The sequence below is a fragment of the Planktotalea frisia genome (assembly GCF_001890925.1).
Taxonomy (GTDB): domain Bacteria; phylum Pseudomonadota; class Alphaproteobacteria; order Rhodobacterales; family Rhodobacteraceae; genus Planktotalea; species Planktotalea frisia.
On record NZ_MLCB01000095.1, the window covers coordinates 1 to 49,449 of the forward strand.

General features: G+C 53.6%; 44 protein-coding genes, 1 tRNA gene and 1 pseudogene. 21 read left to right on the plus strand and 25 right to left on the minus strand.

Going from position 1 to position 49,449, the window contains the following annotated elements; translation table 11 throughout:
* Positions 1 to 104: 104 nt before the first annotated feature.
* Positions 105 to 1,700: a gamma-glutamyltransferase family protein gene (locus PFRI_RS06365; RefSeq protein WP_072629871.1), complete on the plus strand. Its 1,596-nt coding sequence runs from the start codon at positions 105 to 107 to the stop codon at positions 1,698 to 1,700.
* A gap of 61 nt (positions 1,701 to 1,761) precedes the next feature.
* Here PFRI_RS06365 and PFRI_RS06370 read toward each other — a convergent pair whose 3' ends face one another.
* The 4 genes from PFRI_RS06370 to PFRI_RS06385 are packed head-to-tail and all read right to left on the minus strand — an operon-like array spanning position 1,762 to position 6,993.
* Positions 1,762 to 2,625 carry an isocitrate lyase/PEP mutase family protein gene (locus tag PFRI_RS06370; protein WP_072629872.1) on the minus strand — a complete coding sequence of 288 codons (864 nt, stop codon included), beginning with the start codon at positions 2,623 to 2,625 and terminating at the stop codon, positions 1,762 to 1,764.
* On the minus strand, positions 2,622 to 3,242 hold the full coding sequence (locus PFRI_RS06375; protein ID WP_072629873.1) for a cysteine hydrolase family protein: 621 nt from the start codon (positions 3,240 to 3,242) through the stop codon (positions 2,622 to 2,624). The genes PFRI_RS06370 and PFRI_RS06375 overlap by 4 nt, the downstream gene beginning before the upstream one ends.
* Complete coding sequence (locus tag PFRI_RS06380) at positions 3,239 to 5,302, minus strand: hydantoinase/oxoprolinase family protein (protein ID WP_072629874.1); 2,064 nt, start codon at positions 5,300 to 5,302, stop codon at positions 3,239 to 3,241. Before PFRI_RS06380 ends, PFRI_RS06375 begins: the two co-directional genes overlap by 4 nt.
* Complete coding sequence (locus PFRI_RS06385; protein ID WP_072629875.1) at positions 5,299 to 6,993, minus strand: hydantoinase B/oxoprolinase family protein; 1,695 nt, start codon at positions 6,991 to 6,993, stop codon at positions 5,299 to 5,301. The genes PFRI_RS06380 and PFRI_RS06385 overlap by 4 nt, the downstream gene beginning before the upstream one ends.
* A 199-nt stretch (positions 6,994 to 7,192) precedes the next feature.
* Between PFRI_RS06385 and PFRI_RS06390 the strand changes: the two genes are divergently transcribed.
* Genes PFRI_RS06390 through leuD form a run of 3 tightly spaced genes read left to right on the plus strand, consistent with a single transcriptional unit; the run spans position 7,193 to position 10,025 of the window.
* Complete coding sequence (locus tag PFRI_RS06390) at positions 7,193 to 8,011, plus strand: GntR family transcriptional regulator (protein WP_072629911.1); 819 nt, start codon at positions 7,193 to 7,195, stop codon at positions 8,009 to 8,011.
* Complete coding sequence (gene leuC, locus PFRI_RS06395; protein ID WP_072629876.1) at positions 8,008 to 9,402, plus strand: 3-isopropylmalate dehydratase large subunit; 1,395 nt, start codon at positions 8,008 to 8,010, stop codon at positions 9,400 to 9,402. The genes PFRI_RS06390 and leuC overlap by 4 nt, the downstream gene beginning before the upstream one ends.
* The gene (gene leuD / locus PFRI_RS06400; RefSeq protein ID WP_072629877.1) at positions 9,402 to 10,025 is read left to right on the plus strand and encodes a 3-isopropylmalate dehydratase small subunit; all 624 of its coding nucleotides are present in this window, start codon (positions 9,402 to 9,404) and stop codon (positions 10,023 to 10,025) included. The genes leuC and leuD overlap by 1 nt, the downstream gene beginning before the upstream one ends.
* A 58-nt stretch (positions 10,026 to 10,083) precedes the next feature.
* Here leuD and PFRI_RS06405 read toward each other — a convergent pair whose 3' ends face one another.
* Together PFRI_RS06405 and rocF are read right to left on the minus strand one after the other, a co-directional pair.
* Positions 10,084 to 11,148 (minus strand): ornithine cyclodeaminase, encoded by a 1,065-nt coding sequence (locus tag PFRI_RS06405; protein ID WP_072629878.1) that lies wholly within the window; start codon positions 11,146 to 11,148, stop codon positions 10,084 to 10,086.
* 39 nt (positions 11,149 to 11,187) lie between these two features.
* Complete coding sequence (rocF, locus tag PFRI_RS06410; protein ID WP_211317777.1) at positions 11,188 to 12,114, minus strand: arginase; 927 nt, start codon at positions 12,112 to 12,114, stop codon at positions 11,188 to 11,190.
* Positions 12,115 to 12,253: 139 nt separating this feature from the next.
* Between rocF and PFRI_RS06415 the strand changes: the two genes are divergently transcribed.
* Positions 12,254 to 12,682: an Lrp/AsnC family transcriptional regulator gene (locus PFRI_RS06415; protein WP_072629879.1), complete on the plus strand. Its 429-nt coding sequence runs from the start codon at positions 12,254 to 12,256 to the stop codon at positions 12,680 to 12,682.
* A 115-nt stretch (positions 12,683 to 12,797) separates the two neighbouring features.
* Here the strand turns inward: PFRI_RS06415 and PFRI_RS06420 are convergent, their stop codons facing one another.
* The 5 genes from PFRI_RS06420 to PFRI_RS06440 form a co-directional block, all read right to left on the minus strand.
* Positions 12,798 to 14,342 (minus strand): glutamate synthase-related protein, encoded by a 1,545-nt coding sequence (locus PFRI_RS06420; protein WP_072629880.1) that lies wholly within the window; start codon positions 14,340 to 14,342, stop codon positions 12,798 to 12,800.
* 123 nt (positions 14,343 to 14,465) lie between these two features.
* Positions 14,466 to 15,284: a siderophore-interacting protein gene (locus tag PFRI_RS06425; RefSeq protein WP_072629881.1), complete on the minus strand. Its 819-nt coding sequence runs from the start codon at positions 15,282 to 15,284 to the stop codon at positions 14,466 to 14,468.
* 88 nt (positions 15,285 to 15,372) lie between these two features.
* Positions 15,373 to 15,765, minus strand: a complete 393-nt coding sequence (locus PFRI_RS06430; protein WP_072629882.1) for a hypothetical protein — start codon at positions 15,763 to 15,765, stop codon at positions 15,373 to 15,375.
* A gap of 105 nt (positions 15,766 to 15,870) precedes the next feature.
* Positions 15,871 to 16,437, minus strand: coding sequence for a hypothetical protein (locus PFRI_RS06435; protein ID WP_072629883.1), 567 nt, complete (start codon positions 16,435 to 16,437; stop codon positions 15,871 to 15,873).
* 14 nt (positions 16,438 to 16,451) lie between these two features.
* Complete coding sequence (locus PFRI_RS06440; RefSeq protein ID WP_084649626.1) at positions 16,452 to 16,805, minus strand: DUF2218 domain-containing protein; 354 nt, start codon at positions 16,803 to 16,805, stop codon at positions 16,452 to 16,454.
* A gap of 80 nt (positions 16,806 to 16,885) precedes the next feature.
* Between PFRI_RS06440 and PFRI_RS06445 the strand changes: the two genes are divergently transcribed.
* From PFRI_RS06445 to PFRI_RS06490, 9 genes are all read left to right on the plus strand, one after another.
* Positions 16,886 to 17,791 carry a LysR family transcriptional regulator gene (locus PFRI_RS06445; protein ID WP_072629884.1) on the plus strand — a complete coding sequence of 302 codons (906 nt, stop codon included), beginning with the start codon at positions 16,886 to 16,888 and terminating at the stop codon, positions 17,789 to 17,791.
* 180 nt (positions 17,792 to 17,971) lie between these two features.
* Positions 17,972 to 19,132 (plus strand): TAXI family TRAP transporter solute-binding subunit, encoded by a 1,161-nt coding sequence (locus tag PFRI_RS06450; RefSeq protein ID WP_072629885.1) that lies wholly within the window; start codon positions 17,972 to 17,974, stop codon positions 19,130 to 19,132.
* A gap of 75 nt (positions 19,133 to 19,207) precedes the next feature.
* Positions 19,208 to 21,184: a TRAP transporter permease gene (locus PFRI_RS06455; RefSeq protein WP_072629914.1), complete on the plus strand. Its 1,977-nt coding sequence runs from the start codon at positions 19,208 to 19,210 to the stop codon at positions 21,182 to 21,184.
* Between the two features lie 33 nt (positions 21,185 to 21,217).
* Positions 21,218 to 22,609, plus strand: coding sequence for an L-seryl-tRNA(Sec) selenium transferase (gene selA / locus PFRI_RS06460; RefSeq protein ID WP_111445475.1), 1,392 nt, complete (start codon positions 21,218 to 21,220; stop codon positions 22,607 to 22,609).
* Positions 22,606 to 24,498 carry a selenocysteine-specific translation elongation factor gene (selB, locus tag PFRI_RS06465; RefSeq protein ID WP_072629886.1) on the plus strand — a complete coding sequence of 631 codons (1,893 nt, stop codon included), beginning with the start codon at positions 22,606 to 22,608 and terminating at the stop codon, positions 24,496 to 24,498. The genes selA and selB overlap by 4 nt, the downstream gene beginning before the upstream one ends.
* Before the next feature lie 16 nt (positions 24,499 to 24,514).
* A tRNA-Sec gene (locus PFRI_RS06470) sits at positions 24,515 to 24,609 on the plus strand.
* 54 nt (positions 24,610 to 24,663) lie between these two features.
* The gene (locus PFRI_RS06475) at positions 24,664 to 26,220 is read left to right on the plus strand and encodes a TlpA family protein disulfide reductase (protein WP_072629887.1); all 1,557 of its coding nucleotides are present in this window, start codon (positions 24,664 to 24,666) and stop codon (positions 26,218 to 26,220) included.
* Between the two features lie 69 nt (positions 26,221 to 26,289).
* Positions 26,290 to 26,811 carry a UGSC family (seleno)protein gene (locus PFRI_RS21830; RefSeq protein WP_273701372.1) on the plus strand — a complete coding sequence of 174 codons (522 nt, stop codon included), beginning with the start codon at positions 26,290 to 26,292 and terminating at the stop codon, positions 26,809 to 26,811.
* Positions 26,812 to 26,871: 60 nt separating this feature from the next.
* Positions 26,872 to 27,786, plus strand: a complete 915-nt coding sequence (locus tag PFRI_RS06490) for an SMP-30/gluconolactonase/LRE family protein (RefSeq protein ID WP_072629890.1) — start codon at positions 26,872 to 26,874, stop codon at positions 27,784 to 27,786.
* Between the two features lie 4 nt (positions 27,787 to 27,790).
* Here the strand turns inward: PFRI_RS06490 and PFRI_RS06495 are convergent, their stop codons facing one another.
* Positions 27,791 to 29,353 carry a class I adenylate-forming enzyme family protein gene (locus PFRI_RS06495; protein ID WP_072629891.1) on the minus strand — a complete coding sequence of 521 codons (1,563 nt, stop codon included), beginning with the start codon at positions 29,351 to 29,353 and terminating at the stop codon, positions 27,791 to 27,793.
* 186 nt (positions 29,354 to 29,539) lie between these two features.
* On the opposite strand from PFRI_RS06495, the gene PFRI_RS06500 reads away from it, so the two are divergent.
* The 7 genes from PFRI_RS06500 to urtE all read left to right on the plus strand — a co-directional run bounded on the left by PFRI_RS06500 (position 29,540) and on the right by urtE (position 38,536).
* The gene (locus PFRI_RS06500) at positions 29,540 to 31,102 is read left to right on the plus strand and encodes an acetolactate synthase large subunit (protein ID WP_072629892.1); all 1,563 of its coding nucleotides are present in this window, start codon (positions 29,540 to 29,542) and stop codon (positions 31,100 to 31,102) included.
* A gap of 86 nt (positions 31,103 to 31,188) precedes the next feature.
* On the plus strand, positions 31,189 to 32,079 hold the full coding sequence (locus PFRI_RS06505; protein ID WP_072629893.1) for a DMT family transporter: 891 nt from the start codon (positions 31,189 to 31,191) through the stop codon (positions 32,077 to 32,079).
* Between the two features lie 556 nt (positions 32,080 to 32,635).
* The gene (urtA, locus tag PFRI_RS06510; RefSeq protein ID WP_245812301.1) at positions 32,636 to 33,925 is read left to right on the plus strand and encodes an urea ABC transporter substrate-binding protein; all 1,290 of its coding nucleotides are present in this window, start codon (positions 32,636 to 32,638) and stop codon (positions 33,923 to 33,925) included.
* 122 nt (positions 33,926 to 34,047) lie between these two features.
* Positions 34,048 to 35,925 (plus strand): urea ABC transporter permease subunit UrtB, encoded by a 1,878-nt coding sequence (gene urtB, locus PFRI_RS06515; protein ID WP_245812303.1) that lies wholly within the window; start codon positions 34,048 to 34,050, stop codon positions 35,923 to 35,925.
* 2 nt (positions 35,926 to 35,927) lie between these two features.
* Positions 35,928 to 37,100 carry an urea ABC transporter permease subunit UrtC gene (gene urtC, locus PFRI_RS06520; protein ID WP_072629896.1) on the plus strand — a complete coding sequence of 391 codons (1,173 nt, stop codon included), beginning with the start codon at positions 35,928 to 35,930 and terminating at the stop codon, positions 37,098 to 37,100.
* Positions 37,097 to 37,837 carry an urea ABC transporter ATP-binding protein UrtD gene (urtD, locus tag PFRI_RS06525; protein ID WP_072629897.1) on the plus strand — a complete coding sequence of 247 codons (741 nt, stop codon included), beginning with the start codon at positions 37,097 to 37,099 and terminating at the stop codon, positions 37,835 to 37,837. Before urtC ends, urtD begins: the two co-directional genes overlap by 4 nt.
* Before the next feature lie 3 nt (positions 37,838 to 37,840).
* On the plus strand, positions 37,841 to 38,536 hold the full coding sequence (gene urtE, locus PFRI_RS06530; protein WP_072629898.1) for an urea ABC transporter ATP-binding subunit UrtE: 696 nt from the start codon (positions 37,841 to 37,843) through the stop codon (positions 38,534 to 38,536).
* Here the strand turns inward: urtE and ureG are convergent.
* The 13 genes and pseudogenes from ureG to PFRI_RS06605 form a co-directional block, all read right to left on the minus strand.
* Complete coding sequence (gene ureG, locus PFRI_RS06535; RefSeq protein ID WP_072629899.1) at positions 38,533 to 39,156, minus strand: urease accessory protein UreG; 624 nt, start codon at positions 39,154 to 39,156, stop codon at positions 38,533 to 38,535. The genes urtE and ureG overlap by 4 nt on opposite strands.
* A 4-nt stretch (positions 39,157 to 39,160) precedes the next feature.
* The gene (locus PFRI_RS06540; protein WP_072629900.1) at positions 39,161 to 39,790 is read right to left on the minus strand and encodes an urease accessory protein UreF; all 630 of its coding nucleotides are present in this window, start codon (positions 39,788 to 39,790) and stop codon (positions 39,161 to 39,163) included.
* The gene (locus PFRI_RS06545) at positions 39,780 to 40,247 is read right to left on the minus strand and encodes an urease accessory protein UreE (RefSeq protein WP_072629901.1); all 468 of its coding nucleotides are present in this window, start codon (positions 40,245 to 40,247) and stop codon (positions 39,780 to 39,782) included. Before PFRI_RS06545 ends, PFRI_RS06540 begins: the two co-directional genes overlap by 11 nt.
* Positions 40,247 to 41,986 (minus strand): urease subunit alpha, encoded by a 1,740-nt coding sequence (gene ureC, locus PFRI_RS06550; protein WP_072629902.1) that lies wholly within the window; start codon positions 41,984 to 41,986, stop codon positions 40,247 to 40,249. The genes PFRI_RS06545 and ureC overlap by 1 nt, the downstream gene beginning before the upstream one ends.
* Positions 41,986 to 42,291, minus strand: a complete 306-nt coding sequence (locus tag PFRI_RS06555) for an urease subunit beta (RefSeq protein WP_072629903.1) — start codon at positions 42,289 to 42,291, stop codon at positions 41,986 to 41,988. Before PFRI_RS06555 ends, ureC begins: the two co-directional genes overlap by 1 nt.
* A gap of 9 nt (positions 42,292 to 42,300) precedes the next feature.
* A complete protein-coding gene (locus PFRI_RS06560; RefSeq protein ID WP_072629904.1) occupies positions 42,301 to 42,603 on the minus strand; it encodes an urease subunit gamma in 303 nt (100 codons plus the stop codon).
* Positions 42,604 to 42,606: 3 nt separating this feature from the next.
* A complete protein-coding gene (locus PFRI_RS06565) occupies positions 42,607 to 43,440 on the minus strand; it encodes an urease accessory protein UreD (protein WP_245812305.1) in 834 nt (277 codons plus the stop codon).
* Positions 43,441 to 43,708: 268 nt separating this feature from the next.
* Positions 43,709 to 44,083: an IS66 family transposase gene (locus PFRI_RS06570; protein ID WP_170124851.1), complete on the minus strand. Its 375-nt coding sequence runs from the start codon at positions 44,081 to 44,083 to the stop codon at positions 43,709 to 43,711.
* Positions 44,084 to 44,188: 105 nt separating this feature from the next.
* A pseudogene (gene tnpB / locus PFRI_RS21500) lies at positions 44,189 to 44,422 on the minus strand (IS66 family insertion sequence element accessory protein TnpB); the annotation flags it as partial.
* A gap of 419 nt (positions 44,423 to 44,841) precedes the next feature.
* Positions 44,842 to 45,534, minus strand: coding sequence for a hypothetical protein (locus PFRI_RS06580; RefSeq protein WP_072629906.1), 693 nt, complete (start codon positions 45,532 to 45,534; stop codon positions 44,842 to 44,844).
* A complete protein-coding gene (locus tag PFRI_RS06585) occupies positions 45,515 to 46,087 on the minus strand; it encodes a hypothetical protein (protein WP_139292101.1) in 573 nt (190 codons plus the stop codon). Before PFRI_RS06585 ends, PFRI_RS06580 begins: the two co-directional genes overlap by 20 nt.
* A gap of 490 nt (positions 46,088 to 46,577) precedes the next feature.
* Positions 46,578 to 47,753 carry a phytanoyl-CoA dioxygenase family protein gene (locus tag PFRI_RS06600; protein WP_072629909.1) on the minus strand — a complete coding sequence of 392 codons (1,176 nt, stop codon included), beginning with the start codon at positions 47,751 to 47,753 and terminating at the stop codon, positions 46,578 to 46,580.
* A gap of 194 nt (positions 47,754 to 47,947) precedes the next feature.
* Entirely contained in the window at positions 47,948 to 48,982 is a 1,035-nt protein-coding gene (locus PFRI_RS06605; RefSeq protein ID WP_175549233.1) for a GSCFA domain-containing protein, read from the minus strand.
* Between the last annotated feature and the right edge of the window lie 467 nt (positions 48,983 to 49,449).

A 49,449-nucleotide genomic window follows, 5' to 3' on the forward strand; every position in this document is an offset into this window, starting at 1 on the left:
TCAGACAATTTCCGCGTCATAACCCATGAAAAAATTCGGGTTTTGGGGTAGCAGCGGTATAGTCACGCGATAGCCTTGTCCTGAACCTCAAAGAAAGTGTCCCCATGGAATTTCGCGCCAACCATCACTACCCATCGCGTCGCTCCGCTGTTTTCGCGGATAATATGGTCGCAACGTCTCATCCGCTGGCTGCTCAAGCCGGTCTTGCGATGCTCAAGCGCGGCGGCAACGCGGTTGATGCAGCGATTGCGACGGCGATCACCCTCACGCTCGTAGAGCCTACAGGCAACGGGGTCGGATCCGACGCGTTTGCAATCGTTTGGGATGGCAAAGAACTGCATGGTCTCAATGCCTCGGGACGCTCACCAGCCGCTTGGACACCAGAGCGCTTTGCCGCACAAAAAGAGATGCCCTTTCGAGGATGGGAAAGCGTGACAGTGCCGGGTGCAGTATCGGCTTGGGTGTCCTTGTCTGAACGTTTTGGCGCACTCGCGTTTGCCGACCTTTTTGAACCCGCGATTGCATATGCGCAAAACGGGTTCATTGTAACGCCAGTTATCGCCCAGCTTTGGCAACGCGCAGCCGCTGAGCTCGGCCAGTACCCGGGATTTTCAGAGGCTTTCTTGCCAAACGGCACACCTCCAAAGGCGGGCGAGCGCTTTACGAACCTCCCACTGGCAAAGACCCTTCAGCTCATTGCGAACACCAAAGGCGAAGCATTTTACAAAGGCACATTGGCACAGACAATTTGCGATTTCGCAAAGCAGCATGGCGCAGCTTTGACGATGGCGGACATGGCCGCGCATAAAGCAGATTGGTGCGGCACGATCTCGCAAAAGTTTGACGATGTAGAGCTTCATGAAATCCCACCGAATGGTCAGGGCATCGCAGCACTTATGGCTTTGGGCATTTTGTCCACCACCTCAATTCGAGAACTAGACGCGGATGACCCTCTCGCATTTCACCTTCAAATCGAAGCTATGAAACTCGCACTCGTTGACGCAGAAAACTATGTGGCTGACAGCGATTATATGAACGATGTCACCGCGTCAGACTTATTGGATGAGAGCTACCTCGCAAGCCGTGCCGCTTTGATTGATCTCGGCCAAGCGCAGAATTTCAACATCGGCGCACCCAAAAATGGCGGCACAGTTTATCTGACCACAGCAGATGGTTCCGGCATGATGGTGTCCTTTATTCAGTCGAATTATGCAGGCTTTGGTTCCGGTGTTGTTGTGCCCGGCACTGGTATTGCATTGCAAAATCGCGGCGCAGGTTTTTCGACGGATCCGAACAGTCAAAATCGGGTTGGCCCAAACAAGCGACCCTTCCAAACCATTATTCCTGGGTTCCTTATGGGATCGGACGGACCCCTCATGAGCTTTGGTGTTATGGGTGGCCCAATGCAGGCACAAGGTCACGTTCAGATGGTGCTGCGCACGCGACTTTGGGGACAAGATCCCCAAATGGCGGTAGATGCTCCGCGCTGGCGATTTGTGCAAGGTTTGAACGTCGCCTGTGAAGATACGATGCCTAAAGCGACGCTCGATGCCCTCCAAGCACTAGGGCACGACATATCGCTCGAAGCACCAGACAACGCGTTTGGCTTCGGAGGAGCACAGCTGATTTGCCGTCTAGACAATGATGGATATGCTGCAGGCTCAGATCCACGCAAAGACGGGGCAGCGATGGGGTTTTGAAAGTGCAGCGATAGCCACGCGTTTGCTGACAACGCTCGGCGATAGCAACCGCTTTAGGTCTTCATTCGCCAGAGCCATAGCGCGCACCGCGTTCCAACTGCTCTTTTGTGCCAATCACTTCGTTCAGACCGTCAAAGTCGAACATGCGATCCGCAAACGGCTTGTTCGATCCATTCTTATGCAGACTTTGGTAATAATCCTGAGCCGTGCGCGCCAAAGCACGCACAATACCGCCCGGAAAAATCACAATCGAAAACCCCTGCTCTTCAAGATCATCAGCACCTGTGATCGGAGTTGCACCGCCTTCAACCATATTGGCCAACAGCGGTATACGCGCGCCAAATTGCGTCCCAATAGCTTCAAGCTGCGCACGTGTTTGCGGGGCCTCGATAAACAACACGTCAGCCCCTGCTTCGACATAAGCTTCGGCGCGATCAAGAGCGGCGGAAAACCCCTCGACGGCGATGGCGTCTGTGCGCGCTATTATTAACGTCTCTTCGCTGGCACGCGCATCGGCCATTGCGGCAATCTTACCTGCCATTTCAGAGGTCGAAATCAGCGATTTATCCGCAAGGTGCCCGCAGCGTTTGGGGTAGGTCTGATCTTCCAGTTGCAACGCCGCCGCCCCTGCGCGTTCATAAACACGCATGGTGCGCTGCGCATTCAGCGCGTTTCCAAACCCCGTGTCCGCGTCGATGATCACTGGCAAAGGCGTGCGATCAGCGATCAACGCCATCGTGTCCGCCATTTCACTTGCCGTGCTCAACCCTATGTCTGGCCGACCAAGGCGGGTGTAGGCCACCGCTGCTCCGCTTAGATAAAGCGCCTCAAAGCCAGCATCGGTTGCTAGCGCAGCGCTTAACCCGTCATAAACTCCAGGGGCGATCAAAATCTTGTCGCTTTGCAAGCGCGTTTTCAAGTTCATAGCGCGCCTTCCAGCCAAGTCTGCGCATCTGCACAAGTCATCTGATGTGTGATCGTTCCAAGCGACAAAAGCGTGGCGTCATGGACGTCTTGTTTAAAGGCAGCACAACCATCGCTGAGCATTACCGTTTCGACATTGCGCAAATGTGCATCGCGCAAAGTAGACGCTACGCCGCCATTGGTGACGATGCCGCAAACGATCAGATTATCGATGCCAACAGCACGCATGATGTATTCAAGTCGCGTCTGGTAAAAGGCGGAATACGCAACCTTTTCGATGACAAAATCCGCAGGGTGCAAAGTGTCTACAACTTTATGGCCAAACGATCCGGGCGCAAAGTCGCCTTTGGCAAGGAACGGACGTAACTCTTTGAGATGCGGCGCAATCAAAGGTGTGCCATCGCGGTCAGGAACCAACGTGAACTGCGCGGACAAATATCGCCCGCCTTTCGCCCGTAATGCTGCAACCAGCGGGGCGACTCTGTCAGGCAAAGCCGCAATTGACGCTGCTGATTGCCCCGCGCGACCATAGGCTCCCTCGGGATGAATAAAGTCATTTTGCAGATCAATGCTCAGCAAAGCCGTGCGCGATAGATCCCAAGTGCGCGGATCGCTCATACCGCCCCCTCCTGTTGTTCAATGATGGTATTGCCAAAGGCATCCACGCGCCCTTGCAGCTCAGGCTCGATCAGCACGGTTGTGTCGGGTTGCGTCAGAATTGCGGGACCTTTGATCACTGCTCCGACGGGCAAATTGAGGCGATCATAGATTGCAGTTTCATGCCATTGAGTGCCGAAATGAACGCGGCGGTGAGAAACGGCTGCGACACTGCCCTCGCCAATGGGTGCCAAACTCGCAAGATCGAACTTAGGCCTTTTACCAGTTACCGCACTGCGAAGGTTCAAAATACGACGCACGCCGCCACTCAGTAACCGCCCGAAAGTCGCTTCATAGGCCACATCAAATGCAGCCTCGATCTGCATTTTTGTCGGGACAACAACGCGCGAGCCCGTCACTGCAACATCGATCGGCACAGACACAGTATGAGTTTGACCGATATAGGCCATGTCCAACTCAAAACTCAGCACACGACTGTCAAACTTGGTGCGTGAGGCATCGAGCAATGTGATGCCTTGATCCACATGCGATTGCATGAACCTAGCCAGCGCGTCCTCATCCAGCGTTGCAACCAACGTGTTGATCGTCTGCACAAAATCCTGCCGCATATCCGCGATCACACATCCCATCGCAGAGGTCACACCAGGATAGCGCGGCACAATTGCACGCGCGATGCCCGTTTGTGCGAGCATCGCCCCAGCATGCAGCGCGCCACCACCGCCAAACGGCATAAACACAAAGCGTTTCGGGTCAAATCCACGCTCAATTCCAACAAGCCGGATCGCGCCAGCCATACGGCTGTTGGCCACTGTCAAAATCGCTTCCGCCGCCTGCAAAGTTGTGAGACCCAAAGGCGTTCCGACATGAATATCAATCGCATTGGACGCGGCTTCTACATCGAGCCGTTCCAGTTTGCCGCCAATTGGATTGTCAGGATCAATGCGCCCCAGAACCACATTGGCATCTGTGACCGTTGGTCGATCATTGCCCAGCCCATAAGCGACAGGACCGGGGTTCGAGCCTGCGCTTTGCGGTCCGATATTCAACAAACCGCCCTTATCAACCCACGCAATCGAGCCGCCACCAGCGCCGATTGTCGTGATCTCGATCATCGGTGTGCGCACAACCATACCAAAATCAATCGAGGTTTGCGGGGATAAAATTGATTGTCCGTTATGGATTAGCGACACGTCAAAACTGGTGCCACCCATGTCGCCTGTAATCACATTATCAAAACCAGCAGACCCCGCGATATAGCCCGCTGCAATGACGCCCGCCGCAGGACCAGACAAGGCCGTGCGCACAGGCAGTTGGCAGGCGGTTTCAACGGCCATCACGCCGCCATTGGATTGCACAATCATAAACTCGCCATCAAACCCGCCATCGCGCAGCGCGGTTTCCAAACGGCCCAAGTAGCCAGAGATTTCCGGCTGTAAATAGGCGTTCAATGCAGTCGTGGAAAAGCGCTCGAATTCGCGAATTTCGGGTAGAATTTCGTGGCTGGCCGAGACATGCGCGTTTGGCCAAATCTCACGCACAAGCGCGACTGCTGCTGCTTCGTTTGCAGGGTTTGCATAAGCGTTCGCAAACAAGATCGCGACCGCTTCGCAACCATCGCTTTGTAACGTCTGCGCTGCTGCGCGTACCGCATCCAGATCAACCTTTGTGCGGATCGATCCGTCCGCCAATGTGCGCTCGGGCACTTCCAAACGATTGCGTCGATCAACCACCGGATCGAAATTCCCGCGAAGCCCCCAAGTGCGCGGTCTGTCCCGACGGCGCATTTCCAGCACATCGCGCAGACCGCTCGTGCAGATCACACCTGTCTTAGCGCCTTTGCGCTCTAACAAAGCGTTGGTGCCAGCTGTGGTGCCGTGCACAACAACCGAAACATCGCGCAGATCATCCACCTCGCGTTTGATCCCATCCAGAAAGCCACCCGATTGATCCGGCCGCGTTGTAGGGACTTTGGCGACTGTGGCGGTGCCATCATTCTCGTTGAGTACAAAAACATCTGTGAAAGTGCCGCCAACGTCGACACCGATCATACGCTTGCTCATGATGCAACCTCGCGCCAGTCTGTGCCGTAAGTCTGGTCCGCCGCGTCTGCACTCACCAAGCCGCGCGCAACGTCACGCGCGATGTCGCGCGCTGCGCGCTCAGACACAGGGCCATAGCCACCGCCGCCAGGGGTTTCTAAACGCACCCCTTGGCCTTGGCGCAGCTTTATTCCACGCATTTTCGATACCAATGGCGGGTTTTTCCAGCCGTCATCCTGTTCATACGAAAAGACATTCATCGCTGCGTCCTGACCGTCTGCGATACCTTTAGGAGCGAACTTTCCACGCTCGCCGAACAAGAAAGCTTCGGCACCGTTTTCTTCCAAAACTTCGATCTCATAGATGGCACCGACGCCGCCGCGATGTGCGCCGTGCCCACCGCTATCCGCGCGCAAGCCCCAAGTGCGAAACATTACAGGATAAGCCGCCTCAAGAATCTCCATCGGCGGAATTGTCGCCGTCGAAATAGGCGCGTTGCCATGGTTCAAACCATCGGTTTCCACAGATCCGCCGTGTCCTCCACCATAAAAGCTGAACATTACCCAAGGCTGCCCATTCGCGCGCTTTCCCGCGATAGAGAGCGCGTTGATCGTGCCATAGGCATTCGCCACCACGCGGGTTGGCGCAGCTTTGGCAAAGGCTGAAAACACCACGTCAATCATGCGCAAGATCGTCTCTGTATAGCCGCCCGTGGGGGCGGGAAACTCTGCTGACAAAAGCGACCCTTCGGGCACGATGACGTTAATCGGACGCATGACACCCGCGTTTGCGGGCAAGGTCGGAAAGATATGTTTTACCGCAACATAGGCCGTTGCGACCGTCGTTGGCAGCGCGATATTCACAGGACCCGCACATTGTGGGGCGGACCCTGTAAAGTCCAGCGTCATTTGATCGCCTTTAATCTCTAACGCGACTTTGATGGCAAGCGGTTCGTCAACGATGCCGTCGTTATCAAGAAAATCTTCTGCTTCCCAACGCCCATCAGGCAACTCTTTCAATTCGGACCGCATCAACGCTTCGGCACGATGCCCAAGCGCGTCGAGCGCAGCGGCAACTGTGTCCCCACCATACTCATCCAGCAATTCATCCATCCGCTTGATACCCAGATCAAGTGCACCGAGCTGACCGTTCAGATCCCCCATCGCGGACTGCGGCAGACGTGTGTTACGCAGCAAGATGTCGATGATGTCCTGATTAATCACGCCCGCGCGCGCCAGTTTGACGGGGGGCAGAACAAATGCCTCTTGGAATACATCCGTTGCAGCTGGATTGTAATTCCCCGGAACCGCGCCGCCCACATCATGCCAATGGCCCACAGACGCGAGATAACAAAACAGTTTTCCGTCGCGATAATAAGGACGCACGAGGCGCATATCGCTCAGATGCGTGCCGCCAATATGCGCGTCGTTGAAAATGTAGATGTCCCCATCTGCAAGGTCGCCATCCTTTGCCGCCTTTTCGATAACCGCCCGAACTGCGAAAGCCATAACACCCACAAAGATCGGTAAACCGGACTTGCCCTGAACCAGTGTGTCACCCGTGCGCGCATGATAAAGACCATGGCTGGCATCATGGGCTTCGGCGATTATCGGATTGAAGGCCGCGCGAAACAAAGTCGCATCCATTTCATCGGCAATCTGCTCCATACGTCCTGCAAGAACGGACAGGGTTATCGGATCAATCTTGATCATGGGTGAACCTTTGCCGCGTAGCCGTTCAAAACGTGCAACTCTACAATCCGCATGTGACCCTCGCAAGCTAACTTGTTTCTTTGACAATACAACTTGTGTATTTTCAGTAAGTCAACTTTTCCTTGCATAACGACGGCAATCTGCTTTTCCTTTACCCATCACGCTCGCCAAAAATACCGTTTAGAAAGGTCATGCAGTGTTGGAAGTCGCCAGATCAGCCACATTACCCGAAGGGGCGAAAGCGCGCCGCGTGTATTTGTCCTTGTACGATCAAATCACTGACGGCCGTTTATGCGACGGGGAAATTTTGCCGGGCGAGCAAAAGTTAGCCGAGACTTATTGCGTGTCTCGCGTCACCATACGCCGCGCCTTGGACGTCCTGAGCGCACGCGGCTTGATCGAAAAGCGCGTTGGCAGCGGAACACGCGTGCGCAGCAAGGCCATGAGCGACAAGCGTGCAGCGCTGACATTCAACACGCTCATGCCCCAGCTTGTGGAAATGGGGCAATCGACCACGGCGCGACTTTTGTCGTTTTCCTACAGGCAGCCACCCGACTACGTGGCTCAAGCGTTGGGTCTGGGCGCTGCTGAAAACGCGCAAATTGCGACCCGCGTGCGATTGGCAAACGCAGTGCCTTTCTCATATCTCACGACCTATGTTCCTACGCAAATTGCGCAGAATTATTCGGAAAACGATCTGGCAACGATGCCCTTGTTTAAGTTGCTAGAGCGCAGCGGTGTGCAAATCGGCGCGGCACATCAATCTGTATCTGCCAGTCTCGCGGGGCCGGAAGTGGCCGAGGCGCTCAACCTGGCAGAGGGCAGCGCGCTTCTGTCGCTCAAACGTGTGGTCCGCGATGTAGATGGCAACGGTGTGGAATTCTTGTCCGGTCTTTATCGACCGGATATGTTCAGCTTGGAGATGCCGCTAACCCGCGTTGGCGACGGTGTTGGGCGTCATTGGGAACCCGCAATCGGGCAAGCTGATCAAGATTTGGCAAAGCAGGCAAGATCATGACGCAACCCAAAACCCTCTTGGATAAACTCTGGGCCTCTCACGAGGTTCTGAAACGCGACGACGGGGTATCGCTGCTTTGGGTCGATCGTCATCTTGTGCATGAGGGGTCGCACCATGCCTTTGCCAAAATCGCAGCGCGCGGGCTTGGAGTTGCGGCCCCTCATCTGACTTTCGCAATTGTCGATCATTACGCCCCAACGCGAGAACGCAGCCGTATCAAGGACCCTCAAATCGCGCACATGATTGAAACTCTGCGCGCGAATGCCAAGCGACATGATCTAAAGCTCTTCGACTTGCACGATCCTAATCAAGGCATCGTTCATGTGGTAGGGCCAGAGCAAGGACTTACGCTGCCCGGCCTATTGATCAATTGCGGTGACAGTCACACGTCAACCCATGGTGCGTTTGGGGCTTTGGCCTTTGGCATTGGAGCCACAGAAGTGGCGCATGTGCTTGCGACGCAAACCATTTGGCAACAAAAGCCCAAAGCCATGCGCATCACTGTCGATGGATCCCTTGGCGCGGGCGTCACTGCCAAGGACATTGCGCTGACATGGATTGCGCGTTTGGGCACAGGCGGCGCGCAAGGCCACGCGGTGGAATACGCGGGCAGCACCATCCGTGCCCTGTCGATGGAAGCGCGCATGACACTCTGCAACCTCTCTATCGAAGGTGGCGCGCGCTTTGGGATGGTTGCGCCTGATGAGATCACAAAGAGCTACATCAAAGGTCGCCCCTATGCCCCAAAGGGGAGCAACTGGGAGAAGGCCACCACAGCGTGGGATGCGCTTGTTTCAGACAACGGGGCAACATTCGACATCGACGTTCACATCGACGCATCCGAGATAGCACCGACGGTGACTTGGGGCACCAGCCCTGAGCAAGCTATGCCTGTGACCGCGACACTTCCCGATCTGACGGAGCAGGATCACCAAACTCGAGAAGCGCTGGAATACATGGGTTTGAAGGCGGGACAAAGCCTCGCAGGAACACCGATCGATCAAGTGTTTATCGGCTCGTGCACCAATGGCCGCATAGAAGATCTGCGTGCAGCGGCCAGTGTTTTGAAGGGACGCCGCGCCAAGGTGCCAGGGTTGGTTTCGCCGGGATCGCAGCTGATCAAAGCACAGGCGGAACGCGAAGGATTGGACAAGGTTTTCATCCAATCCGGCTTGGAATGGGCGGCGTCAGGGTGTTCGATGTGCGTCGGCATGAACGGCGATCTTGTGCAAAGCGGCAAGCGCTGCGCGTCTTCCACGAACCGCAATTTCAAAGGCCGTCAAGGCCGCGGAGCACGCACGCATTTGATGTCCCCTGCGATGGTGGCCGCAGCTGCTGTGACAGGCGAAATTTACGATGTGCGCAAACTGCTAAGCGAAGGTGAGATCTAATGGCAGGTTGGCGCGTACATACGGGACAAGCCGTGGCTTTGGCCCGCGCGAATGTGGATACCGACCAACTGATCCCTGCACGCTTTATGTCCGTGCCACGTGTGCAAGGGTATGGTGATTATCTGCTCCACGACGTTCGCCGCACCGAAGCGGGCGACGTGCGCAATGACTTCTCTTTGAATAATGCGCCTAACGCGAGCGTGCTGATCGCAGGGCCAAACTTTGGTAGCGGATCCTCCCGCGAGGCTGCGGTTTACGCGCTTGTCGATGCAGGGGTTCGCGCCGTTTTCGCGCCAAGCTTTGGTGATATTTTCGCAAGCAATGCCATCAACAATGGCTTGCTGCCTGCCCGTATTGACCTCGCAATATATGAAACTCTGGTTTCGCAGCTGGCTGAAGGCACGTGTGAAGCAAAAGTCGATCTAGAGAACAAAACTGCCACGATAGGCCGCGAAACCTTTGCTTTCGCACTGGATGAGACATGGCGCACAAAGCTGATGAATGGATGGGACGACATTGATCTGACGCAGCAGCACGCAGGCGAAATTGCGCTATTTAAAAAGAATTACACGCAAATTACGCCATGGGTTGCACCAGAAGACATCGTTGAATCCACATTATAGGTTGGCGTCCAAAGGGCTTGTATCGCTCTTTATCTTCCCAAGACCTAAGCGGTTTTCGTCACTCCATCGATGCCCTTTGAACCATGCCAAATAGATCCCTTGGATCATCCGGATCAGCGAGCAAGTCGAGTTCTACAAAATGACCCGTGCGCTCTAACTGATCACGGATATATCGCAGTGCTGAAAAGTCTTCCGTCGCGAAGCCAACGCTATCGAAAAGCGTGATCTGGCTTTCGGAGGTCCGACCTTCCGCCTGCCCTGCCATAACTTGCCACAGCTCGGTCACAGGATGATCATCTGGCAATTGCTGGATTTCACCCTCGATGCGCGTTTGTGGTGGGTATTCAACGAAGATGTCCGAGCGCAATAGAATGTCTTTGTGCAGTTCTGTTTTACCCGGACAGTCGCCACCGATTGCGTTGATGTGAATACCAGAGCCAATCATATTGTCTGTCAAAATGGTGGCACATTGCTTGTCTGCGGTACAGGTCGTGACGATTTGAGCACCGGCGGCAGCGTCTTGTGCCGATGAGCACGCCACAACAGTCAGCCCACTTTGCGACAGATTGCGAACCGCTTTTTCAGTCGCAGCAGGATCAATGTCATAAAGGCGCACCGTCTCAATGCCGACAACTTCTTTGAACGCGAGTGCTTGAAATTCGCACTGCGCCCCATTGCCAATCATCGCCATGACTTTGGAATTTTTAGGGGCGAGATACTTGGCAACAACCGCAGAAGTCGCAGCAGTGCGCAATGCCGTCAGAATAGTCATTTCGGAAAATAGAACCGGATAGCCATTATCTACCCGTGCGAGAACACCGAACGCCGTCACTGTCTGAAAACCACGCGCCATGTTGGCGGGATGGCCATTTACATATTTGAAGCCATAAGTTTCGCCATCGCTGGTCGGCATAAGTTCGATCACGCCTTCTTTCGAGTGCGCGGCCACGCGCGGCGTTTTGTCAAACATATCCCAACGCAGAAAATCCGCTTCGATATACTCCGCGATTTCTGCGATCATCTTAGGGGCACCAATGGTGTTCACGATTTTCATCATGTCATCGACACTGACGAAAGGAACCATAGCCAACTTGGACGGGTTAGGATTTGTGGAAGGTGTCATCGGAAATCTCTCTTCATTCATCTTTGGGCGTAATCTTGATCAAAAGCTGCGTGTTGGTCTGTCCAGCACCTTGCGGCCAAGAAGGCTGGCGCAAAGATCGACCATCAGCGTGGCGGTACGTCCGCGTTCATCGAGGAATGGATTGAGCTCAACCAAATCGAGCGATGTCACCAATGCGCTATCGCAGAGCATTTCCATGATCAGATGCGCTTCACGGAACGTGGCACCCCCCGGAACAGTCGTGCCTACCGCAGGTGCGATGTTCGGCTCTAGGAAATCGACATCCAAACTCACATGCAAAACGCCATTGGCGTCTTTGACTTTTTGCAGAAAACGTCTGAGCGGATCGGCAACGCCACGTTCATCAATCGCGCGCATGTCATAAACATCGATGCCACATTGCGCTAAGTGCTCGTTCTCGGATGGATCAACCGACCGTATACCCATCATGCAAACATTCGCCGGATCTATACGATGTTGCAGCGGTGGATAAACATTTTCAAAGCCCGCTTGCCCCGTGAAATAAGCGACAGGCGTACCATGCAGGTTCCCGCTGGTCGTGGTCATAGGCGAATGAATATCGGGATGTGCATCGAGCCAGAGCACAAATTGCGCGCGACCCTGTTCAGCGGCATGGCGCGCAACGCCCGGAACAGTGCCAATCGAGAGCGCGTGATCACCGCCAAGGAAAATAGGCAGGTCCGAGCTTTGCATCGCGTTATAGGCTGCCTCTTCCAACGCCGTCGCCCATCCCACAATTTCGCTAAGATCGTGAATTGCGTCATTTGCATGAGGCAAGGCTTGCGCCGGCTCGACTGTGACATTCCCAATGTCATGAACCGCATAGCCAAGCGCTTCGATCGTTGTTTTCAACCCTGCGGTTCGAAACGCATCGGGGCCCATAACGCATCCCAACTGGCTTGAGCCGCAATCGACAGGTGCGCCTACTAAAGTGCAATTCAACATACGAAACGTCCTCTCTTGAGCAATTTGGACAGAGTATTTCGCATCAAAGAATATACATATAGACAGAAAATTGAACATAACGGTGTTAATTTTTGTCAAAATGCCTATCTAGAATATCACATTGATAGAAAGTGCCGAAATGAGCGAGTTAAACACAACAGACAGAAAGCTACTTGCGATCCTCAGGCAAAACGCACGTGCGTCTATCACGACAATCGCTCAACAGCTTGGCGTTTCGCGCGCAACCGTGCAAGCCAGCCTTGGGCGACTGTTGCAGTCCAACGTCATTCAACGTTTCACGATTGAGGTCGATGTCTCGGCTGGGGTTGATCTTATCAAAGCCGTAATGACGATTGAGGTGCAGGGCAATCTGACGTCTTCCGTCGTGAAAGCGCTCAAGAAAATGCCCGAGATCGTGAGCCTTCACAGCACCAATGGCGCGTGGGATCTGGTGGCCCAGATTGAAACAACCAGTTTGCCAGAATTTGACGGATTACTGCGTCGCACCCGTGAGATAACTGGCATTTTGAACAGTGAAACGAGCATATTGCTCAATACCGCCAAATAAATTGTTCAAGGCGAGATCAATGCCGTGTTCCGTTTCTATCGCGACACTTAGTTTTTGATCTCGCCCTATATTGGCTTTTTGGCTTCACAGCCTCGCTTAATCAATAAACGCCACTCTACGGAGCAGAGCGGCCCACGCCAACGTAGCGAATGCCACTCAGGTCTGCCATATCCTGCTTCCACGCTGTCAAATCGTTCTTATTGAAGTCTGACAAATTTGAATGCCCGCAGGCTCTTGCAAGAACCTGCATCAGCTCCACCGACGCGCCAAAGTAGCGGTTCAGATTTTCCGCTCCGACCTGAACATCCAATCGTTTGCGCAACTCGGGCTTTTGGGTGGCCACCCCAACTGGGCAGTTATTTGAATTGCACATGCGCGCAGCAATGCAGCCAACCGCTTGCATCGCAGAGTTTGAGACCGCAACAGCGTCCGCCCCCAAAGCCATTGCTTTTACAAAATCTTCGGCAACGCGAAGACCGCCTGTAATGACCAATGTCACGTCACGACCCGCTTTGCGATCCAGGTGCGCGCGAGCACGGGCAAGTGCTGGGATCGTTGGGATAGAGATGTTGTTGCGAAAGATCAGTGGCGCAGCCCCTGTCCCGCCGCCACGACCATCTAGAATGATGTAATCCACACTTGCCTCGAGTGCGAAGTCGATATCGTCCTCAATATGGTTGGCCGAAAGCTTGAACCCGATAGGAATACCACCTGAGCGCTCACGAACTTCATCCGCAATTTTGCGAAAATCTGCAGGTGTGTGCAGGTCCGGAAAGGTTGCCGGTGAAATCGCATCTTCGCCCGGATTAAGGCCACGAACTTGCGCAATTTTCCCTTCAACCTTGTCGCCCGGAAGATGCCCGCCAGTGCCCGTTTTCGCACCTTGCCCTCCTTTAAAGTGAAAGGCTTGAACACGTTCGACAAGTTCAGGTTTCCAGCCAAACCGAGCCGAGGCCAATTCATAGAAGTATCGCGTGTTTTCGGCCTGCTCTTCATCCAACATGCCACCCTCGCCAGAACATATACCTGTGCCCGCCATTTGCGCACCACGCGCGAGCGCTGTTTTGGCTTCTTGCGACAGCGCGCCAAAGCTCATGTCAGAGACAAAGAGCGGGATATCCAGTTGCAAGGGCTTCGCGGCATGCGGCCCAATGGTAACAGATGTGGCAACATCCACAGTGTCCAACAGCGGCTTGCGCGCCATTTGTGCAGGTAGGATCTGGATATCATCCCAATGCGGAAGGTCCTTGCGCGGCACCCCCATAGAGCCCATTTCACCGTGATGACCAAGCTTGGACAAACCATCACGCGCCAAGGCGTGGATGCGTGCAACTGTCGGCTCTTCTGGTGTCGGTGTGGCGACAGGGACCTTGGATTTTGGCTCAGGTGCGAGATCTCCTACGGATTGCTCGCCAAGCCGAGTGTGTGTCCCATCGCAATACGGACCATTGGCCGTGGCTTTGCATTGGCATAAGGCCGCAGGTCCTGATTTGTCGGCGATAAACTTGACTGGCGACACATCTGTTCCGGCATGCGATCCATCGCAAAACGGTTGGTTTTTGGATTTGCCACAAGCGCACCAGAAGTAGTTTTTACCTGCTTCGAGCTCTACCATTGCTGGGGATTTCGCGGCGATAATCGGAACAGTTTTCGTCGGCATATGGGTGTCCTTTGCAGTGTTTCTCTTATAGTTGTTCAGTATCGTTCTAACGCTGGCACATTGTCGAGCGATCGGTGCGAAAGATCCCGAGCCTAGTGCGTGGCCCAAAGCGAACGAGCGCCTTCAAGTATTTCCTGCGCGCTTGGCCTGCTGGTGTTCATCCTCAATCAGACCAATTTTCCAATACCCAGAGATGTAAGTGTCATCACGCGGCACATGTTTTTCGTTCGCAAGAAAGTCGCGTAGCGAACGGATCACGCCGGATTCGCCAGCAATGCAGGTCTGCACGCGGCCAGTTGGCCACTCCAAAGATCGAATGAGATCCTCTTGCGCCGTTGAGCGCTGATGCGGATCAGGTTGGATTAACCAATGAACGTCGATGCCTTCTGGTATGTCGATATCTTGGCGATCATCTGCGCTGGTCACCTCAAAAATCGCAACGCCCTTGGCATCGCGTGGCATCGCCTCAAGCGCAGCAGCTGCGACAGGAATAGCCGACGGGTCTGCTGCAACCAAATACCAGTCAGCATTGAACTGCGTCACTTTGGGCGTGCTTGGCCCGCCAAACCCCAAAAAGTCACCGGGCTTTGCATGGCTCGCCCAGCGCGAGGCAGGCCCTTCGTCGCCATGCGCCACGAAATCGATACTCAGCTCTTGGGTTGCCACATCAAAATTGCGCACAGTGTATGTGCGTCGAACAGGTGGTAGACCGTTCTTTAAGCGTGCCACAAAGCTGTCTTTCGCTTCATCAATTTCTGGAAGCATCAGTTTACAATTCCCCCCCTCGCGCCCTTCTGGGAAGCCTGCGAGTTCAGGACCAGAGAACACAACACGGATCATGTTTGGTGTGAGCCGCCATGCCGCTTTTACCGTCAAGATCCTCGGACCTGCACGACTGGTAACTTTGCGCGCCGCTTGTGTAACTTTTGCGAGTAACGTCATGACTTCTCCCCTACTTCTTTGAATCCAGAAAATACGAGCACTCCATCGAGCTTGCATTAAGCGCCGACAGAATGCTGCAAAGTATATATTATTCAGCGACGGGTTTGCGCCACACAAGCACGATCGCTATGGCGGCGATCACTGCAAAGAGAAGACCCGCGATTGCCGCATCAGCTGGCCCGCCCATCAAGCCCATGAAAATCGCATCATGGCCATTCATGAACATCATTGCAAAGCCACCAATCATCACCAAATGGCGTTGCCCCACGACCGCACCGATCAATGCGATGATAATAAGTGTAAGTTGACGACCAAGGAACGCACCTGCTGTGCTGCCAAGGGAAACCGCAGGACCAGTCAATTCAGCCAATCCCGGGTTGGATATCGGGTTCATGTAGGCCGGCAATGTGAAGGCAGCCATGACCAACGCCAAAAGGCCAATCAGGATACGCGGGAGGAGATATTGTTTGTGAAGTGTCATGTTCATTTTCCGAAGATTAAGAGAGAAGGCACAAAGCGCTAACGCGAGGAATGATCGCGCGGCGTAAGACCGCCACGCGAATGCCAAAGATCAATGCTGCGTTCTTTAGAAGTTCACAGTAAGGGAGCCGTTGTTTTCGATGATCTTCGTGAGATCCGTTCCATCGCCAACTGTTACAAGGATCGCGCCGTTTTCAAACGTGTAGGCCGACGCCAATCCTTCAACAAATGCGCCTGCTGCGGTGACTTGAGTGCCCGGTGCGAGAATTTCCACACTTGCGCTAAAGTTCTCATCGCTGGAAGCCGCGATTTCGGCAGAGGTCACTTCACGATCAAGTTCGATATAATAGCGATCAAACGTCGTTTCGTCGTATTTCGTGACCATGAGTTTTTCGAGTTTCGCCACCAAAGTCATTGTGACGCTGTCGCCTGTCGCATCCACATCATAGACGTGAAAAGCAAAGCCCGGCAGTTCAACACCATCAGTGATTGTCACCGCGCTTTTGGCATCGACTGCCATTTCAGCACCACCTGTCGCTTGACCGTTTTGGAAGGTGTTCACGATCTGCTTCAAAGATCCTGCCATTTCGGCAGATGCCGGAAGAGACACCGCAAGAGCGATCACCGCAGCTGTAAAAACAGAATTGCGTAAAGTTGAAAGTTTCTGTGTCATCGTAGGTTTTCCTCTTAAGTTGGTTGGTTTGTTTCGATTTTTTGCCAATCCAGAAAGGGATTTTCACGAAAGGCAAACCGCTCAAGGTGACTGGTCAGAATTCCGATCACTTGATCGAGTCGGGTTTGATCATCAGCTTGGGCCAGTATTTCGAGATCACTATCGCTCGCTGTCAGCTGGCAACGACCAAACGAAAATTCGATACTGCCCTTTGCGTCGCCATGCTCCGCTTTGATCTTTCTGCCAAAGTGATCACAAAGCTGCGCAAGGTAACGGTTTGCGCTGTGGGTTGGGAAGGACGCGATGGCTTTCACTTGTTTGTTCTCCAGTTGTTGAGAAGAACGTAGCGCTGCCAGATTGCCTTGCATATTCGTTCATTTCAGAAGACATAGTTCCGCACACCGGATCAGTAAAAGTGGTCACAGAAACGCGCCCGAAAGGCAGAACAATGATTGATCACCTTAGACAAATGGCTATCTTCGCAAGGGTCGTCGATGAAGGGTCATTCCGCGCAGCCGCAAACGACATTGGCCTAGCACCATCCCGAATAAGCGAAACAGTGTCCGACCTTGAGGCCTATCTAGGTGTGACTTTGCTCTATCGCACGACACGCAAAATCTCGCTAACCAACGAAGGTCGCATCTTTTACGCGCGCGTTGTCGAAATGATCCGAAGCGCCGAAACCGGATTGAATGAACTCAACGCATTGTCTTTGGAGCCCGTCGGTGCCCTGCGCATTTCCTTACCTGCCTTTTTGTCCACAGGCCCACTGTCCACAGCAGTCGCCACATTTGCTCGTTTGCATCCGCATGTTGCTTTTTCTGTCGCCTATTCCGATCAACCCCTAGGGCTTATCGAGAATGGGTTTGATTTGAATATCCGAGTGGGATGGCTCGATGACAGCTCAATGATGTCGCGCAAACTGGCCGATGGCGAACGCTATCTGGTTGCAGGAACAGACTATGCGCGCGCACGCAAAATGCCCAAGCGTCCTGCTGATTTGGAAGATTGGGATTGGATCCGTTATCAACAAAGGGCCGATACAACAGAGTTTACATCTGCGTCAGGAAAAACAGAGAAAGTTACCGGAAAGGCCCAGATCGAGGTCGATAGTGTTGATGCGCTCTACCACATCGCCAAACAGAATTTGGGTGCCACTATACTACCATCGTTCCTAGCGGAACGCGGCTTAGCGTCCGGTGAATTGGTACGGCTTATCCCTGATTGGACGCTACGACCACTCGGCATCTATGCTGTGTGGCCAGACAAGTCGCGACGTGAAAGTTTGACATTGTTATTTGTCCGCTTCTTGGCCAAACAAGGCCTTTGCCAACCTGAGGCAAATGAGGACTAAGGTATCATCACACCCTCCAAGATCGTTTATTCAAGACCCCTGAGGGTAAATAAAAGTGACGCAGCGTAAGCATCTTTTCCGCACAGCGGAATTGACTCCCGCAGCAATCGCATTGTTCATTCCCCTTAGGCCAAGTGGGTGCGTATGCTGCAATCCCAAGGTCATTATGGGAGGAATTTTATGCGTATATTCTCACTAGCAGCGGCGATTTCCATCGCGGCTGGGGCTGTGTCGGCCGAAGGGGCTGATCTGCCAAAACAACTGACTTGGACCGCCTATGGCACTGGATCAGCGGGTTACAATCAATCGGTTGCGATTGGTGCGGCCTTACAAACAGCAAGCGGCGTAAACCTGCGCGTGCTACCGGGTAAGAACGACATCGCCCGCACAGAACCACTGCGTCAGGGCAAAGTGCAATTCTCGGCGAATGGTGTCGGTGGATCATTCATGGCCCAAGAAGGCGTGTTTCAATTTGGTGCTGAAAATTGGGGTCCGCAGCCTGTGCGTGTTCTTGCGGCAAACAATGGTGGAACTGTCGGTCTATCCCTCGCCGTCGCAGCAGAGGCTTGCGAAAAAGCAGGCAAGCCGGGATGCGAAGACTTCACTTACTCAGACCTCAAAGGCATGCGTGTCGCTTGGGTCAAAGGCGCACCAGCGCTTAACGTGAACAACGGTGCTTATCTCGCCTATGGCGGCTTGACTTGGGATGACGTTGAAAAAGTCGAGTTCGGCGGATTTGGCGATAGCTGGGCAGGTATGATCGACGGCTCTGTCGATGCCGCGTTCGCCTCAACGAATTCTGGTCGCGCATACGAAGCAGCCTCTGGTCCACGCGGTGTGTTCTGGCCGCCGATTGATGCGAATAACGCCGAGGGCATCGCGCGCATGCAAGCCATCGCGCCGTTCTTCACGCCGATGATCGCCAAGGTTGGCGCAACCATCGACGACACAGATGGCGTTGCAACAGCGGGTTACGCTTATCCGGTCCTTATGACCTACGCGGTTCAAGACGAGGGTCTAACCTACAACATGACCAAGGCGATGAACGAAAATTTTGACGCCTTTAAAGGCAACGCGCCGGGCATCAACGGTTGGGCGCTGGATAAGCAGAACTTCCAATGGGTTGCCCCCTATCATGAAGGTGCAGTGCGCTATTACACCGAAATCGGTGTGTGGTCTGATGAAGCCCAAGCACACAACGACAACCTGATTGCGCGCCAAGCTGCATTGATGGCAGCCTGGGAAGAGCTAAAGGCCGAAGCGCCCTCAGATTGGGAAGCAGCATGGGAAGCAAAGCGTCGTGAGGCGCTCAAAGCAGGCGGTTTTGCAGTCGTTTTCTAAACGATCTTTCATGTGAAGCAGGCGGGCCGTTTGGCCCGTCTGAAGACCTCGTCCAACAGTTGCTTGGAGCAAAACATGACAGAGCAAACCAGTGCCACCGATCGCGGCAGTTCAGCCATTGAGGCGGAACGCAAAGCGGAACGGTTGACCTTTTCCGGTGCGTCGCGCTGGGTGATTATCGTGTTCACGTTGGCCGCCATTGGTGTCGCGATCAATCAGCTCTTCAATCTACGACTTGGCGGATATTCCTTGCTGGAGGGCATGTATCTCTACGTCCTCGCGGGTCTTTTTCTCAGCCTCACCTTCATCACCTTTCGCGCATACGGACCACCATCGCCAGACGTCCCTTGGTACGATTGGGTTTTGGCCGCAGCGACGCTCGTTATAACAGGCTTTTTCGTTTTCACTGCCGATGCAAGCCTTGATGGCGGCTGGGAATACGCCGCACCTGATCGCGCTGTCTGGGCCTCAATCGCGCTTTACTTATTGATTTTAGAGGGTACACGCCGCGCGGGTGGATTGGTGTTGTTCTGCATCGTCTTATTGTTCTCGCTCTACCCGACATTCGCCGAACATGTGCCTGATCCGCTCAATGGATTTACCCAGCCGTTCACCGATGTGATCCCTTATTTCATGATCTCCTCCGAAGCGTCCTTTGGCATTCCAATGCGCGCCTTTGGCAACCTTGTAATCGGCTTCATCTTGTTCGGTGCGGTCTTGCAATTTACAGGCGGCGGCAAGTTTTTCAACAACCTCGCCATGGCACTTGTAGGCGGATATCGTGGCGGTGCTGCGAAGGTCTCAATCTTCGCATCGGGCTTTATGGGGTCGATGTCCGGCTCAGTGATTTCCAATGTGTTAACCACTGGGGCCGTCTCTATCCCTGCAATGAAAAAGACCGGGTTTTCCGCGCGCTACGCCGCCGCGACAGAGGCCTGTGCCTCAACAGGTGGTGTGTTGATGCCCCCGATCATGGGCGCGACAGCCTTTGTAATCGCGTCATGGCTAAGCCGCCCTTACGTGGAGATCATGCTCGCGGCAGCGATCCCGTCCTTGCTGTATTTCTTTGGGCTTTTCGTGCAGATCGATGCCTATTCCGCCCGTCGCGGCCTCAAAGGCTTGCCCAAAGTTGACCGCCCCGCTGTGATGCAAACAATGCGCGAAGGCTGGCTCTACATCGCCGTTTTTGCGCTTTTGATTTTTCTCATGGTCGCGTTTCGCTGGGAAAAGACAGCGCCGTTTTATGCCGTCGCTTTGCTTCTCGTGGTGAATCAATTCAACAAGAACGACCGTGTCTCTTGGCAGGGTTTTCTCAACATCATCGTATCGGTCGGGCGCACTTTGTCTGAATTGGTCGCTGTGCTTCTTGGTATCGGCATGATCGTCGGCGCGTTCCAAGCGACGGGTCTTACAGGTCCGCTTGCCAACGAATTAGTGCATATGGCTGGCAGCTCCTTGACCATGTTGCTCATCATGGGCGCGGTAACTTCGTTCATCTTCGGCATGGGGATGACGGTAACCGCGTGCTACATTTTCTTGGCTGTGGTTCTTGCGCCTGCCCTTGTGCAAGCAGGGTTAAACGAACTCGCAGTGCATTTGTTCATTCTCTATTGGGGCATGGTCAGCTTCATCACGCCGCCCGTCGCATTGGGTGCTTTTGCTGCCGCGTCGATGGCTGGCGCGAATGCGTTTAGTACCGGTTTTGAAGCGATGAAATTAGGTGGTGTGATCTACGTGATCCCCTTCTTCTTCGTGCTGAACCCCGCGTTGATTGGCCAAGGCCCTTTGCTAGAAGTCGCAATTGTTTTGAGTTGCGCGCTCATCGGCGTGTGGTTCTTGTCTGCCGCATTGCAAGGTTACGTGGCTTTCCTCGGCCCACTCAATTCCAGCACGCTGAGCACCGTGATGCGTGTGGTTCTGTTCCTTGCAGGTCTTTGTATTGCAGCGCCCATTGGTGGGATTTTGGGTTTGAGCCATTTGATGCTCACGCTTGTTGGTTTCGCGCTTGCCATTCCACCGCTTGCCTTCGCGCGGCGCGCGGCGCAAAACTAAGCTGTATTAAAACGGCGCGGGAGCTTGTCGGACGTGCTCAAAACTCTGAGAGATCTTCCACAGATTCAGACGTTGCTCGATCAACCTTTGATCAAAAAACTTGAAGCCCAGCTTGGTCATGCGCAAACCGTGGCCGCGTTGCGCGGCATCATTGATCAGGCCCGCGCTGAATTGCTGGACGGCGCCGAAGTCGATCTTCCCGCATTTGACAGTTATCAGTTCGCCGATCAGGTGAAGGACATCATAAACTCCGCCAACGCATCGTCGCTTAAGCCAGTGATCAACGCGACAGGCATCTTGATCCACACCAATCTTGGCCGCGCTCGCATGGCCCCCGAAGCGGTTGAAGCGATGCAAGCCATCGCCGCTACACCGTCCAATCTTGAGCTGGACCTAAACACAGGCAAACGCGGATCACGTCACACACATGTGGAAGAGTTAATATGCGCACTCACGGGCGCAGAGGCCGCCGTTGTCGTGAACAACTGCGCGGCGGCGGTTCTTCTGAGTTTGATGGCCACAGCCGCAGGCCGCAATGTCGTTGCTTCGCGGGGTGAACTGATCGAAATCGGCGGATCATTCCGTTTGCCTGACGTGATTGCACAAAGCGGTGCCATGCTGCGCGAGGTGGGTGCAACCAACAAAACAAGGCTCAGTGATTACGCAGCCGCTATCAACGAAGACACTGCAGTTTTGCTGAAAAGCCACACCAGTAATTTCAAGATAGTGGGTTTCACTGCCTCGCCAGAGCGGCGCGATTTGGCGCAACTGGCGAAAGAAAACGACGTCATTTTGATGGAAGATCTCGGCAGTGGTGTGCTAATTGATCTCGCGCAATACGGTTTGGTGGACGAACCTGTCGTAGCTGACATCCTTAAATCCGGTGTGGATCTCGTGATGTTCTCTGGCGACAAGTTATTGGGTGGTCCTCAGGCCGGAATAATTGCCGGCCGTGCGGATATCATTGACGATCTGAAATCGCACCCTTTGATGCGCGCTGTCCGCATAGACAAGCTTTCGCTCGCGGCCCTTGAAGCGACTTTGCGGCTTTATCGACCGCCCCATGATCCAACGCTGAAAATACCTGTTCTTCAGATGCTATCAGAACCTTTAGAAACAATTCGCCAACGAGCGCATGAATTATCGCACAAACTCACTAGTCTTGGCATCATTGACGTTGAGGTGTTCGAGAGTGCTTGCCAAGTTGGCGGTGGCACATTGCCCGAGCAAGACGTCGCAAGCTTCGCGGTTTCGCTCGCCCTGCCCGCTATGTCCCCAGATCAGTTTGCCGCGCAGTTACGCCAAAGCGTAACGCCAGTGATTGGGCGGATAAAGAACGCAAGAACGATCTTCGATCTACGCACTGTGCGCGCCGCAGAGGTTCCCTTGATCGTTGCCGCCATTGCCAAGATCCTAAGCCCATGAAGACCTACTGCGTTGTCGTAATCGGCCATGTGGATCACGGCAAAACATCACTGGTACGCGCACTGACGGGCACAGACACAGACCGCTTGCCCGAAGAAAAAGCACGCGGTCTGTCGATTACGCCCGGCTTTGCGCATTGCACCTATCCGGGTGGCGTCGTCGATCTTGTGGATGCGCCGGGGCATGCGGATTTCATTCAAGCGATGATCTCTGGCGCTTCGGGCGCGCAGGCGGCTTTGGTTGTTATCTCAATGGCTGACGGTGTGTGTGCGCAGACTTTGGAACATTTGCGCATCGCTGGCTTGCTCGGAATTGCGCAGGCCGTGATTGCTGTAACCAAGTCCGACACCGTTCCGAGGGCTGAGCATTCAAAGCGGCTTTCTGAGATCACACAAGCCCTATCGCAGACACCATACGCGAACGCGCCAAAAGTTGTGTGTTCCGCGCTGTCTGGCCAAGGTATTGAAGCCTTGCACAATGCCTTAGAAAAGCTGTTGGCATATGAAATCCAAAACACTCATTCACCGTATAGTTTCTTACCGATAGATCGCACCTTCACACTTGAAGGTCAGGGCACCGTTGTAACAGGCACTTTGCTGGGCCAAGACTTGAACCTTGAAGACAAATTACACCTGCAACCTGCTGGCTCTGAAATCTCTATCAGAAGTTTACAAAGCCGTGGCGTTACACGTGATCGCATCAAAGTGGGCGAGCGCATGGCCGCGAATTTGAGAGGGATCAACGCGCGCGAGATTGCGCGGGGTTCGGTGCTATGCACGCAGGGGGTTGGAACGCCGTCCAATTGCATCGATGTACATTTGAAATTGCTGTCCGCACCGGCAAAACCTTTGAAACATATGCAAGAACTGCGTGTTTTGTTTGGTGCCTCTAGTGCGGTTGCACAGGTGCGATTATTCAAAGGCTACGATCAAGAATTTGCTCAGTTGCGATTCAGAAAACCAGTCGTCGGCTTCGAAGGTCAGGTGGCAATATTGCGGTGCTTGTCGCCCTCGGAAACGCTCGGGAATGCGCAGTTCTTGGATCCTGAGGCAAAGCCAACGAAGACAGGCGACGTTGAACGCTTGGGAGTGTTAGTCGCTGCGCAAAAACGTGACCCAAGGGCCATCGCCCATGCCCTGATAAAGCAGGGAAAGGGGCTTGCGAAACAAACGGATATCGCGCGGCTTGCACGGGTTAGAACGGATATACTAGCCGATGTCTTAGGCGAGAAATTTGTGAACGTGAACTCTGTTCGGATCACCAGCGAGAAACAGATTGAGGTCGCCAAATTGGCGATAGTAAACGCCCTCACTCAATACCACCTTGCCCATCCGCTTCGATCTAGCGCGCCGCGCAGCGTGATCGAAAACCGTTCTTTTGCTGCCCTGTTTGTGCAATACGTTGAGGACAAGCTTGTCGCCAAAGGGGCATTGCTGAAAGCGGCGAACATGCTCTCACTCGCAGATCACGATCCGATGGCAAAGTTAAGCAATGCCCAGCACCAATCGATGCGTAAGATCGAAGATGCATATAGGCTTGCAGGGTTAGAGGAGCCTTCTGGCGAAACTCTACCACAAACTGATGAAACAACAGAGCTAAAGCAGCTTTTGCTTGAACAAAAGCGCCTCATTTCTCTCCACAACGTCGCCCTGAAACGCACGCTCGTCTTTCATACAGAAACACTAGATTGGGCGGCAAATGCGCTTGGCTTTGCTTTTGCGAAACAGCAACCTTTCACAACCTCGCAAGCGCGCACAGCCCTTGGCACAAGCCGACGAGTTATTGTTCCCTTACTTGAGCATTTCGACACAATAGGAGTGACGATCCGAGACAGTGACACCCGCCAGATCGCCTCTGCGAAAGCGGTTCCCCAGAGCACTGGAGCTTGATAGGCTCGTTATACTTGGAGGTGACTGGAGTCTGGTGGCTTCCCTGGTCTTCAAAACCATGGACGCGTCGAAACGGCGTGTGGTGGGTTCGATTCCCATCCACCTCCGCCATGGACATTTAACTGCCTTTGCCACCAAACTGAGACGACTTAGAGGAGATCAAAGATGAGCAAAGCGCCAAGGGACTTTTTGTTGACGGATTTGGCAGGGGCATCCCATGCCTATCCAACCAAACGCGCCAGTTTGATCTGTTTTGTGAAAGAAGATTGCGAGACCTGCAATACCGCGGCCCCTGTCTTGGAAGCGTTTAAAAAGGCGCATGAAAGTACGATAGACGTTGTGCTGATTGCCCAGTCAGGTGACGCAAATGCAACCTTCGCGCAGCGCCACGGGCTTACGATGCCTGTGCTTGATGACACATCGTGCAAAACCGCATTCGAGTGGGATATTGAGAGTGTGCCTTCCGTCTTTTGGATTGATGAAGCGGGCGAAGTGAAAACTGACTTTGAAGGATTTATACGAGCCGATTGGGAGGCGCTTGCCACAGACATAGCCACACATACCGCACAAGCGGCGGCACAAATTGACTGGGCAAGCTTGCCCGAGTGGCGCCCCGGATGTGGCTCTAAACACCTTGATCCGACCATCTATGACAAATTGCGTGCCGAGGCCAATGACAGTCCGATACGCGCTCGACAGATTGATATCGCGACCAGCGATGATGTGGCCGAGTTCATGTTTGATCAGGGCTTCTCTGATGGCCTTCCTTTGGTTCCCCCGACGCCTGAACGTGTGATGCGCATGCTTGCGGGTACAAAACGTGATCCGCAAGAATTGGTCGCTACCGTCCCCCCGAACATGGGCGAAGCAACGGTTGAAAAGATCGCGATTAATGCCGTGATGGCGGGATGCAAACCTGAATATTTGCCCGTCGTGATCGCCGCTGTCGAGGCTGCATGCACGGACGAATTCAACATCCATGGCGTAACCGCCACCACAATGGGTGCTGCCCCCGTGATGATCGTGAATGGTCCGATCCGCGAAAAAATCGGGATGAATTCAGGGCTGGGGGCTTTGGGCGCTGGCAACCGTGCGAACGCGACGATTGGTCGCGCACTTAGGCTCGTTGTGCGCAATGTGGGTGGCGCGTCCACTGGCGGGGTTGAGCGTTCAACCCATGGCAATCCGATGAAATTCACCATGTGCTTTGCCGAACATGAAGCGCGCTCTCCCTGGTCCGCGTTGCACGTTGAGCGCGGGTTTGACGCTGAAGACTCAGTTGTCACACTCTTTGCGATGACCAGCGGTCCTGTGCATATCGTTGATCAAAACTCGCGTAGCCCCCATGATCTTGCAGGCACGCTTGGCCTTGGGTTGGACGGAGCCTTGTCGCCCAAGATGCGCAACTTGCCTGTGGACGCACTCCTGGTGGTTTGCCCCGAGCACATTGATACGTTGATGAAAGAAGGGCCTTTTTCCAAAGCTGATCTGCGCGCGCGTGTCCAAGAGGTGACCGCGCGGCCCGATGCAGATCAAAGCGTGGACGGTGCGCTAAGAGGCGACAAAAAAGGCGACGCACCAAAGGGCGCTAAGTTCGCGAGCGAGGATCATATCCATATCGTCGTTGCGGGGTCTGAGGCGGGCAAGTTTTCCTCGGCCTTTTATGGCTGGGTGTCTGGCGCGACCGGATCGACGTCTGTTTCCAAGAAAATTAAGGACTAGGCGCGCGATCTTGGATGTTGACCAGATCGTGTCGCCCCTTAGACTACCTCTCAGAGGAAGGGAGACCCTATGACAACAATTCTCGATCCAACGGACGAACGCGTTCCCGTTGAGCGACAGGTCACAACAAGGACCGGAAGCTTGGCAGGCGTAATCGGACTGTTGGACATCTCCAAACCGCGCGGCAATGTGCTTCTGGATGAGGTAGAGCAGCTCTTGGCCAAGGCAGCACCGGGCGTTTCGATGCGCCGTTATGCCAAACCAACATACACGAAGCCTTGCCCCGACGCATTGCGCCACCAAATCCGCGATGAGTGCGATTATCTCGTCGAGGCATTGGCCGACTGAGGATCTTGTACGACGTGCAGTATGCACGACAACGTCTGGTTTGAAATCCAGGGGATCCCGGCAGTTGCCATTGCGTCGAGTGAGTTCGCACAAGCCGCTGAGGCACAGCGTGCAGCGCTTGGTATGAATGGTGCGCATTATGCGTTGGTGCCCCATCCGATACAGGATGCCACCGATGATGAGATGCGCGCAAAGGCCAAAGGGGTGATTGAGCAAATCATCACTGCGCTCACGGTAAACTAAACACCCAAACGCAGCCGTGTTTAACGCATGGCTGCGTTTTTCATTTGAAGGGGACACAGGATGGAACTGACGAAAATATGCGACGGTTTGGGGTTTCCCGAAGGCCCAATCGCGATGGCTGATGGCTCTGTCATTCTGGTCGAGATCAAGCGGCAAACGCTATCGCGAGTGCATCCTGATAGGCAGATCGAGGTTATTGCAGAATTGGGTGGTGGACCGAATGGGGCTGCTGTCGGACCTGATGGGATGATTTATGTTTGCAATAACGGCGGCTTCATTTGGACGACCCAGGATGGCATCACTCGCCCAATCGGCACCCCAGACGATTATGTAACAGGCTCAATCCAACGCGTTGACCCTCACACGGGCGCGTTTGAAACGATCTATGAAGCATGCGACGGACAGCCTTTGCGTGGCCCAAATGACATTGTGTTTGACGCTCAGGGTGGTTTCTATTTCACCGATCTCGGCAAGACGACGTCTGAATACGTCCATCACGGCGCGTTCTATTACGCAAAAACGAACGGCAGCGATATTCGCCGCGTCCACGCGCCGATGATCACGCCCAATGGCATCGGCCTGTCTCCTGACGACAAAACCGTGCATGTCGCCGAAACCCGCACGGGACGCGTGTGGAGCTTTGATCTGATCGCGCCCGGGCAGATCGCACCTGTGCGCTTTGACATGCCCGGACGCTTGGTCGCGACTTTGCCAGAGTATCAACTGCTGGACAGTTTGGCCGTGCAAGCGGATGGGCAGATCTGTGTCGCAACTTTGATGCGCGGAGGTATATCTGTAGTACCTTTAGACGGTGGTGAAGTGACTTTTCTAGAAGTGCCGGGCGATCCGTATATCACCAACATCTGCTTTGGTGGGACTGATATGCAGGATGCTTGGATCACCGCGTCTGGCACTGGTTGTCTATATCACACACGCTGGCCCAGCGCCGGTTTGAAACTGCATTTCAACGGCTAAAAAGCTACGCCTGATCCCAATAGGGCGCGCGCAGATCTTTCTTTAGGATCTTGCCAATCGTGCTGCGCGGCAGCACATCACGCGTCTCGATATTCGAAAGCCGCTGGCTTTTCCCCAGCCTAGCATTCGCGCTTTGCTTGATATCTTCGCCGTTTCGTGTGGCACCGTCGCGCAAAACGACAAGACCCAAGGGTGTCTCGCCCCATGCGTCTGACGGAACGCCAATCACAGCCACGTCAGTCACGTCCGGGTCTTCAAGCAGGATCAGTTCCAGATCATTGGCATAAATATTCAATCCACCCGAAATGATCATGTCCTTCTTGCGATCCGAAAGGACAAGGAACCCATCCGCATCAAACGAGCCCATATCGCCGGAGCGGAAATAGATTTCGCCCGCGTCATTGCGCCAAATGTAGTCAGACGTCAGATCAACGCGGCCATAATACCCCGCCATCATCGTAGGCCCTCGCCCACAGATTTCACCGACGGCACCTTTGGGCACTTCGTTGCCAGCGGTATCGATCAAACGAATGTCATTGCCAGGCGCAAGCTGGCCGACCGTGTGCAATTTTGTCGGGTGTTCATCGGCGACCAATACCGTCACGCCACCCCCTTCTGTGAGGCCATAGTACTCAATCAGTTTGCCCGGAAACCGCGCCAGAACATCCGCTTTGACATCAGCGCGCAAGGGCGCAGAAGTGGAAAACTTGATCCGCATTGAACTAAGATCAAAGCTGTTAAAATCAGTCACATCCATAATGCGTTTGTACTGAACGGGTACCAGCATCGTGTGGGTTATCTTTTCGCGCTCAACGATTTCCAGATATCCTCGCGCATCAAACTTTGGCATCAAATAGACTGTAGAACCGCCAAAAAGCGTCGGGATAAACGACACGATCGTGGTGTTGGAATAAAGCGGCGTTGAGATCAGCGTACGCGCGTTATCATCATACCCGTTGGGCGATACGCGGTCCATTTGCGCCGCGCGCATTTGGTGATCTTGTACGATCCCTTTTGGCGTCCCCGTGGTGCCGGATGAATAAATCAGATTGAACGGATCGCGCATCTTGATCTCGATCATCGGATCGGTTGTTGCGGCCTGTGCAAGCGCGTTTTCATATCTCTCGAAACCATCCTGCTCGAAATCGAGTGCGACGCGCTTCAGCGGTAAGTCCAACACAAAGTCGCTCACCAGATCAAAATATTGCTCTGCCACAAAGATCGCTTTTGGCTCGCATTCGCTCAACATTTTATGCAGCGCTTGCGAAGACGCCATCGAAGACAATGGCGTGACACAGCCCCCTGCCCGTAAGATGCCCATGAAAAGTTCTGCATAAGGAATGGAATTGGGCGAGATAATCGCAACGTTGTCGCCTTTGCGCAGGCCAAGCTGCAATAACAGGTTGGCAACCTTGTTGATCCGCAGATCAAATTCGCCCCATGTCAGCTCATCTGCGCCGCAGACCAACGCGAGCTGGTCAGGATGGGCTTTTGCATTGGCGCGTATGCGCGATACGACCGTTTCGCTGGGCGGGTTTCCTGTAAACGGCGGATTGATAGCGATCATTTAAGCGGCTCCCGTTTGCAGCCACACCTTTCGGTGAGCTGTGAAATGCACGTAAACACATTGGCCTTCATCTACTGGAGTTGGCAATAAGTCCGTGAGGTAACTAAGGAACGTGGACACAAAGCCGATGACTTTTGAAGCCCACATCCGCTAAGCTTTTCTTATTCTAGGTGAAAGGGCATCCTTATGAACGGCGCACACTCATTGGTTAAGACGTTTTTGAAGAACGGTGTGGACACAGTGTTCGCCAATCCCGGAACCTCTGAGATGCACTTCGTTGCCGCCTTGGATGATCACCCGGAAATGAACTGTGTCTTGTGCTTGTTCGAGGGTGGAACGACGGGTGCCGCAGATGGCTATTACCGCATGAAACGCGATGTAGCTGGCACGTTATTGCATCTTGCCCCCGGCTTTGGCAACGCATTCGCTAATCTGCATAATGCCCGCAAAGCAGGCTCAGGTGTGGTGAACGTTGTTGGCGATCACGCGACCCATCACTTGCGTTATGAAAGCCCTCTGAAGGGGGATATTCAAGGCATCAGCGATGCCGTCAGCCATTGGACGCGCCTATCAGGCGACGCCGCAAGCATTGCAGCGGATGGCGCGGCAGCAATTCAGGCTTCGCGCGCTCAAAACGGTCAGATCGCAACGCTTGTGCTACCTGCGGACACAGCTTGGAACGAAGTCAATTTATCAGTGCTCCCTCTCGCGGGTGAACAGGCTTTGCATCGCCCGTCTCAGCAAGAGATCGAGGCAGCGGCGCAGCGGTTGAAAACCGAAGGTGCCGCGCTTTTGATTGGCGATAGCGCACTCTTTGGATCCCTGCGCACCCTTGCAGGCAAGATCGCTGCCGCAACTGGGTGTCGCCTGATGGCCGATACGCTTATCCCGCGCATTTCCAAAGGTGCAGGAACCGCCAAGCTCGATCAGTTGGTCTATGCAGTGGAGCCGAAAATTGCTCAGTTGGTTGGGACATCCTCGATCACTTTAATCGGGGCAGACAGGCCCGTGGCCTTCTTTGCCTATCCAGATAAACCCAGCGTGCCTGAACCCGCTGGCTGCGCAATCGCGCAGCTGTGCGCGCGCACGGATGATATCGAGTGGACCTTGACCGCTTTGGCGGATGCCGTTGGCGTCACCAACAAAACCCAAATGGTAAGTGTGTCACTCGATCTTCCCGATATTCCGAGTGGTCAAATAACGCTAGAAAAAGTCGGCCAAGCACTCGCAGCCTTGATCCCTGAAAACGCGATTGTTTGTAATGAAGCCGTCACATCGGGACATAAAATCCTCCCCCTGATTGGCAAAGCACGCCCTCATGAAATGCTTGCCGGAACAGGTGGTGCTATTGGTCTATGTTTACCCTGCGCAACTGGTGCGGCCATCGCAGCGCCCGAGCGTAAAGTCATCGCACTGACGGGTGATGGATCGGCCATGTACACGCTACAATCGCTTTGGACGATGGCGCGCGAGAACTTGGACGTTACGGTGATCGTGTTTGCCAATCGCGGCTATCAGATTTTGCGCAACGAGCTGACAAATGTAGGGGTCGCGCAGGTTGGCAAAAACGCGCAAGCCATGTTCGATGTCGAAAACCCAACGCTTGATTGGGTGTCTTTAGCGAAAGGTCACGGCGTTCCCGCGACACGCGCAGAGGATATCGGCAGCTTTGTGAAAGCGCTAAGGGCTGGGTTGTCTGAGGCAGGTCCGTCTTTGATCGAGGTGGATTGCCCGATCCAAGCAGCTTAGCTAATCCCCCTTGCCTAGGCGTCACTCTGAATTTACTGCTGTGCGATAGATAAATAGTCCCTCCCATAGATTTGAGCGCTCAGCAGATGTCCTCCGGTTCCTCTTCTCATGTTACCGGCTACGCTGCGGCGTGGTGCATTGTGCTTGTTTGGTCTTTCTGGTTGATCGTCAGCCGCGTCGCAAATGACAGTGGACTAACGGTCTATGACTTGGCCGCTTTGCGATATGGTTTGGCATCGCTTATCGCTGTGCCGCTGTGCATCTATTACAAGCCTTGGCGCGGGCTACGTTTCTTCCAGATTGCTGTACTCTCTTTTATTCTGGGGCCGGTCTACATTCTCTTTGTCTTTTCCGGCTTTCTCTATGCACCCGCTGCGCACGGAGGGATATTCATGAATGGGCTTTTGCCGCTCATCAGCATCCTCTTTGCAATCATCCTGATGCGCGTCTTACCAAGTGTTAAGCAAGTTGTTGGCGGGTTACTAATCCTTGTGTCCGCGATTGTGCTGGCATGGGACGCAAGCGTGACCAGCAGCGCAGATGCATGGATAGGCGACGTGCTATTTTTGACGGGTGCGCTGTTTTTCTCTGCCTATATGATATTGGCAGAGCGCTGGCGGCTCGGGGCAATGCAGATCATCTTTTGCGGCACAGTCGTCAATGCCGCAATTTACATGCCGATCTGGGTGCTTTGGTTGCCCTCGGGTATGGCAGATGCCCCTTTTGGACCATTCATGTTGCAAGCCATTTACCAAGGCTTTGTGCCCAACCTCATTGGCCTCCTGTTTGTCGCCCACGCCTCGCGCACGATTGGCAATGGCAATACCTCCTTCATCCTGGCCGCTGTACCGGGGGGCGGCGCAATATTAGGCGCGTTGATTTTGGGCGAAACCCTTAATCTGCCGAGCATAATAGCGCTGGTTATTTTGACCGCTGGCTTGCTGATGAGCGTTAAACGACGCCCAGTGATATCGTAAGCGAGTGGTTCTGGTTTAGATTAACGCCCACTTGCCCCTACAGAGCTTACCGTAACAGTGGCAACCAAAAGCGTTAATCAACAAGAGCGGCACAGTAAAAGGTGACATCTACAAACTGCTTTAACGAATAAATCCAACACGCTTGCGACGTTTCTCACCAGAGCAAGATCCGTAACAAGGTGTCAGGCACACATCAGAACGCATTAGCAGAACCCTGCGAACTCGGTGCGAAATCCGAGGTAATCTAGAGTCTATCGATCCTCAGACTAACGAAAGCGCCCAAACTATAGGCAGTCGTAAACTCACCGATAGAATTTTCAGCACAATCGAGGATTCCAAAAAGATTGGTGCGCTGAGTCCTTTTGTTCTGACAACCTTTATTCAAGGGTCTAACCGTCCGGTTACGGGCACTTCAATGCCACGCGAGGGTGCAATCCTGGCAGATAACGACCCCCGCATGGCTGCAACAAGAAGCTGCGTAATTCGCATAGCATTCTCGCTAGGTTTTGCCTAGCAGCGGCTCAGAATACGTGGCGAGAAATTAGGGGATTTTCCTTTGACACTTCGTTCCACTCTGCTCTCAACTATATCCGCTAGCGTTCTATGCGTCGCTGGCTCCGCTGCAATCGCTGAATGTGCTGACCCGATTAAGGTAGGCGTATTGCATTCCTTGTCTGGTTCTATGGCGATTTCCGAAACAACACTGAAAGACGCGATGCTCATGCTGATTGAGCAGCAAAACGCAAAGGGCGGCCTTTTGGGTTGCGAGTTAGAAGCGGTCGTCGTTGACCCCGCATCCGACTGGCCTTTGTTCGCGGAAAAAGCCCGCGAGCTTTTGACAGTGAACAAAGTCGATGTGATCTTTGGCAACTGGACATCCGTGTCGCGTAAATCTGTGCTGCCCGTGATCGAAGAGCTAAACGGCCTGCTGTTCTACCCTGTGCAATATGAGGGCGAAGAGTCGTCTAAGAACGTGTTTTACACGGGGGCGGCGCCAAACCAACAAGCCATTCCAGCAACTGATTATTTCCTGGAGGAACTGGGGGTCGAGAAATTTGCTCTGCTCGGCACAGACTATGTCTACCCCAGAACCACCAACAACATCCTTGAATCCTATCTCAAGGATAAAGGGATCGCGGCCGAAGACATTTTTGTGAACTACACGCCCTTTGGTCAATCTGATTGGGCCACGATCGTGGCTGATGTTGTTGCCCTTGGCGAAGACGGCAAGCAGGTCGGCGTGATCTCAACAATCAACGGCGACGCAAACATCGGGTTTTACAAAGAGCTGGCGGCTGCAGGCATTTCAGCTGACGATATTCCCGTCGTCGCGTTTTCGGTCGGTGAGGAAGAACTGTCCGGCTTGGACACATCCAACTTGGTCGGTCACTTGGCGGCATGGAACTACTTCCAATCCGCAGAATCTGACGCCAACACAGATTTCATCGCTGCGTGGAAAGCCTTCGCAGGTGAAGAGCGTGTGACCAATGATCCTATGGAAGCACACTACATCGGCTTCAACATGTGGGTGAACGCAGCAACTGCGGCTGGAACAACGGACGTGGATGCAGTGCGCAGCGCAATGTATGGTCAAGAGTATCCGAACCTAACAGGTGGCACAGCCGTGATGTTGCCGAACCATCACTTGGCCAAACCGGTCCTGATCGGCGAGATCCAAGCGGACGGTCAGTTCGACATCATCAGCCAAACCACCGAAGTACCGGGCGATGCATGGACAGACTTCTTGCCTGCCTCCGCAGTGCTCAAATCCGATTGGAAAGACTTAGGCTGCGGGATGTACAACGTTGAAACAGAGACCTGCGTTCAGCTGACGTCCAACTACTAAACCTTCTTGGCAGGCGCGCGGCTTCCCTCTTTTTTCCGCTGCGCGCCTGCTCTCAGTCTTCTGAAAGTTCCCCAATGCGCTCTGCACTTTTTGCCTTGATCCTTGTCATCTGTAGCGGACCCATGGCATTTGCACAGACGCTCCAACCGATTTTGCAAACCCACGCCAAAGAAATCGCCAAACCTTCGCGCAGCTCTGTTAGCGACGCGCTCGACGCAATTGCCGTCTCTGGCTTGCCTCAGGTTACGGGTTTTCTAGAGCAATGGGCGAACAAAAATGTTTGGCAACGCAATGATGGTGTCTTCTTTATAGGGATGGCATCGGGCGATGATATTTCGCTGACAGACGTTGACACAGGCACCACAACCATCGCCTCCAAATCTGATTACAAGCAACTCAAACCAAACGGAGGCGTTCGACGTTTGATTGGAACCGCATTAGTGCAATTTCAACTGATTGATCCTGATCTTTCACGCCGTGAAAGCGCTGTGGCATCGATTGCGCGCCGCCCTGAGGCAGCACAGCTTGCCCCGCTTTTGGCCTCAATCGAACCAGAGGTGGACGGCGCACTCAAAGCGCGCAAGATTCAACTCGCCAACTTTCTATCCGCGCGTTTTGCGGATGATCCCAAGGACCGCATCGCGGCGATCAACAGCCTGTCTTCTGATACCTCAGTCGAAGCCCGCGCAGTACTGAACCAAATTTTGAGCACAAAAGCGGGCGTTGCAAAATCCCTTCCCGACGCGAATGTCGCCGCTACGTTCGATCCAATGGGCACGCCCGACATGTCATATTTGGCGCTCGTGAACGCAGACTTCGCACCCGCCAAGCAAACACAAGCAGACATCAAGGCGGCACTGGAAACGAACATTGTAGAGGGTCGCATTGGCGGGTTCGCTTTGAATCAAATGACCGATCCGACCATCCGAGAAACCGCCTATGCAGCGTTAGCGGCGGATGGTTTAGTACCTCGCCTGATCACTAAAGGCGCACGCGACGCGGCGTTAGAAGATCATGTTTTCTTTGCGCTTTATGATGAACCTAATGCAGACATTACGAATGCGGCGCAAACCGTGCTCAAAACAGTTGAAAGCCGCGTTGCCACTGCGCAAATCGCTGATTTAACGCTGGATGCATTGTCACTCGCCTCGATCTTTTTCCTCGCAGCGATTGGGCTTGCGATTACCTTTGGTGTCATGGGCGTGATCAATATGGCGCACGGTGAATTCATCATGATGGGCGCCTACACGGGCTATGTCGTGCAGCTTTTCGTTACCAACTACACAGTGTCACTGATGATCGCGTTGCCGCTGGCCTTTGCGGTCACATTTGCGGCGGGCGTCGTCATGGAAAGGTTGGTGATCCGCCGCCTGTATCACCGACCTTTGGAAACATTGCTCGCCACTTTCGGCATCTCGATTGCGTTGCAGCAATTGGCCAAGAACGTCTTTGGCACGCAGGCCCGCCCGCTGACCTCGCCCGATTGGTTGGCCGGCGCTTGGGTGTTCAATGACGTGATCCAGATCAGCTTTATCCGCATCGCGATCTTTGTTCTGGCGCTGCTATTCCTAGGGCTGATCATCTACATCCTCAAGCGCACACGACTGGGGCTAGAGGTCCGCGCAGTGACCCAAAACCCAGGCATGGCATCCTCGATGGGGATCAATCCGGACCGTATCAACATGATGACCTTTGGTCTTGGGTCTGGCATCGCGGGGATCGCAGGAGTGGCCATCGGGCTCTACGCTAAAGTCACGTCCGAAATGGGATCCGACTACATTGTGCAAAGTTTCATGACGGTGGTCGTGGGCGGTGTCGGCAATGTCTGGGGCACGCTGGCGGGGGCTGCGATGATTGGTTTTGGGCAAAAAGGGATCGAATGGTTGAACCCGTCCAACACATTGGCCGCTCAGACTTACATGATCTTGTTTGTCATCCTGTTCATCCAATTCCGCCCCAAAGGCATCGTCGCCCTTAAGGGCCGCGCGGCAGGAGATTGATCATGAACAATTCCTTCATTGCCAAAAACCCGTCCGTCCTTTGGTTCCTTTTGGGCCTGTCGCTGTTTACCGTCTTGGTCTCAATCCTGAGCGAGGCTGCGGGAACCGCGCTCATCTCAACCTCGTTTCTAAAGACGTTGGGCAAGACGCTGTGCTTGTGCCTTGTAGCGATCGCAATGGACGTCGTCTGGGGCTATTGCGGCATCTTAAGCCTTGGGCATTTCGCATTTTTCGGGATCGGCGGGTACGCGATTGGCATGTGGTTGATGTATGATCGCACCAAAGACATCGTTGTCACCTCCTTAGAGAACAACATCCTACCACCCACCCCGGACGAAATTACAACCGCCATTGGTAGCCAAATATTTGGCGTTGTCGGCAGCTCCGAGTTCCCCGTGATCTGGGCATTTTCCCATTCATTGACCTTGCAGTTATTGGCCGTTGTGTTGGTGCCGGGATTGCTTGCGCTTGTGTTTGGCTGGCTCGCGTTTCGCAGCCGCGTGACTGGCGTCTATTTATCAATCTTGACCCAAGCGATGACCCTCGCTTTGTCACTATACTTCTTCCAGAATGATACAGGCCTGCGCGGCAACAACGGATTGTCAGGTCTGCAAAACATTCCCGGCCTAGACGATGTGTCTCAAGCAACCCTGTCGCTGTGGTTTTTCTGGGCCTCGGCGTTTGCTCTCGGTTCGGGCTATCTGTTGTTCGTGTGGATGACCTCTGGCAAGTTCGGATCCGTCATCCGCGCCATTCGCGACAACGAAGCGCGGGTGCGTTTCTTGGGCTATCATGTCGAGAGCTACAAGCTGTTCATCTTCACTGTCACCGCGATGGTCGCGGGCGTGGCTGGTGCGCTGTATTATCCGCAAGCAGGTATCATCAACCCTGCCGAGATTGCACCAATCGCGTCGATCTACTTGGCAGTTTGGGTAGCGATTGGTGGGCGTGGTCGGCTCTATGGTGCGGTGATCGGCGCGGCGGTGGTCTCGCTCATGTCCTCGTGGTTCACAGGTGGCGGCGCGCCAGACATCAACCTTGGCATATACGTAATCAACTGGACCGACTGGTGGCTCGTGCTGCTGGGCTTGACGTTTGTGGCGGTCACTTTGTTCTTTCCCAAGGGGATCGGCGGCTTGTTCGATCTGTTGGCACGCAAAGGAAAACAATCATGAGCGCGCTTTTGGAAGTCTCGGGTGTCAGCGTAAGCTTTGATGGGTTCAAGGCGATCAATAATCTGTCGATCCAAGTCGCAGAGCCAGAACTGCGCGCGATCATTGGGCCAAATGGGGCGGGTAAAACCACCTTTATGGACATTGTTACGGGCAAGACAAAACCCGACGAAGGATATGTCATATGGGGCGAGAAATCCGTGTCTCTGCTCGGCATGTCCGAAAGTCAGATCGCACAAGCGGGAATAGGTCGTAAATTCCAAAAACCCACAGTATTCGAGGCGCAAACAGTGCGCGAAAACATTACCCTTGCGCTGAAAAACCCGCGCAAACCCCTCGATCTTTTACTCAACCGCGCGGCACTCGACACTGAAGAACGCGTGCGTGCCATCAGTGATGAAATCGGCTTATCAGATGCATTGGATCAAACCTCAGGCGCGCTCAGCCACGGACAAAAGCAATGGTTGGAGATCGGGATGCTGCTTGCCCAAGATCCGCGTCTTTTGCTCGTCGATGAACCCGCCGCTGGCATGTCCGCAGTTGAGCGTGAAAAGACCACTGACATCCTTGTGCACGCCGCAAAGACGCGTGCTGTGATCGTGGTAGAGCATGACATGGATTTTGTGCGTCGCTTGAACTGCAAAGTGACTGTGTTGCACCAAGGGTCGGTTCTGGCCGAAGGCTCGCTCGATCATGTGACCAAGAACAAAGACGTCGTAGATGTCTATTTGGGGCGCTAAGCAATGTTAAATGTTCAAAACCTTACTTTGAAATACGGTCAAAGTCAGATCCTCAACGGCGTTTCATTAACCGCAAAAGCAGGCGAAGTGACCTGTGTTATGGGCACCAATGGTGTCGGAAAAACCAGCCTCCTTAAAGCCATTGCAGGTCGCCACCCATATGCGGATGGAGAGATTACGCTTGATGGTGCGCGCCAGTCTCATCTGAGTGCCTTTGACGCGGCGAAAGCAGGTATCGCCTATGTGCCCCAAGGGCGAGAAGTCTTTCCAATGATGACTGTCGTCGAAAACCTAGAGACAGGTTTTGCGTGTTTGGAGAAAGCTCACCACGCTGTGCCCGATCACATTTATGAGCTGTTTCCTGTGCTCAGAGAAATGGCAGATCGCCGTGGTGGTGACTTGTCCGGCGGGCAACAACAGCAACTCGCGATTGCCCGCGCACTAATCACACGGCCCAAGGTTTTATTACTAGACGAGCCAACAGAAGGTATTCAACCCAACATCATCCAGCAGATCGGCAACGTCATTCGTATCCTTTGCGAGCAAGGCGATATGGCGATTGTCTTGGTCGAACAGTTCTTTGATTTTGCCTATGACCTTGGTGACGACTTCACCGTTATGAAACGTGGGGAAGTCTCATTTCACAAACGCGCAAAAGATCTGGACCGCCAAACTTTATTCGATGCCGTGATGGTCTAGGCAGGTGGTTCAAATCCACCGATACTGGCGAGCAATTCGATGACCTCCGTCGCGCCCTGACCGCCTCGCAGGCTGGTGAACACAAACGGTTTATCGCCGCGCATGCGTTTTGCATCGCGTTCCATCACATCAAGCGATGCGCCCACATGTGGCGCGAGGTCGGTTTTGTTGATGACCAGAACATCCGATTTTGTAATCGCAGGGCCGCCTTTGCGCGGGATTTCTTCGCCAGCGGCCACATCAATCACATAGACCGTTACATCTGCGAGTTCAGGGCTGAAAGTTGCGGATAGATTGTCACCACCGCTCTCAATCAGGACGATTTCAAGGTCCTCGTGCCGTTTGCGCATCTCGGCAATCGCGGCCAGATTGATCGAGGCATCCTCGCGAATTGCGGTATGCGGACAACCGCCAGTTTCGACGCCAATCACTCGATCTTGGGGCAAGATTTGCATGCGCATCAACGCTTCTGCGTCCTCTCGGGTGTAAATGTCGTTGGTGACGACGCCCAATGACAGATGCGGATATAGCACCCGTGCAAGCGCCGCCGTCAGAGTTGTTTTGCCTGCGCCCACAGGGCCGCCGATCCCGATGCGAAGAGGTCCATTTGGTGATGCCATTCTACTAGCTCCGAAAGATACGTGAATACTGGGTTTCGTGCTGCATAGCGACGATGTCAGACATCCAAGCAGCGTTGTGAAGGTCATCCAAGGTCGCGTCGCGCAATTGCGCGGCAATTTCCGTGCAAAACGGTTTCAGCGCGGCTTGCACTTTTTGACCATCAACTTGGCCCAAAGGAACCAAGCGCATCGCGGCGGCGATCAGATTGCCAAGGGTAGCTTGCAGATACATCGCAGTTGCGAGCTCAACATCAAGATCCAACTTGGCGGCGATCCCTCCAACGGCGACAGGATAGCAAAGCCGCCCGAGATCATGCCCCCAGACTGCCAAAACTGTTTCGCAAAACGCGGCCCCTTGCAGGTCCGTTTCCATTAACCTTTCAGAAGAGGAGGCAAAGGCACGTGCGCTGGCATCAATCAATGGATCAGCTGATCCATAAGCCGCATTCAACAAAACCGCATCGGCGCGCAGGCTGCCCTGCTCTAACAAAGCCAGAAGCCAGTCTTGCAAACTATCAGCGTCCTCAATCAACCCGTCATTGATCGCCGTTTCCAAGCCATGTGAATAGGCGAACGCGCCCACAGGAAAGCTGGGGGATAATAATTGCGACAGGGTTAGAACATCAGTGGTCATGGGCGCTATGGCCGTGTTCATGGCTATGCGTGCGCCCGTGGCCATATGCGCCCCCTTCGGGAGTGAAGGGTTCATGAACGACGGTAACAGTTGCCCCGAGGTGTTCGAGCATATGTCCAATCACAGGGTCGTTTTGGATCAGCAAACGCTCTTTTTCAATCTGGCAGGGCGTATGACGATTGCCGACGTGCCATGCGAGTTGCACCAAGTCACCCCTCACTTGCAATAATGCTTCTTGAGCCGCAATGATTTCGATAAAGCGCCCATCGTTCAGCTCGAGCGCATCCCCATGATCCAGTGATGTTGTATGTGCTAGATCGACTAGAACGGTTTGATCGTCAGCCGTCTTTAGAACCTTACGGCGCAAAAAGCGTTCTTCGTAAGTCAGAACGCATTGCTCAAAAGGATTCGACCAAGACCCGGCTTTACAGATCGCGTTTGCAACAAAATCAACCATCAGAACAAGAAGTACCGTTGCGCCATTGGCAGTTCAGTTGCTGGCTCACAGGTCAATAGTTCCCCATCCGCGCGCACCTCATAGGTTTCTGGATTCACTTCCATATGTGGCGTTGCAGAGTTGTGGATCAGATCAGACTTGCCAATGTTACGAGTGTTTTGCACAGCTACAGTCTGTTTGGCCAATCCTAGCTTGTCCCTGATCCCATCAGCTTGCGCAGCCGCGGACACAAAGCAAACCGCCGAGTGTTCGACCGAACGTCCGAATGCGCCAAACATCGGGCGTGAATAGACAGGCTGCGGTGTCGGAATTGACGCGTTCGGATCACCCATTTGCGCGCAGACAATCGTTCCCGACATCAAAACCATTTCAGGTTTCACCCCAAAGAACGCGGGATTCCATAACACGAGGTCAGCGCGCTTGCCCTCGGATATGCTGCCAATCTCGCCGCTGATGCCATGGGCGATCGCTGGGTTGATCGTGTATTTCGCAATGTAGCGACGCACACGGAAATTGTCGTTCTCGCCAGTTTCTTCGGGCAAACGTCCGCGTTGTTTCTTCATTTTGTCAGCGGTTTGCCACGTGCGGATGAGCACCTCGCCAACGCGCCCCATGGCTTGGCTATCGGAGGCGATGATCGAAAACGCCCCCATGTCGTGTAGAATGTCCTCTGCTGCAATCGTCTCGCGCCGGATGCGGCTCTCTGCAAAGGCGACATCCTCAGGGATAGATTTGTCGAGGTGATGACAGACCATCAGCATGTCGAGATGTTCTTCGAGCGTGTTAACCGTGTAGGGCCGCGTTGGGTTTGTCGACGAAGGCAAAACATGCTCTTCCCCGCAAATCTTGATAATGTCTGGGGCATGACCACCCCCTGCCCCCTCAGTATGAAAGGCGTGGATCGTGCGGCCCTTCATGGCGGCAACTGTGGTTTCCACAAAACCGGATTCATTCAAAGTATCCGTGTGGATCATCACCTGCACATCCATGTCATCGGCAACGGACAAGCAGCAATCAATCGCAGCAGGGGTGGTGCCCCAATCCTCGTGTAATTTCAACGCGCATGCGCCGCCTTTTACCATTTCGACCAAGGCATCAGGTTGGCTGGCATTCCCTTTTCCAGCAAAGGCGAGGTTCATTGGAAAAGCATCCGCCGCCTGCAACATCCGTCCAATGTGCCACGGACCCGGCGTGCATGTGGTGGCCAATGTGCCATGCGCGGGGCCGGTACCACCGCCAAGCATCGTGGTCAGACCAGAGTGCAACGCATCCTCGATCTGCTGAGGGCAGATGAAGTGAATATGTGAATCAAACCCGCCAGCGGTCAGGATGCGACCTTCACCCGCGATAGCTTCGGTACCGGGGCCAACAATAATGTCGACACCCGGTTGAGTGTCAGGATTGCCTGCTTTGCCAATCTTGTGAATGCGCCCGTCACGCAGGCCCACATCGGCTTTGTAAATGCCCGAATGATCAACGATCAGTGCATTGGTGATGACGGTATCAACAGCACCCGCAGCACGGGTTGCTTGCGATTGCCCCATGCCATCGCGGATGACTTTACCGCCACCGAATTTAACTTCTTCACCGTAGGTCATGCCGTTGCCGCCATTGGTGCGCTCGGCCGTTAGGTCGCGCTCGACCTCGATGATCAGCTCGGTGTCGGCGAGACGAATTTTGTCGCCAACCGTCGGGCCAAACATCGCAGCATAATCTGCGCGGCTGATTGAAGTGGCCATCAGAGATCTCCCATGACTTTATTGTTGAAACCAAAGATGCGGCGCGCGCCTGATATTTCGATCAAGTTCACTTCACGGCGTTGACCAGGCTCAAAGCGCACGGCAGTACCAGGCGCGATATCAAGGCGGTGGCCATGCGCCGCGCTGCGATCAAAATCCAAAGCTTCGTTGCATTCGGCAAAATGATAGTGACTACCGATTTGCACAGGGCGGTCGCCTGTATTGGCCACCATAATCGTAATCGCCTCGCGATCTGCATTTAGGATCAGTTCGCCATCTGCGGGAAAAATCTCTCCGGGGATCATGGGGTGCTCCTATCTGATCGGGTTGTGGACAGTGACGAGTTTCGTGCCGTCGGGAAATGTGGCCTCGACCTGCACGTCGTGGATCATTTCGGGGACACCCTGCATACATTGATCACGGGTGATAACATGCGCGCCAGCTTCCATCATGTCGGCCACAGAACGCCCGTCGCGCGCGCCCTCAACAACGGCATCCGTGATCAGCGCAATCGCCTCTGGATAGTTCAATTTCACCCCCCGCGCCAACCGCTTGCGGGCCACCTCAGCAGCCATTGCGACCAGCAGCTTGTCTTTTTCTCTCGGGGTCAGTTGCATGGGTCAAAGTCTCCAGTTTTTGGGCACGGCGTTATTGGTAAGAAGGGTCAATATTGGCACAATAGCAGTTCGCAAAACAAAGCTGTCGGCGGCCAAAATGCGCACAACAAGGGTCGTATCGCCCAACAGGCTCGCACCTGCACAGGCAGGCAGAAGAGCGCGGACCTGATCTAGCAGAGGTTTTGCGTTTGGATCGACCATTACAATGTTTGCCATCGCCCGCGCACCGTTCGCTATGGCTGTACGGCCAAGTTGAGAGGCTATGTCACCGTCAAGTTTGATACGATCGAGATAGATTGGCTGCGCGTCAATCGCGATACAAACACGATCATTCAAGGCACCAGATCGCAAGGTTTCCCCCGAAGCTTCGCGCCCGAAAACCAACGGTTCAACCATCAGGAATTTGGCATTAGCGTGCAGATCAACGTCAAGGCGACGCTTCAAGCGTGATCCGTCAAACAGGATCGTCTCTTGGGGAAGCCAGTACATCTGCGCATCTTTTTGAACGCTCAATGACGTTTTCATCAAACCTGCGGTCTTGTCCGGCGCACGATAGATGCGTTCGGCGGCTTGAGTTGTAAGGCTGAGACCTGCGTTTTCATGGGCGACAGCAGTTGTTGAAAAGTTATCACCCCCCGTCACACCACCCGCAGTATTGATGATCACCGCCTCAACATTTCCGCTGATGGTGCGCGGAAAAATAGCACGGTACGAGCCTTGCTGGCGCAGGTTTTTCAGCCGTGAGACACCGCCGACATCCTGTTGAGCACTTATGTTCAACACCCCATGTGCGCGCTGAAGCTTCTGCTTTGGAGCGATAGGAAAATGTGCGGTCACGCGAGCCTCTTTAGATTAGTGAGGATCATGGCCCGATATTACGAGAGGGGCAAGCAATGGGGAAATATCCAATATCGTACGCGGAATTTATGAATAAACGCACATATTTTAAGCATTTTTGCGCGAAAAATAGGCGCTTGAAGAAATTACGCGCAGATCCCTTTCTTGAAGCTGAATTTATAAACAGCCAGCCCAACTTAGTTAAAGGCGCGATCAAGATGAAGGATTTACTCAGGCCGACCTTACTTAACCAACGGCATTTCATAAATCAGAAATGGGCTGGCACTCCTTGCATGGTGCGCACCACACCACTATCCCGACGCCAATCTACGCTGGCACCGGTCATATCGACCTGCTCTTGGCCAAAGTCACAAACCGTTCCAGTTTTTGTTCCTTGCGCGCTTGCAGACCCACTGACTGTAACACCGCGAATTGTAGCTTCATCCCTTACTCTTACCGCCGCGATGGCTGTCTCGGTATCCTCAAGCGCCAACTGATATTGGTCGGGATCGACGCTCTCAGACTTTGTGCCAAACGGTGCTTGCTTGAAGTCCGAGACCCGCTTCTCCAGCCGTTCGATACGGTCTTCCTTGCAGTCGGTGATGGCGTCGCGATCAGCAACGCGTGCGTCAGAGGCACGCAAAAGCGACTGCAACGTCGCAACATCGGTGGGAAGATCGGTAGGTAAATCAATGCGTTAGGGATAACAAAACCGTCCGGTCAGCACCGCCTGAAAACCCGACCTGATTCACTCTGCCGCAGCCAGTGGCGTGATTGCCCGAGCCGTTACTCGCCGCCAGTCGAGCCCTGCAAAAAGCGCCTCAAATTGCGCCGGATCAAGCCGAATCACACCATCCTTGATGGCAGGCCATTTGAATTGGTTCTGCTCTAGCCGTTTGCAGGCCATCATCAGCCCCGACCCATCCCAGAAAATCAGCTTCAGCCGGTCTACCCGCTTGGCCCGAAACACATAAACCACGCCATCAAAGGGTTTGTGCTACAGATGGCTCTGCACCAGGGCGGCCAACCCGTCATGTCCTTTGCGGAAGTACACGGGTTTGGTCGCCACGAATATCTTCACCCCATAGGTCTGATGGATCATAGCGCCGCTGCGATCTCAGCGACCCGCGTCACTGGGGTGGCCGCGCGGGTCAATAACAATACCAAACTTTGTGAGAAACTCAGAAGGCATATCCATGGAGTTCATCCGTGAGAAAGTACATCACGGTCATGGCTCGCAGATCAAACGCTCTCAAGGAAGGTGGGGCCAGAACTACGCTTACCATTAAACTATCAAGAAACTGAGATTTATACATAACGCTTCATGAAAGGGGGTATTTTGCCTTACGACAAAGCATCGATTTTAGGACGCATACGCTAAATCTGTGAGACGCAGTGTTGTCAGCTAATTCCGCTTGTGGTTTGCGCCTCATGCGCCGCTTTTGCAACGCGGGGAAGCAACATCTCGAAGTGCTGATACAAAAGCATTTGGCCCGCGTTTTGAACGACCTCAATTTCGATCCATGGATAAGCTTCGCGATATTCCGCAACAGTTGCGACATCCACAACAGGGTCTTCAACGCCGTTCACAAACCAAGTCTTCGTCTTTTGCGTCGCGCGGAGTAGGTCCGCCCAGGGACTTTCGCAAGCTAACATCTCCATAACGTAGGCCTGTGCACCGTCTCTTTCTTTGCCCATCAAAAGTTCGCAATTTGAGACCAATACATCAACGAGCGCTTGGTCTTTATCCAGCTCCATATCTGCGGGCGATCCCTGTTGGGTCTTGAAGTACATCGTCTTGACGCCAACGCGCCTCGACAGCGACATTGCCGCTTTGATCGTAAAATGCAGCAAATGCGGCGCGTGCCTCGCGGTTGAAGTGAAAAACCTATGCCACGCCCCCATGCCCGCATAATGTAAGTCGCCCTCCAACGGCGCGCGTGCGCAAATGCCAATAATCTCACTGATCATATCTGGATGCTGTTTGGTAAAATCAGCCGCAAAAATCAGATCGTTGCCCTGCGTAAGATAGGGAAGTCGGTTGACCCCAAGGTGCTCTAACAAAAATAGTGTATCATCGCGGATGGTTTCCAAGATATCTGCATTCGGGTCTACTGGCCGTTATCACAATCGCAACAAACCATTGCGCATAGACATTTGTAATGTTGAGCAACGTCAGCAAGGGCGTCAGCACTAAAATCTCCATCTGCCCCGTAGTGATGCTAAGGCCCAGCGCAAAAACCGTCAGAACACCCAGCAACTTTCCTAGCCACGCATTTACGCCACCAAAGATCAGCATCCCGACAAAGTTTAGGAATGCAAAGTAGAGCCATTCTTGATCACCGCGCGACGCCCCATCACTGGCCGCGATGAACGGCAACGTGCCAAAAACACATATGTAGATCAGCAGCGACGTACCAATGACGGACCACAAGTCGAGCGACGCGCGCCGAAAGTACACAAGAACACAGGCGGCCAAGACGGGGCCAATTGTCCACAACTCCAACCCCACCTGTTGCGGAATGCTATCATGATAGCCTTGGGGGATTAGACCCCCCTTGGTTGCCAAATAGACGGCCATTCCCACGGTGACGCTAACGATCACCTGAATACGGAAATATCGGTGCTTATGAGTGACTCCAAACATCAATATCGTTCCACCTCTTTGCGATGCTTGCCAACCTTAAGCCGCAAACCTTCCATCCTCGCCCTTTTCGGCTTGGCCCAGCGCGGCTAGGCTTTCCATCAGGGGTTCTACTGTGACGGCCCTGCCCCGCACGAAGCGGCGGGCGATTTGTTCGGGGGTGGCTTCCCCCATGTCCGACAAGGCTTCGCGTACGGCGGCGATTTGGTCGGGCATGGGACAACGAATTGAGCGGCTTTGGTCTGAGAATTTATCCAACGAGTCGGAAGGTCTACGTGGTGCAATACAAGCTACACGGACGCACCCCCCGCAAGATCGTGGGCAAGCATGGTGTCGTAACCGCGAATGAAGCCCGCAAGGACGTCAACCAGACGCATAATGTTAGCGGAGATAGGAAGCCCACTGAAGACTGCCCACCAAAGAATTAGAGCGACAAAAACCGTCAGGTCACCGTTAAAAACTCAAAATGGCGTCAAGCAGATGAAGCCTTAAATCAAGCGTCACGTTCTTTAACGAAATCTAGTACGTCCTGACTGCCCTTAAATCCGCTTTTTAGCATGTGCTTGTGATAATCAACGCCTAGGCCAGATTTGATCGGTGCCGCAGCGCGCTTAACCGTATCCGAATTTGCCTCTGCATAGGACGACACGAAAAACGCTCGTGGACCAGTCAAATACTCACCACAATGCAGCATCGCAGAATTCGTAACCATGACGTCACCAGGGTCCGCATAAGCCCATGAAATATGTCTTTCGATGTTATCGGCTGCGAAGAAATCTCTGGTCACACGGGTTTGACGCACGGTTTCGCGATGTTCGTCGAACCACGCAGTGTCATGTTTTACCCCGACCCGCTTTGTGGCCGCTGCGAACTTTTCCTGATCATGGGAAAATGGAATATATCCAAATGCCCCGCCGCCTGCGTCACAGTAATGCAAGACCCGTACAATACGCTTTTTAGGGTTGGTGAAAGCGTAGTCCGACTTTGGATCTTCGACCAACGGTCGGTAGTCACGGTGAAGTCCGCGTGCAGAGTAGTGCACAGCCACGGCCGACCCGAACTCAAAACACTTCTCCCCCAAAATTCCATGAAGGACATTCATGAGGCCCTTGTTCGCAGCAAACGGCCAAAAACGATCATCATTGAGCACAGGTGCGCCGCCTTTTGCCCACTTCTTCTCGCCTTTAACCACTTTATTGAAGTCTCGCGTCGTCAAACCCGAGAAGTCTTCACAGAGCTTGGCCAATTTTTGGGACTGCTCCTCGGAATACAGACGGCGGATTTTTACAATCCCGTACCGATTGTACAGATCAACAATTTTCTCAATTGGATCAGTGATATCGGCGACACCACAGGTCTGGATAAGGCTAAATGGGTTCGTCCCGCGCGAAAACTCGTCATAGACATGACCGATCGGTCGCCTTGCCCGCGAGGATGGGTAGTACGTCTCATCGGCGTTGGCACCTGTGGTTGCAGGTTTGTTACCAATCCGTGCGGCAACCATTTTCGCAGCAAGCTCAGCGGCATTTTTAGCAGTAGCTTCCATGGCGACCTGGCTGGCATCATGTTGCGAGGCAAGTCGTTCGTTTGAGTCCGCGGAGGCCTTATCGACGGCCTTCTTAATCGCCCGATCGACAACCCGCTGCACCTTCGCTTTAATTTTAAACATGAAACCGTCCGATCTGTTAAACTTCGAATTTATTTACCGAGGCCACACACAACCTGCGATATAATATTTAGCTGCCTCATGCAGTATTACTACCCAGAAATATTGACCATCCACGACATGCTACATGTCCATCCGCCGACTTTTCGTCGGTTTAGCGGCAGGGACCGCCAAGCTACAATTTTGCGAAGAGCCCGTCATGCACCATCCGGCTTAGGTGCAGCCGCAAGCTGCTTGATACCATCAACCGATGTGTAATTTTTCGGAAGAATTTTTCTCGCGACATCCGCAGTCACCTTGGTGCGCGCATATGCTTCCGCCATATTGCTGACAATAACGCTGACAAGGTCATCGCGGACATGACCCAAATCATCACGCCAAGCTAGCGTACGATCAGACAACGTCACGCTTTCATAACTTGGAAAATAGTCAACTTGATCGAACTCGTAGGAAATATGCTCCGCAACGGTTCGTAAAACAGACTTGGAATAAGTGTTCGCGGACAATACATCCTTTTGGGTAAATGTTGCCAAGAGAGGGACAGGAGACACCGTTAGCAAGATACGCAAATCAGGGTGGCCATGTTTCGCCAAAATCGACATCAATCGCTTCGTGGCGGTGTACAGTTCCTCAAATGATAGCACGTGAAGTTCAAAACGGTCTGGTTCAAGCGAGGCATTATATTGCGACAAAGCGCGATTCAAATAAATTCCGGTTTTCTTATCGAACCAAGCTTCAACAAGACCCAGCGTAAAAACGACAACTCGACAGTCCTGCGAAAGACGGAATGTGTCAGTAATTTCTTGGCGACGCTCGTATGCCCGCTCTGGTGACACATTGATTTTCGACATCAACTGCCCATCGATAACAGTCCCGTCCGCCTGCGGTAAAAACGTCTCTGAGGAGTCTGGCATTTCGTCCGGTTCGAAGGCCCAAAGAAACTCATTCAACATAGATTGAGGCGTGAATTTATTCATAAATCCATCAAGCGGCAGGTTATTAAGCTCTTTAGGTACGTATTCTCTGCCTGGCAAATTATAGCCTAGACGCGCAAGGTGCTTCTCCACATTTCGCGCGAAGCAAGACCCAACGGTAAAGACCTTTTCCGCTGGTTGTAGTTTGAAAGATGGCTGTAGGTTCGGCTGACAAATGGGTTCAAGACGTGTCGGCACCTCAGATCGAGCCGGCCACCGTGAGCCTGGATTCTTACGAAGATTTGACCACGCGGCCATTGCGGTTAGACTTTCGAGGGGCATGGCTTATCCAGATTTTATCAAACAACTGTGGCTTCTTGCGAGTCAATATAAGTCTTAACTCCTCCTGTCAAATGCCCAATATCTTCACGCACAGTCACAGGGTCGCGCGTCCTTGAAAATATATCAGAAGTTGCTTTTAAAGGGGATTATGTGTGGCTTGCCCCTTGGAGCTGAATTTTCCGGCCACGCATCTCGGCAATGCGCTGAAGTATGCCCTCTTTCAGTGCGGTGTAATGACGGTTGAAGATGCTCTGATATGACTTGTTCGCAATATGAGCTTCCGGACACAGGGCGTCATCCAACTTTTTGATCTGAGACTGTTTACCAAAACCAGCCGTTCAGACGAAGTGCAGCATTCGTCACTTCGGGCTCTCGGACTAAGCCGCTTGCGCGGCAGTGGCGCTTGTTGCGGTCGTTCTACTTCCTGATCTGACGTTGTTTTC

Excerpts from the sequence above, each read along its gene's own strand:
- PFRI_RS06435 (WP_072629883.1), bottom strand. The coding sequence starts at position 16,437 with ATGACACAGAAACTTTCAACTTTACGCAATTCTGTTTTTACAGCTGCG.
- PFRI_RS06505 (WP_072629893.1), top strand. The coding sequence starts at position 31,189 with ATGTCCTCCGGTTCCTCTTCTCATGTTACCGGCTACGCTGCGGCGTGG.
- PFRI_RS06545 (WP_072629901.1), bottom strand. The coding sequence starts at position 40,247 with ATGGTTGATTTTGTTGCAAACGCGATCTGTAAAGCCGGGTCTTGGTCG.
- PFRI_RS06440 (WP_084649626.1), bottom strand. The coding sequence starts at position 16,805 with ATGCAAGGCAATCTGGCAGCGCTACGTTCTTCTCAACAACTGGAGAAC.
- leuD (WP_072629877.1), top strand. The coding sequence starts at position 9,402 with ATGGCAGGTTGGCGCGTACATACGGGACAAGCCGTGGCTTTGGCCCGC.
- PFRI_RS06560 (WP_072629904.1), bottom strand. The coding sequence starts at position 42,603 with ATGCAACTGACCCCGAGAGAAAAAGACAAGCTGCTGGTCGCAATGGCT.
- urtD (WP_072629897.1), top strand. The coding sequence starts at position 37,097 with ATGAGCGCGCTTTTGGAAGTCTCGGGTGTCAGCGTAAGCTTTGATGGG.
- PFRI_RS06600 (WP_072629909.1), bottom strand. The coding sequence starts at position 47,753 with ATGTTTAAAATTAAAGCGAAGGTGCAGCGGGTTGTCGATCGGGCGATT.
- PFRI_RS06455 (WP_072629914.1), top strand. The coding sequence starts at position 19,208 with ATGACAGAGCAAACCAGTGCCACCGATCGCGGCAGTTCAGCCATTGAG.
- PFRI_RS06490 (WP_072629890.1), top strand. The coding sequence starts at position 26,872 with ATGGAACTGACGAAAATATGCGACGGTTTGGGGTTTCCCGAAGGCCCA.
- PFRI_RS06445 (WP_072629884.1), top strand. The coding sequence starts at position 16,886 with ATGATTGATCACCTTAGACAAATGGCTATCTTCGCAAGGGTCGTCGAT.
- urtC (WP_072629896.1), top strand. The coding sequence starts at position 35,928 with ATGAACAATTCCTTCATTGCCAAAAACCCGTCCGTCCTTTGGTTCCTT.
- PFRI_RS06375 (WP_072629873.1), bottom strand. The coding sequence starts at position 3,242 with ATGAGCGATCCGCGCACTTGGGATCTATCGCGCACGGCTTTGCTGAGC.
- PFRI_RS06365 (WP_072629871.1), top strand. The coding sequence starts at position 105 with ATGGAATTTCGCGCCAACCATCACTACCCATCGCGTCGCTCCGCTGTT.
- PFRI_RS06415 (WP_072629879.1), top strand. The coding sequence starts at position 12,254 with ATGAGCGAGTTAAACACAACAGACAGAAAGCTACTTGCGATCCTCAGG.
- PFRI_RS06540 (WP_072629900.1), bottom strand. The coding sequence starts at position 39,790 with ATGACCACTGATGTTCTAACCCTGTCGCAATTATTATCCCCCAGCTTT.
- PFRI_RS06605 (WP_175549233.1), bottom strand. The coding sequence starts at position 48,982 with ATGGCCGCGTGGTCAAATCTTCGTAAGAATCCAGGCTCACGGTGGCCG.
- rocF (WP_211317777.1), bottom strand. The coding sequence starts at position 12,114 with ATGTTGAATTGCACTTTAGTAGGCGCACCTGTCGATTGCGGCTCAAGC.
- PFRI_RS06420 (WP_072629880.1), bottom strand. The coding sequence starts at position 14,342 with ATGCCGACGAAAACTGTTCCGATTATCGCCGCGAAATCCCCAGCAATG.
- urtB (WP_245812303.1), top strand. The coding sequence starts at position 34,048 with ATGGCATTTGCACAGACGCTCCAACCGATTTTGCAAACCCACGCCAAA.
- PFRI_RS06555 (WP_072629903.1), bottom strand. The coding sequence starts at position 42,291 with ATGATCCCCGGAGAGATTTTTCCCGCAGATGGCGAACTGATCCTAAAT.
- PFRI_RS06385 (WP_072629875.1), bottom strand. The coding sequence starts at position 6,993 with ATGATCAAGATTGATCCGATAACCCTGTCCGTTCTTGCAGGACGTATG.
- PFRI_RS06405 (WP_072629878.1), bottom strand. The coding sequence starts at position 11,148 with ATGACACCTTCCACAAATCCTAACCCGTCCAAGTTGGCTATGGTTCCT.
- ureG (WP_072629899.1), bottom strand. The coding sequence starts at position 39,156 with ATGGCATCACCAAATGGACCTCTTCGCATCGGGATCGGCGGCCCTGTG.
- PFRI_RS06425 (WP_072629881.1), bottom strand. The coding sequence starts at position 15,284 with ATGACGTTACTCGCAAAAGTTACACAAGCGGCGCGCAAAGTTACCAGT.
- PFRI_RS06380 (WP_072629874.1), bottom strand. The coding sequence starts at position 5,302 with ATGAGCAAGCGTATGATCGGTGTCGACGTTGGCGGCACTTTCACAGAT.
- PFRI_RS06475 (WP_072629887.1), top strand. The coding sequence starts at position 24,664 with ATGAGCAAAGCGCCAAGGGACTTTTTGTTGACGGATTTGGCAGGGGCA.
- selB (WP_072629886.1), top strand. The coding sequence starts at position 22,606 with ATGAAGACCTACTGCGTTGTCGTAATCGGCCATGTGGATCACGGCAAA.
- PFRI_RS06450 (WP_072629885.1), top strand. The coding sequence starts at position 17,972 with ATGCGTATATTCTCACTAGCAGCGGCGATTTCCATCGCGGCTGGGGCT.
- PFRI_RS06585 (WP_139292101.1), bottom strand. The coding sequence starts at position 46,087 with ATGTTTGGAGTCACTCATAAGCACCGATATTTCCGTATTCAGGTGATC.
- PFRI_RS06430 (WP_072629882.1), bottom strand. The coding sequence starts at position 15,765 with ATGACACTTCACAAACAATATCTCCTCCCGCGTATCCTGATTGGCCTT.
- urtE (WP_072629898.1), top strand. The coding sequence starts at position 37,841 with ATGTTAAATGTTCAAAACCTTACTTTGAAATACGGTCAAAGTCAGATC.
- leuC (WP_072629876.1), top strand. The coding sequence starts at position 8,008 with ATGACGCAACCCAAAACCCTCTTGGATAAACTCTGGGCCTCTCACGAG.
- ureC (WP_072629902.1), bottom strand. The coding sequence starts at position 41,986 with ATGGCCACTTCAATCAGCCGCGCAGATTATGCTGCGATGTTTGGCCCG.
- PFRI_RS06370 (WP_072629872.1), bottom strand. The coding sequence starts at position 2,625 with ATGAACTTGAAAACGCGCTTGCAAAGCGACAAGATTTTGATCGCCCCT.
- PFRI_RS06495 (WP_072629891.1), bottom strand. The coding sequence starts at position 29,353 with ATGATCGCTATCAATCCGCCGTTTACAGGAAACCCGCCCAGCGAAACG.
- PFRI_RS06500 (WP_072629892.1), top strand. The coding sequence starts at position 29,540 with ATGAACGGCGCACACTCATTGGTTAAGACGTTTTTGAAGAACGGTGTG.